A 55,153-nucleotide genomic window follows, 5' to 3' on the forward strand; every position below is an offset into this window, starting at 1 on the left:
GTGGTGGCCGGCGCCCGCTGGGACCCGCCGGCCGCCATCGCCGTGCGTGGCACCGTCCTGCTGCTGCCCGGGCGGGGCGAGCACGCCGGGGTGTACGACCGCTTCGGCCGCCGCCTCGCCGCGGACGGCTACGCGGTCCGCTCGGCCACCCCGGAGACGGCCGCGGCCGCCGCGGCCACCGCGGCGGCCCCGCTCGTGCTGGCCGGCTCCGACACCGGAGCCCTGCACGCCCTGGCCCTGGCCACCCCGCTGGGCGCCGCCGGCGTGATCGTGGCCGGCGTCCCGTGGGACCCGCCGCCGTCCCCGAGCCTGCTGAGCTGGGACGCCGAGCTGGAGGCCCGCAGCGCCTGCCCCACCCACCGCGCCCGCCTGGAGGCCGACGGCGGCTTCGAGCGCGGCACCCTCACGGCGGCGGTGCCGCAGGAACTGGCCGCGTCGGTCGACCCGGCCACGATCACGGCCCCGGTCCTGCTCGTCCACGGCGAGGCCGACCCGATCGCCCCGCCGTCCGGCGCCCGCGCCCTGGCCGCGCGCCTCCCGCGGGCCGAGCTCGCCATCGTGCGCGACGGCCGCCACGACGCGTTCAACGACATCACCCACCGCTCCGTCGCCGCGCACGTCGTGCAGTGGCTGGAGCGCCTGCGTAGCGATCCGGACGCCCTGCGCCCCATTCTGACCGTTTCGTGATCCAAGGGGGTCGACGCCCATGCCTACCCGTACCCCGATCGAGCCCGACCTGTTCCGCGCCCTCCTGCGCCGCCACGCGGCCGGCGTCGTCGTGATCACCGCCCCGGGCGCCCGCCCCGTGGGCTTCACGGCCACGTCGTTCACCTCGGTGTCGCTGGACCCGCCGCTGGTGTCGTTCTGCCTGGACCGCCGCTCGTCGAGCTGGCCGGCCCTGCGGTCCGCCACCCACGTCGGCGTCCACGTGCTGACCGAGCAGCAGGAGGAGCTGGCCCGCCGCTTCGCCACGAGCGGCATCGACCGCTTCGCCGCCCCGCTGCGCTGGCAGCCGGGTCCCTACGGGGTGCCGGTGCTCGGGGGTGCCCTGGCCGTCCTGGTGTGCCGGGTGGCCGAGCGGGTGCACGCCGGCGACCACGCGATCGTGCTGGGGGAGCCGGTGCACGGGGAGCACTCGGACGGCGCCCCCTTGCTGTACCACAACGGCCGCTACCTGAAGGCGGCCTGACCCGCCGGGGCCCGACTTGTCGTGGCGCTGGCGTGCCATGACGCTCGTCGGCGCCCGGCATTGCGGGTGGCCTGCCGCCGAGTCCGGCAGGCTGCCCGTGCCTGACGTGTCGTGGCGCTGGCGTGCCACGACACCCCCCGGCGCTCAGCATTGCGGGCGGCGCGCCGCCGAGTCCGGCAGGCCGGCAGTTGGTCAACGCCCGGGCGTCAAGAATGTGCCGGGCCGGGGCGAAGACCGACAAGCTCGACGCGGTGTGGCTGGCCAAAATTGACCGAGAAGGGGCTGCTGCGGCCCTCGTTTGCGCGGCCCTTATTGTCGAAGCATCCGGCAAATTAGCGCCGGCGGCCCGTTGGGATAACCATTTTCCAATGCCGGGCTTCGGGGGCCTTGGCGGAAATGGCATCCTGGCGTGCGTCGCATTGTCGGACGACGACGGTAATGCGTCGGGTGCCGCATATTGCCGGCCACCGTTGCGCGTGTTGCCGCACCGACAGGCCTGCGCGGCAATGGCGCGGATACGCCACGACGCTTCGAGACAGGGCCAGGCCGCAGGACGCCGTTCGTCTCGTGCGGCGCGGGACCACCGTCATGCGCCATGCTGCCACTCGCGCGACGTCCAACCCGCTCAGGCGGCGAGAGCGGCGAGGCCGGCGGCGGGGGCTGCGGGGCTGCGAGGCCAGCGGCGACGATGGCGGCGAAGGCGGCGTGACTAGCGGCTGCGCGGGCGGCACGGGCGATGGCGGCGAAGGCGGCGTGACTAGCGGCTGCGCAGGTGGCGCGGGCGATGGCGGCGGGGGTGGCGCGGGCGATGGCGGCGTGGGCGGTGCCGGTTCGCGCATCGAGCCGTCCCGCTGTTCGCCGACCGGTGGCGGGGTGTCACCGCGCACGCGGCGCAGCCGCTCGGCGTGCCGCCTGGCCAACCCCCAGGATCGATGCCTCGCATGGTCCTGACGAAACTGCTCCATCGCCTGGGAATACCGGGGCGACCTGGTTCTATCGCGCATGGCAGCCAATTCGGTCCTGGTGAACAATTGGACCTGCCCCATACATCTGATTCTCCCAGAGTCCAGCCGAGATTGCAGCCCCGAACGGCAACGCACAATGGCGTTCGTGCCGCCGGCGGAGATCCGGATACTGCGCGACTACACCCGAATACGGACCGACCTGACCCGGCACTGGCAGCGGCTGGAGAAACTCCTCGAAGACTCGCTGATCAAGGTGTCGTCAGTGGCCAGCAAAGTCGACACCCGCTCGGCCCGGGACATGATCGAGGCGCTGATCCGCGGCGAACGCGACCCGCGGGTCCCGACCGGCCTGGCCCGCGGCAAGCTAATCGCCGCGATCCCTGCCGCGGCACCACCCACGACCAGCCCCGACGACCACGACGGTCCCTCGGCGAAGCCGCCGCAGCCGCCAAAAACAGCACCTTCCTCGGCGAACGCCACCGACGCATCGTCAAACGCCGCGGCAAACTCAAAGCCCTCGTCGCCGTCGCCCGCTCCATCCTCGTCATCGTCTGGCACCTCCTGGCCGACCCCACCACCCGGTTCCGCGACCTCGGCCCCGACTACCACACCACCCGCGTCGACACCGGCCACAAAATCCGCAACCTGGTACGGCAACTCGAAGCCCTCGGCCACACCGTCACCCTGCAAACCACCACCTGACACCCCCCAAGCCACACACCACCAACCCGGGCCGATGCCACACGCCCACCGCCCGCCGTGGTCCAGGTCATTTTCCGGTCAGTCGCGGCGCGCCAACGCCCGACTTATCAAAGATGATCACGCGTCGCCAGCCACGGGCCGTGCTCGTCGCGGCCGGCCGGACGACGCCGTCGCCGTCGCCGATCGCGAGCAACCGCCCGTCCCGAGCGGTGTCGAGCCCCCGGTGACCCAGGGGTGATACGGATCCCGCCCCACCGCCCGCCAGCCGCGCGGGCAATTCCGCCCATAAGCTCGGACCATGGTTTCCACAGAAGAGGGGCTGCGCCTGGTCGCCGACCTGGCCGCCCGGGAGCGCTGGCTCGCCGTCGTCGTCACCGTGCGGGCCGACGGTGAGCCGTCCACGTCCGTGGTCAACGCCGGGATTCTGCCCCATCCGGCCGACGGCACGCCGGTGCTGGGGCTCGTCTCCATGGGCGGCGCCGCGCGGCTGGCCAACCTTCGCCGCCGGCCGCGGGCCACGCTGGTCTTCCGGGCCGGCTGGGAGTGGGTCGCGGTGTCCGGGGTGGCCGAGCTGATCGGGCCGGGCGACGCCGAGCCGGAGGCGCTGCGCCTGCTGTTGCGCGAGATCTACACCGCGGCCGGCGGCGAGCATCCGGACCTGGCCGAGTACGACCGGGTCATGGCGGAGCAGCAGCGCGTCGCGGTGCTCGTGCGCCCCGAGCGGTTCTCCGGCGTCTGATCGGGTCGGCGGCAGGTGGTGTCGCACATGGACAGACATCCAATGCGACGCAACTTCGTCGGAAAGTTGCGGCGATCATATCGAAGTATTGCGCTGACAGCGCGGAGGCTGGCAGGATTCCACGCCAGAAGCCGACATTCGGTCAGCACCGCCAACCGCGCGTCCCGACGCGTGGGCTGCTCAGTGCCGGTGTCGCGGGCCCCGCCATGGCCCGCTGCCCCCGCCATGCCCCGAGACCCGACTCCGCACCGCGCCACCCCACCCGGACGCCGTCGCCCGGGCGCGCGTGCCGGCGTCGCCCCGGGGCGACACCCCGAGGAGTCCACATGGGAGTTTCCCGCCGCTCCGTCATCGCCACGTCGCTCGCGGGCGCCGCCGCGGCCGGGCTGCCGCTGGCCACCGAGAGCGCCGCGTTCGCCGCCAGCCCGGTCGGCGACGTGGTCGGCAAGGTCACCGTCGGCTACCAGGGCTGGTTCGCCGCCATCGGCGACGGCGCCCCGATCAACGGCTGGTGGCACTACAGCCCGAACTGGTCGCAGGCCCCGGCCCCGGGCGCCTGCTCCATCACCTGCTGGCCGGACATGCGGGACTTCACGAAGGGGTACCGCACCAACTTCGCCAACCTCGGCAACGGCCAGCCGGCGAACCTGTTCTCCTCCTACGACCAGCAGACGGTCGACACCCACTTCCGCTGGATGCAGCAGAACGGCTGCGACACCGCGGCCCTGCAGCGCTTCAACCCCAACGGCGGCGAGGGCGCGACCCGCGACGCGATGGCCCAGAAGGTGCGCCAGGCGGCCGAGACGTACGGCCGGAAGTTCTACATCATGTACGACGTCACCTGGTGGCTGAACATGCAGGGCGAGATCAAGACGGACTGGACGAACAAGATGTCCGCCCTCACCGCCTCGCCCGCCTACGCCCGCCAGAACGGCAAGCCCGTCGTGTGCATCTGGGGCTTCGGCTTCAACGACGACGGCCGCCCGTTCGCCCCGGCCGCCTGCCTCGACGTCATCAACTGGTTCAAGGCCCAGGGCTGCTATGTCATCGGCGGCGTGCCCACCCACTGGCGCCTCGGCACCGACGACTCGCGGGCCGGGTACATCGACGTGTACCACGCCTTCAACATGGTCTCGCCCTGGATGGTCGGCCGGATCAGCGACAACGCCGGCGCCGATTGGTTCTACACCAACCGCGTCCTGCCCGACCTCGCCGACCTGAACGCGCGCGGCATCGACTACCAGCCCTGCGTCATCCCGGGCGACCTCGCCGCCGGCCACCGCCGCCACGGCGAGCTCATGTGGCGGCAGTTCTACAACCACACCCGGGCCGGCGTGCCGAGCGTCTACATCTCGATGTTCGACGAGTTCAACGAGGGCAACCAGATCGCCAAGACCGCCGAGAGCGCCGCCTGGCAGCCCGCCAACTCCGGCATGCGGGCCCTGGACGAGGACGGCACCCCCTGCTCGTCCGACTACTACCTGCGCCTCACCAACGACGGCGGCCGGATGATCAAGGGCCAGGTCGCCCTCACCGAGACCCGGTTCACGGTCCCGTTCCCGACCGGGCCCGACCAGACGCCCCCCTCGGTCCCCGGCAATCTGCGCGTCACCGGCACCACGGACACCACGGTGGCGCTCGCCTGGAACGCCTCCACCGACAACGTCGGCGTCGCGGGCTACCGCGTGTCCCGTGTCTCAGGAGCCACGAGCACCGTCATCGGTACCACCACGACGCTGGCCTTCACCGCCACCGGCCTGACGGCCTCGACCGCCTACACGTTCACGGTCGCCGCCTACGACGCGGCCGGCAACGCCTCCGGCGCCTCCAACGCCGTCAACGCCACTACCGCGGCGCCGCCGAACAACACGACCAACCTCGCCGCCGGGCGCCCGACCGCGGAGAGCAGCCACACCCAGACGTACGGCAGCGGCAACGCGGTCGACGGCAACACCGGCACGTACTGGGAGAGCGTCAACAACGCCTGGCCGCAGTGGCTGCAGGTCGACCTTGGCTCGGCGGTGGCCACCAAGCGGATCGTGCTGACCCTGCCGCCGCAGTCGTCCTGGGCCACCCGCACGCAGACGCTGTCGGTGAGCGGCAGCACGGACGGCGGCTCGTTCTCCACGATCGTGGGCTCGGCCGGCTACACGTTCAACCCGGCCACCGGCAACTCCGTCACGATCACCTTCCCGTCGGCGGTGACCACGCGGTACCTCCGGCTGACCTTCACCGCCAACACCGGCTGGCCGGCGGGGCAGGTCTCGGAGTTCCAGGTCTACAACGGCTGACGGTTCGCAGGCGTCCGCGCCCGGTCGCCGCCGAAGGCCGGGCGCGGATGGGGCGCAGTGCCCGGGCCTGACGTCGACGGGTCCGGGAGCGACACCACCCCCGAAATGGGGCGGGCGGCGGCCAGGCGTCCGGCCGCCGCCCGCCCGTTTCAAGCTGGTATATCCCCTGTTACCCCGACAGGGTATAAATCCGATATGTCGGGAATCGGCGGACCCTCCCGCCCCGCTCACTCCCGCTCGGCCCGCCGCAGCCCGCCGACCGGCGTCCACCACTCGACCACGAGCAGCGTGGCCTCCGGGTTGAGGTGCGTGTGCACCACCTCGGCGATGTCGGCGCGGAACCGGTCGCCGTCCGCCCCCTCGACGGCGAACGCGCGCCCGGCGACCTTCACCTCCCCGGGCCACTGCGCCTCCGCCCCCTGCACCGGGTCGACGGTCGCGCCGTGCAGCGCGAACCGGGGGTCCCGCCGCAGGTCCGCCCCCTTGCGCGCGCCGCTCATCGAGCCGAACACCAGCTCGCCGCCCTCGAACACCGCCTCGATGCCGGAGATCCGCGGGCCGCCGCCGGCCCGCAGCGTCGCGATCGTCTTGTGCCGGTGCGCGTCGAGCAGCGCCCGCACCCGCGCCGCGAACTCCGGCACCGCCGCTTCCACGTCCCGCCACGCCGTCATGCCCACCATGCTCCCACCGCGCGGTCCCGCGGAGCGGCTACAGGCGGCGGGGCAGGCCGAAGTACGGCAGCAGCGCGTTGTCGATGAACCGGGTGAACGCGCTGACCCGCTCGCCGGCCATCGTCAGCACGAGCACGCCGTGCGCGTGGCCGACCGGGTCGCCGTCGTCGCTGACGTAGCAGCCGTAGGCCGGCTGCAGGTTGGCCGACGTCGGGATCAGGCGGTAGCGGCGGCGGCCCTCGCGCAGCCCGACGCGGCGCATGAAGCCGGCGATGGCGGCGTGGCCCTGGTACTCCAGCGGCGCCGGCGGCATCGTCAGCCACGCGTCGTCGGTGAGCAGCGCGACCATCGCGTCCACGTCACCGGCCTCGATGGCGGCGGCGAACGTGGTGGCGGCCTGGCGCTGGCGCGGGGTTGGCGGCTGCGCCGGCGCGAGGTCGAACCGGGTCGCGCGGGCCCGCTTGAGCAGCGCGTTGGCCGCGTCCTCGGTGGTGTCCAGCAGCTGCGCCGCCTCGGCCGCCCGGTAGCCGAGCACGTCGCGCAGCAGCAGCACGGCCCGCTGCCGCGCCGGCAGGGTCTGCACGGCGGTGACGAAGGCCAGCGACACCGCCTCGCGCCGCTCGTAGCGGGCCTCCGGGCCGGGGTGCTCGTCGGGCAGGCCGGCCAGCAGCGTGTCGGGGATCGGCTGGAGCCAGATCGGCTCGGTGGTGCGGGTCGGCTCCGGCGGGACCACGCCGGGCGGGAACACCGACGCCGTGCGCGGGCGGCGGCCGCCGTCGCGCAGCCAGTTCAGGCAGCGGTTGGTCGCGATCTTGTACAGCCAGGTGCGCAGCGACGCCCGCTCGCCGAAGCCGCCGAGGCCCCGCCAGGCGGCCGTCAGGGTCTCCTGCAGGACGTCCTCGGCGTCCTGGACCGAGCCCAGCATGCGGTAGCAGTGGACGTACAACTCGCGCCGGAACGGCTCGACGAGCTCGCCGAACGCGGCGTCGTCGCCCGCCCGGGCCCGGGACAGCGAAGTCATCACGACCATGGTGACACCGCGGCGACCACTTTCCGGTCGCGCCCGTGTCGAACCAGGGCATGACCACAACCCCAACCACGACGAGCACCCAGCGGTGGGTGCTCGGGCTCGCCTCCGTGGCGTCGTTCATGGTGATCCTGGACATGCTCGTGGTGGCGACCGCGCTGAGCACCATCCAGCGCGACCTCGGCGCCTCCCTCGCGGACCTCGAGTGGACCGTCAACGCCTACACGCTGAGCTTCGCCTGCCTCATCCTCACCGGCGCCGCGCTCGGCGACCGGCTCGGCCGCCGGGCCGTGTTCGCGGCGGGGCTGGCGCTGTTCAGCCTCGCCTCGGCCGGCTGCGCCCTCGCCCCGTCGGTCGGCTGGCTCATCGCCGCCCGCATGGTGCAGGGCGCGGGCGCGGCGCTCGTCATGCCGCTCGCCCTGGCCCTGCTCAACGCCGCCTTCCCGCCCCAGCGGCGCGGTTGGGCGCTCGGCGTGTACGGCGCCGTCACCGGCCTGGCCGCGACGGTCGGCCCGGTCGCCGGCGGCGCGGCGACCGAGGGCCTGGCCTGGCAGTGGATCTTCTGGATCAACGTGCCGATCGGGCTGCTGGCCGTCCCGCCGCTGCTGGCCCGCACCCCGGAGAGCCGGGGCGCCCGCGCGCCGCTCGACCTGCCGGCGCTGCTGCTGTCCGCGGTCGCCGCGCTCGGCGTCGTGTGGGCGCTCGTCCGCGGCAACGCCGAGGGCTGGACGGCCCCGGCGACGCTGGCCCCCCTCGCCGCCGGGCTGCTCGCCGGCGCCGGGTTCGTGCTGCGGGAGGCCCGGACCGCGGCGCCGATGGTGCCGCTGCGGCTGTTCCGCTCCCGCCCGTTCACCGGGGGCAACCTCGTGGTGTTCTTCGCCAACGCGGGCCTGACCGGCGCCGTGTTCTTCACGGCGCAGTGCTTCCAGGTGTTGTACGGTCACGGCGCCTTCGTCGCCGGCCTGTGGCTGCTGCCCCTCGGCGTCGCCCCCGCGCTCGTCGCCCCGCGCGCGGGCGCCCTCGCCGACCGCTTCGGGGAACGCGCCCTGATCGTGGCGGGCACCCTGCTGCTGGCCGCCGGGTTCGCCTGGACGGGCCTGGCCGCCCGGGCCGGCGGCCCCTACCTGGCGCTGGTCGTGCCGCTGACCCTGGCCGGGACCGGGATCATCAGCATCTCGGTCGCCACCCGGGCCGTGGTGAGCCGGGTGGCGCCAGCCGAGATGGCCAAGGCCGGCGGCATCTTCAGCACCCTGCGCCAGCTCGGCGGGGCGTTCGGCGTGGCGCTCCTCGGCGCGGTGTTCGCCGGCGCCGGCGGCACGTTCAGCACCGGCTTCCACACCGCCATGCTCGTCGCCGCCGCCCTCGCCCTGGCCGGGACCGCGTCCGGGCTGGCCGTCAGCGCGCCGCCCCGCCCGGACACCGCCTGCGACGCCCAGGCGGTGCCGGTGCCCGCCGGCTCGGCCGGGCGACCCGGGCCCGGCTCCAGCGGCTGATCCCGGCTTGCCGGTCGGCGTCCCCGTTACGACGCTGGAGGCGCTGACGAGCCGACGTTCGGTGACGCGTCCACGTGACTGGGGGACGGTGTGAGGCCATCCCGTGAGCGCGCAGCGGGACTCGGTGAAGGCGACAGCGATGACGACGGCGACGGCGCGTCGTACGAGGCTGACGGCGATGGCGTCACGATGGCCGGCGGCTGCTGCGGTTGCGAGCCGATTGGATGCAGCACGACGATCGTGACCACCGCAAGCAGCAGCATCGCGGCGATCCAGCCGGCCCGTCGCACGAACACGGACGCTGAACGGTGCACCGGCAGCGCGGTCGGGGGGACCGCCGGCCGCAGTCGCTCCGGGGTGACTCGGGCCCCCTGCGCGGCGAGTGCCGAGCGCAGGCGCCCCTCAATGTCGAGGCTCATCGTCGCGACTCCGACAGCGCGTCACGCAGGATTGTCAGAGCCCGGCTGGCCGTCGACTTCACGGTACCGCGCGACACGTGCAGCACCTCGGCGATCTCCCTCTCGGACAGTTCCGACCAGTAGCGCAGGACCACCACCTGGCGCTGCCGGACGGTCAGCCGCGCCAGCGCCGCGAGTACCTCCTGGTCTTCCTCCGACAGCAGGGCCTCGTCCTCCGCGGCCGGCGCGGGTGACAGCGGCGGCGGCACGTAGGCGCGGGCACTGCGGCGTCGGCGCAGCACCGACCGCGCCGCGTTCATCACCCCCGCCGTGAGGTACGCGTGCGGATCGGTGATCGTGCGCAGGTCCGCCCCGTGCCGCTGGTACAACGCGGCGAACACGTCCTGCACGACATCCTCGGCGGTGGGCAGGTCGTCGACCATGAGGACGGCCAGCCGTACCAGGCTGAGCCGCCGCGCGTGGTACAGCTCGTTGATCGCCGGCGGACCATCCCGCTGCGGGGTGCCTCGGGAAGTGGACGTGCCGGACACCAGCGAGCGCAGCACGCGCAGCAGCGGCCAGGGCAGGCGGAACGTGAGCGTCATGGTTCTCGCAGGTCAGGGGGCAGACACGCGACGATACAGCGGGGCCGAACCGTGGTCACCGCCGCGGCACCGGCGACGCCCCGCCCGACGACGACCCCGGCGACGGCACGACCGACGGCAGCGGTGACGCCCCGACCGACGACGACCGCGGCGACGGCACGACCGACGGCAGCGGTGACGCCCCGACCGACGACGACCGCGGCGACGGCACCACCGACGACGACTGCGGTGACGGCACCACCGCCGACGGCGCCGGAGCGTCATCGGCGAACGCGACGGCGGACGCGGCGCCGATCGCGGCGACGGTAGCCGCGCACACGACGTAAGCAACGGAACGAACCTTCAGGCGCATCACGGCACTCCAGTGGATGAGGTACGGCTTTCGCAGCGATAGACGCACGACGCCACGCAAGGTTGGCTCCGAAATGGTGACCTGGATCACGGCGGGCGCTATCGCTTCGTTCAGCCAGCCGTTTCCTGGTTCAGTCGGCGGGCATCACGATGCTCGTGAGGAGCCTGCGGGTGCGGTCGGGCCCGGGTGGTACCTCCACCCAGCGCCCCAGCAGCGTCCGCAGCTCGCCCAGGAACTCCGCCATCTCCTCGTCGCTGAGGTGCAGCGCCAGCTGCCGGTACCCGACCTGGTCCGCCCCCAGGTCGACGTCACCGCGGGCCAGGTACCGGTCGAAGTCCCCGAGCACCGTGGCGACGAACGTCGTGAACGCCTGCCGGTGCTCGTCCACGCTCATCGTCCGGGCCTCCTCGGGCGTGACCGAGGCCGCCTCCACCGCCAGCCGGTAGGTCCGCTCCACGCTGCCGCGCACCCGCCGCTCCTGCACCACCCGCAGGATTGCGGCCTCGACCAGCAGCCCCACGTGGCGGTACAGCGTCGTGGTGGCCACGTCCGGCAGCGCCTCCCCGAGCTGCGCGGTCGTCAGCTCCCGCCCGCCGAGCAGCGCCTGCACGATCCGGAACCGGACCGGATGGAGCAACAGATCCGCCGACGTCCCCACGTGGCCTCCCGCACACTGACTATTTCCAATGTTGACAACATTTCCAATAACGGTAGCTTAGAAAGCGTGACGACCGCTACCGTGACCCAGGACCAGCTCACCATCGAGCTCACCCCGACGGAGCATGTGCTCGCCCTGCACCGCGACCTGCACATCCCCCGCGCCGCCATCACCGCCGTCGAGCTGCTCGACGACGGCTACGCCGCCGCGCACGGCCTGCGCGCCCCCGGCTTCGACTTCCCGGGCCGCCGCCTGATCGGCACCATGTGGACCCGAGGCGGTCACGAGTTCGTCGCCGTCCGCGCCGGCGAGCCCGCCGTGCGCGTCACCCTGCGCGACCAGCCCTGGACCGCGGTACTCGTCTCCGACCCCCACGCGGCCGAGCTGGCCGCCGCGCTGCGGGCCGAGTCGTGACCACCGAGCTGCGCTTCCCCGGCCCCGACCGGGACCTCGCCGGCACCCTCACCGTGCCCGCCGGCCCCGGCCCGTTCCCGGCCGCGCTGCTGCTGCCCGGCTCCGGCCCGCTCGACCGCGACAGCAACCACGCCCGGATGCGCATCGACGTCAGCGCCCAGCTGGCCGCCGCCCTGACCGCGGCGGGCTTCGCCACCCTGCGCTACGACAAGCGCGGCGTGGGCGCCTCCCGCCTGCTGCGCGACGGCACCACCGAGCCCCCCGACGCCTGGAAGCGCCCGGGCCTGCACGACAACGCGGCCGCCGCCACCGCCGCCCTCTCCGCCCTGGCCGCCCGCCCCGAGGTGAACCCGCGCGCCGTGTACGTCATCGGCCACAGCGAGGGCGCCACCCTGGCCGCCGCCATCGCCGCCGCACGGTCTGCGGACGCGGTGGCTCCGGCCGGCGTCGTGCTGCTCGCCTGCACCGCGACACGGGGCGACGCCACGCTGCTGTGGCAGGCCGAGCGGCTCCCCGCCTCGATCCCGGCCCCCGTCCGCGCCGTGCTGCGCCTGCTGCGCATCGACCTGGTGGCCAGCGTCCGCAGGAACCACGACAAGGTCCGCCGCACCACCACCGACACGGCCCGCATCGGCGGCGCCCGGATCAACGCCCGCTGGACCCGCGAGTTCCTGGCCCACGACCCGGCCGAGGACCTGGCCCGGATCGCCGTCCCGGTCCTCGCCATCACCGGCGCGAAGGACCTGCAGGTCAACCCGGACGACCTCGACCGCATCGCCGCCCTCGTCCCCGGCCCGCCGGAAACCTGGCGCGCTCCCGACGTCTCGCACCTGCTGCGCGTCCAGCCCGGGCCGGCCTCCCTGCGCGCCTACCGCAAGGAGCTTCGCAGCCCGGTCGCCCCGGCCGTCCTGACCCGCGTCACCGACTGGCTGACCCGGCATATCGAAGATCAGCGTCACCGGGAAACGCTTCGCGTTCCGGGCTAACGTGTAAATATTTACACGTCTAGCATGAATCGTATGTCTGCTACTGCTCCTCAGATCTTCGCCGAGATCAGCACCGCCGCGCCGCCCGGGCCGCCGCGGATCCTGATGCGCCGCGCGGTCGTGCTCGGCGGCAGCATGGCCGGCCTGATGGCGGCTCGGGTGCTCAGTGATCACGCCGAGGAGGTGCTGATCGTCGAGCGCGACCCGACCGAGGGCGCCGGGCCGCGGCCGGGCGTGCCGCAGGGCACCCAGGTGCACGCGCTGCTGCCGGCCGGGCAGATCCAGCTGGAGCGCTGGTTCCCCGGGTTCACCGCCGACGCGGTCGCCGCGGGCGCGCCCGACTTCGGCCGCTACGACGGCAAGGTGTTCATCAACGACGAGCTGCGCACGGTGGCGGACCCGCCGCCGACCCGCCCGTCCCTCATCACCACCCGGCCGTTCCTCGAGCACCAGGTGCGCGTGCACGTGCTGGCCCGGGAGAACGTGCGCATGGTGTTCGGCCGGGCCGAGGGCCTGCTGCTGCGCGAGGGCGGGGTGCGCGGCGCCACCTACGTGCCCGACGGCTCCGAGGAGCCGGTCGAGGTGGAGGCCGACTTCGTGGTCGACGCGATGGGCCGCTCCAGCCGGCTCGGCGACTGGCTGGAGGCAGCCGGCTGGCCCAGGGCGCCGATGCGGCGGATGCCGATCAAGCTCAACTATGCCTCGGCGCTGTTCGAGCGGGACGAGTCGGTGAGCGACGCCTGGGTGGCCATCACGCAGACCACGCCGGGCAAGGGCCGGGTGCCCCGCATCGGCGGCGTGCTGTCGGTGGAGGGCGACCGCTGGCTCATGCTCGTGGCCGGGTACGACGAGGACCGCCCGTCGCGGGACACGGCCGAGTACGCCGAGCGCTGCCGCAAGCACTTCCCGTCCATGTTCGGCGACATCGCCGAGAAGGGCCGGATGATCGGCGGGGTCATCACCTACCACCAGGCCGACAGCCGCCGCCGGGACTACCACGCCGTGGACCGGCTGCCGGCCGGGCTGATCGCGGCCGGGGACGCGGTGGCGTCGTTCAACCCGGTGTACGGCCAGGGGATGACCTCGGCCATGCTGCACGCCTCGTGCCTGTCGGCGTGGCTGCAGACCGGCCCGGACGTGACCGGGGAACCGCCGCGGGCGTACTTCGACAAGGTCCGCGTCATCGTCGACGCCGCCTGGCAGATCTCGACCTTCGCCGACCTCGGCCTGCCGCACATCACCGAGGGCCAGCCGCGCGGCTACAAGTTCATCCGCTGGGCCAGCGAGCTCATCACGCGCGCCTCCATGCGGGACGAGCAGACGTGCCGCCGGCTCAACCGGGTGACCGCGATGGAGCGGCATCCGGCCGATCTGGCCAAGCCGGGCGTGGTCCTGCGCGCCCTGCGCCTGCGCCTGCTCGGCCGGATCTGACGCCGTTCGTCAGCCGCCGACCTTGGCCAGCGCCGTGGCGAGCGCGGCGCTGGCCGTCACCGGGCCGGCCTCCTGGTGCCCCCGGACTCGACGGCCTCCGTGCCGACGGGCCGCCCCTGGCCGCCGGGCCTGCGGGCTGACGGCGGTGAACGGTACGGTGCGGTGTGGCCGTTGACCTCCGCCAGGCACGATTCGCCGGCTGCCTGCTGTTCCTGCTGTTCGGGGCCGCGCTCGGGGCGTGGACCGCGCGGGTACCGGCGGTCAAGCACCGCCTCGGCGTCGACGACTTCCACCTCAGCGTCGCCCTGCTCGGCCTGGCCGCCGGGGCGATCGCGGGCCAGATGCTGGCGGGCCGGCTCGTCGACCGCTTCGGCAGCGTCCGCGTCGCCGCCCCGACCGCGCTGGCCGAGGGCGCGCTGCTGCTGCCCGCCGCCTACGCCCCGTCGCTGCCCCTGCTCACCGGCGCGATGCTGCTCTTCGGCCTCAACCACGGCGTGCTCAACGTCGCCATGAACGCCAACGCGCTGGGGGTCCAGCGCGCGTACGGCCGGCCGATCATCTCCTCGTTCCACGCCGTGTACAGCATCGGCGGCTTCGCCGGGGCCGCCCTCGGCGGCCTGTGCGCCCAGATGGGCCTCGGCGTGCCCGGCACGTTCCTCGTCGTGTGCGCCCTGACCACGGCGCTGGCCGCCCGGGCGCTGCCGTGGCTGGCCGCCGAGCCGCCCGCGGAGGCTCCCGCCGACGCCGAGGCGTCCCCGGCCCGGCTCGACGGCGTGCTGCTCCTGGGCGGGCTCGCGTTCTGTGCCCTGGTGGGCGAGGGGGCCGCGGCCGACTGGAGCGCGGTGTACCTGCGCGACAACCTCGGCGGCACCCCGGGCTTCGCCGCGGCCGGCTACGCCGCCTTCGCCGTCGCGATGACCGCCGGGCGCCTGGTCGGCGACCGGCTCACGACGCTGCTCGGGCCGGCGCGGCTGGTGCGCCTGGGCGGGCTGCTCGCCGCCCTGGGCCTCGGCGCCGCCCTGCTGATCGGCGACCGGTACGCCGGGGTGGCGGGCTTCGCCTGCCTGGGCGCCGGCCTGTCGTGCGTGGCGCCGCAGGTCTTCTCGGCGGCGACCGCGCGCAACCCGGGGCGGCCGGCCCGGGCGCTGTCCGTGGCGGTGAGCATGGGGTACGCCGGGTTCCTCGCGGGTCCGGCCGCCATCGGTGCCGCCACCCGCACCGTGTCGCTGCCGGTCGCCCTGGCCGTCCCCGCGGTCCTGGCCCTGCTGGTGGCCCTGAGCGCCGCCGCGGTGCGCGCCCCGGCCCGCCAGGAGGCATGACCCCGCCCAGCACGTCCCGCGCCCCGTCGCCGCACTCGATGCGCCACCTCGTGCCGCGGGTCAGCCACCCCCGATCCGCCTGGACCGCCTGTGCGCCGAGGACCCGGCGGCGGCGGTGAACGTCAGCTTCCGCCCGGCTCGGTCCTGACCCGGTCCAGCCACTCGCCCACGAGCGCCTCGAACAGGGCCGGCTGTTCGAACTGCAGGTTGTGGCCGGCCACGTCCAGCACGGCATAGGTGGCCCGCGGGTAGTGGGGCAGCAGCGGGAGCTGGTCCTGGTAGCCGGTCGAGGCGTCCTGGCGGCCGGTCAGGATCAGCGCCGGGCCGCCGAACGGCGGGCCCGACTCCGGGTCGGTGGACAACACCCAGCGCCGGCGGATGCGGGCCAAGGCCGCGTGGTCGGCGGCGGCCAGGCCCGGTTCGACGTCCTCGAGGTAGCGCCGCAGGGTCTCCGGGGTCCGCACGACCGCCATCTCGGCGAAGCCGGAGCCGGGCGGGATCGGCAGGCCCGGATCGGCGCGCAGCACCTCGTGGGGCGGCACGTGGCGGCCGGCGTGCTCGACCTCGGTGCCGATGGGGCAGATCAGGGCCAGGCCGCGGACCTGGGCGGGGCGGGCACGGGTCAGGGCGCGGGCCAGGTAGCCGCCGTAGGACTCGCCGATGAGCAGGAAGGGCTCGTCGCCCAGGCGCTCGGTGACGAAGGCGTCGACGGCGGCCAGCACGTCGTCCGACGACGCGATCGACTCGGGCGCCGGGGTGCGGCCCATGCCGGGCAGGTCGGGGTAGAGCCGGCGGTAGCCGGGGCGCCGCGCGAACAGCGGCTCCAGGCAGCCCAGCATGAGGCGGTGATCGGGGGTCCAGCCGTGGATGGCCAGGACGGGGGTTCCGGTGCCGTGCTCGACGAAGTGCATGAGCGCATCTTCGCAGCGGGGTATGACAAAAAAGGCTCTCGTGACGCGTGGCTGCATGGGCGTCTGCTGGACGGCGAACCGCTGCGCAGGGTCGAGATCCACGTTGGCTCGCCCTCACGCGACGGTGAGCACGATCTTGCCCTGAATGTGGCCGCGGGCGGCTCGTTCGTGTGCCGCCCGGGCCTCCGAGAGCGGGAACGTGCTGTCGATGCCGACGCGCACCGTACCCGCGCCGACGCGGTACGCGGGCTGCGGGCCGCGGGGGCGGACCTGTTCGTCGAGCAGGTGTCCGAGTGTTGCGAGCTGCGGGCCGTTCGAGCGCACCTGGGTGCCCGAGATCGTGACGCCCAGCCTCGCGGCGTCGTCGGGGTCGTACTCGCCGAAGAACACCGGGAACAGCGCGCCGCTGCGCTTGAGCGAGCGAAGGAAACGACTGCTGTCGCGACCGCCCACCGTATCGAGCACGAGATCGACGTCGCGCGCGGCTTCCTCGGGGCGGCTCCTGGTGTAGTCGATGAACTCGTCGGCGCCGAGCTCACGCAGGAACGACTCGTGCGCGCCCGATGCCACCGCGATGACGCGTGCACCCTTCCACTTCGCCAACTGCACCGCGAAGTGCCCCACACCGCCCGCGGCGCCGTTGACGAGCACCGTCACCCGGAATCCGCGCTGCACGCCTCGTGCGTCGCGATGCGGGCCGCCGGCGCCCGGCTCCTCGCCCGCGCCCAGGCCGCAGGCGCCGCGCGGACCGACATCGACGGCACCGACCTGTACGCACTGGCCGGAGCGCTCGCGTGGGTCGGCGACCAACCCGCGCTCGCCCCCCGCGCCGATCACCTCTTCGACGTCATCGCCGGCGCGATCCTGACGAATCAGGCGACCCGCCGCTGAGAAAACGGTGTCACGACAAGCGGGCCGGGTGGGCGAAGGACACCGCGAGCGCCTCCATGTTCCACAGGATCCGCTCGGCGTCGCGCGGGGCGAGCACGGCGGTGTCGGTGTGGGCGATGCAGCGCAGCGCGCCGGGGCTGTCCGGGTCGTCCTCGACGTCGAGGATGAGCGGCTCCAGGCCGGGGTGGTCCTGCCGGGTGATCCAGTCGAGCCGGGACGCGGGCCGCGCCGCCTCGATCTCCGTCGGGCCGGGCGAGTCCATCGGCACCGGGCCGCGCCGGTCGTTGAGGAAGCAGCCGATCTCCAGCGGCTCGCCGCGCTCGGCCGCGACCCGGTCGCGCACCGCCCACAGGTCGCGCGGGTCGTAGTACCCGTGCTTGAACGCGGCCAGCGCGGCCTTCCGGCTGCGCTCGGCGATGTCCTCGATGCCGCCCTCGCAGTCGATGAGCGCGAGGCTCGCCTGCACGGCGGTGCACACCACGCTGTCCAGCCCGGCCCGGAAGCGGTTGCTGACCAGCGGCCGCACCACGACCGGGTTGCGCCCGGCGGTCTCGTGGACCGCGGCGGCGAACACGGCCAGCAGCGTGACCGCCGGGTCGACGTCGAGCCGCGCGGTGAGCGCCCGCAGGGCCAGGGGCAGCGCCGCCGAGTCGAACCGGGCCCGCCAGTACCGCGGCGAGCGCGGCGCCGCCGGGGCGTCGAACCGCTGCGCCGGCATGGCCCGCAGCACGGCCTCGAAGTGGCGCATCGCCCCGGCGTTCTGCCGCCGCCCGGCCGGCGAGGCCTGCCACGCCGCCTGCGCGAGGGGGGCGAGGCCGGCGACCGGCGCGGACGGGCGCTCGGCGACCTCGCGCAGCATGGTCCGGGCTCCGGCGGCGTCCGTGGCGAAGTGCGACACGAGGGCCACCAGGTGCGACGGGGCGCCGTCGCGGGTCACGATCGCGGCCCGGATCGGCCATTCGGTGGCGAAGTTCAAGGGCCCGCTGCGGTACCGCTCGGCCACCGCCTCCGGGTCGGCCCCCTCGAGGACCTCGACCTCCAGCCCGCCCGACGCGTGGACCTCCTGCTCCGGCTCGGCGCCGGGGGACAGGTGCAGGCGGGTGCGCAGCGTGACGTACCGGTGCAGGTTGAAACGCAGGTCGTCGACGAGGTCGTCGATCGTCGTGCCGGGCGGCACCGGCAGCGCGCCCCCGAGCGGCAGCCAGTGCCCGAGGGCCCGCACGGCGTTCCAGTTCTCGAGCTGACCCCAGGACAGCGGGCCGCGGCCGGCCCCCTCGCCCTCGAACGGCACGACGATGCGTGACGGTCCGGCCATGTACGCTCCTCGATTCGGGCGGGCATCCGCCGGAATCTAACCATGCCGCCGGACGCCCGTGAGGATCCTGTCGACGCGTCCGTCAGCCCACAGCTCGACGGTGAACCGCACCCGCGGGACGCGGCAGGATCAGTTGAGGTCCTTGCGGATCTCCTCGAGGACCTTCGAGGTCTCCGTCGGCGGCCGGGCCTCCACGCACAGGCGCTCCATGGCCTCCGCGTACAGGTCGACGTCGTCGCGCTTGTCGAGGTACAGCGCCGAGGTGAGCTGCTCGATGTAGACCACGTCGGGCAGGTCCTCGTCCGGGAAGCGCAGGATCGTGAACGCGCCGCCCGCCGCGGCGTGCCCGCCGGCGTTGAACGGGATCACCTGCAGCCGAACGTTGGGCAGGCTGGTGTTGGCCTCCAGCAGGGCCTCGATCTGGCCGCGCATGATGTCCAGGCCACCGATCGGGCGGCGCAGCGCGGCCTCGTCGACGACCACCCACAGCCGGGGCGCGTCGGGGCGGGACAGGACCTGCTGGCGCTGCATGCGCAGCTCGACCCGGCGCTCGATCTCGTCCTGCTTGGCCCGGCCGTGGCCGAGCAGGACGACCGAGCGGGCGTACTCCTGCGTCTGCAGCAGCCCCGGCACGAACTGCACCTCGTAGGTGCGGATCAGCGAGGCGGCCGCCTCGAGCCCGAGGTAGGACTGGAACCAGCCGGGCAGCACGTCGCCGAAGCGGTGCCACCAGCCGGGGTTGTTGGCGTCGCGGGCCAGCGCCAGCAGGCGGGTGCGCTCCTCCTGGTCGTCCACGCCGTAGAGGGTCAGCAGGTCGGCGACGTCGCGCTCCTTGAAGCCGACCCGGCCGAGCTCCATCCGGCTGATCTTCGACTCCGAGGAGCGGATCTCCCAGCCGGCGTCCTCGCGGGAGACGCCCTGGGCTTCGCGCAGGCGCCTGAGGTGCGCGCCCAGGAGCATCCGGAGGACCGTGGGGCCTCCGGATGCGCCACCTTCAGTGAGACCGGTCGTCACCGTGCTTGCCTCCGGTGTGTCGTGTGTCTTCCCGCGCGACGCCGGAGTAAGCATGCCATGACCCGACAGTAAGGGGGAGTGGGCTCGCTTCTACGGGCGGGGGGCGAGCCTGCTCGTCTTTCGGGTCTCGTTACTCACTCAACAGATTGTCGAAGTCGCCGTCACGGGCGCCGCCCACGAACGCGGCGATCTCCTCGTAGGTGTAGATCAGCGCCGGCCCCTCGGGGTCGCGCGAGTTACGCATCGCGAAGCCGGTCCCGTCGGTGAGGCGGGCCAGCTCGACACAGTTGCCGCTGGGATTGCTGCGGCGGCTCTTCTGCCAGGTCACACCGGTCAGGTGGCCGGCCGGCATCCCGTTGTACGTCTGATCCATTGACATCTCTCTTGAGACCCTTGGTTGAAAGTTCACCAAGCAAGCGGCGTCTGCACGTGCATCGGCTCTTGCTTCTGCAGCCGATAAAGCGCATGCTAGCGCATGTGCGGATGTCAGGGTTTGCTCACAGTTCGTGATCAAAACCGGACGTTCGCTCCCAAATGATCGGGCGGCTTCCCCAGCTGCGATCTATGGAGAGGACACGCGCATGGATCCCCTCGCCCTTCTGGCCGCAACGGCCGCGGCGGTCGGGACGTGCGCGGCCGTTCCGCTCTATCTGCGCGCGCGTCGCGCCGAGCGGCACGCCGAACGGGCGGAGCGGCTGGCCGAGCGGCTGGCCGGGGAGCTCGCCGTCGAGCGGCACGCGGCCAGTCACGACCCGCTCACCGGCCTGCCCAACCGGCGCGCCTTCTACCAGCGGGGCACCGAGCTCGTCGCGGGCGGCGCCCGGCACCCGCTCGTCGCCATCGTCCTCGACGTCGACGGGTTCAAGCAGATCAACGACGCGTTCGGCCACTCGGCCGGCGACGAGGTACTCGTGACGACCGCCCGCCGCCTGTCCGACATCGCCGGCACGGGGCTGGTGGCGCGGCTGGGCGGCGACGAGTTCGCCGGACTCCTCGCCGGCCGCCCCGGCAGCCCGCAGGAGCAGGCCGACCGGCTCGCGGAGGCGCTCGCCGCGCCGATGCGCCTGGGCGGCCAGGTCGTCACGGTCAGCGTGTCCGTAGGGCTCGTCCCCGTCGAGCCCTACGCCCACCTCGCCGACGCGATCCACCGGGCGGACGCGGCCATGTACCGCACCAAGGGCACCCGGCGGCGCCCGCACCACCCGGCCCCGCACCTCGGCGCGCACCAGCACGTGCTGCACACCACGCTCCGCCTCACCAGGCCCCGGCTGGTGCCGGCGGAGATGGAGCCGTTCCCCCGTCCCACCACGGCGAACTAAGGAACCGCGATGGAGCTGCCCGACCTCGTCCGCCAGCGCCGCCGGCACCAGCCGCGCCCCCGCTCCTGGCTGGCCGCAAAGCTCAAGCGCGGCGAGCTGTGCCGCGACTGCGGCCAGCCGTGGCCGTGCGACCAGTACGTGTCGGCCCGCAACTCGGTGCTCGTCTACGCCATGCGACGCATCGAGGTCGCCCGGCCCGGGAGCCTTGGGTGACGCAGGCGCACATCCCGGCCCGGCCCACGTGGCGGTGCACGGGGTGTGCCGAGCCGTGGCCGTGCGCCGCGAAGCGCGGCCAGCTCGTCGCCGAGTACGCCGACAATCCGGCCGAGCTGCGCACCCTCATGGCCCTGCGGGTGGCCGACGCCGCCGAGGACCTGCGCCAGATCGGCGCCGAGCAGCTGTGGAAGCGCTTCATCGGCTGGCTGCCGGAGCCCGGCCAGGGCCCGATCGTGCGCTGGGTGGCCAACCCGCCGCTCGGCGGCCACCGCCGCCAGCCCCCGCCGCGCGAGCAGATCGACCCGCGTACCTCCGGCAGCGCCGCCCAGGCCGCCGCCGCGCAGGTCTCTACGCTGCCCGGGCCACCAGCGGGTAGTGATCCGAAGCGGCTTCCGCCTCCCCACCGGTCACGGCGTAGCACTCGGTGAACCGCCCGGCCACGCCCGGCGTGGCCAGCACGTAGTCCAGGCGCATCTGGGTGAACTCCGCGCCGCCGCCGCGGGTCGTCGGCACCGTCCACGGCTGCCCGCGGCCGCACGCGTGGAACACGTCGACGAGCCCCCGCCGGGCCAGCAGCGCCGTTGCCCGCACGTCCGGCCTGTGCGCGAGGCCGTGCACGTGCCGCCGCCGGTACGGCATCGGCAGCCGCGCCACCTCCAGCCCGTGGTCGGTGTAGGGGTCGAGGGTGTTGAGGTCGGCCAGCAGTACCGCCGGCCGGTGCCGTCGCATGAACGCGGCCAGCCATCCCGCCTCCACCCGCCGGACCCGCCCCCAATAGGGCGACAGGTGCGCCCCGATCACGGTCAGCGCCCCGATCGGCGTGGCCAGCCGCGCCCAGACCGCCGCGTGGTGCCACGGCCGTCGCACCCGCCCGGCGCCGAGCACCCGCAGGTGCCGCCCGACCAGCAGCCCGACCGGCTGCCCCCACCGCGACCGCGCCACGAACTGCCGCATGCCGGTCACCGCGTCCAGTGCCGGTTCGCCGCGGAGCTCCTGCAGCGCCACCACATCGGGCCCGGCGCCCTCGATGACCCGGCCGATGGCCGCAAGCCGTGCGCCGCCACCGTCTTTGATGTTGTACGACATGAGCGTCAGCGTCATAGATTGCCCCCGTGAACCAAGATCTGCAGCCCGCCCTCGATGCCCTGCGCGACGCCCGCGCCGAGGCGGCCGCCACCCTCACCGACCTGATCCGCATCCCCAGTGTGGGCGGCACCGCCGCGGAAAGCGAGATCGTCCACCACGTCGCCGCCCTGCTGCGCGCCGAGGGCATCGAGCTCGACCTGTGGCGGATCCCGGTCGCCGAGCTCGCCGCGCAAGCCGGTTTCCCGGGCATGGAGGTCCCCCGCGAGGAGGCCTGGGGCCTGGTCGCCCGCCTCCCCGGCCGGGACCCGGACGCCCCGAGCCTCATGCTGAACGGCCACCTGGACGTGGTCCCGCCCGGCGACCCGGCGACCTGGACCACCGACCCGTGGTCCGGCGCCGTGCACGGCGAGCACGTCCACGGCCGGGGCGCCTGCGACATGAAGGGCGGCTTCGTGTCGGCCCTCTCGGCGTTCCTGGCCGTGCACCGCGGCCGGGCGACCCCGCCCGGCGACCTCCTCCTCGCCGCCGTGGTGGGCGAGGAGGACGGCGGCCTGGGCACCTACGCGGCCCTGGCCCGCGGCTGGCGGGCCGGCGCCTGCGTCATCACCGAGCCCACCGCGCTCGACGTCCTGGCCGCCAACGGTGGCGCCCTGACCTTCCGCCTGCGCGTCCCCGGCAGGGCCGCCCACGCCTGCGCCCGGACCTCCGGCGTGAGCGCGGTCGAGAAGTTCCAGCTGATCTTCCCGGTCCTGCGCGCCCTGGAGGCCTCCCGCAACGCCGCCGTCGACCCGATGATGTCGCGCTGGGACATCGCCTACCCGCTGGAGATCGGCACCGTGCGCTCCGGGGACTGGGCCTCCACCGTCCCCGACCTCCTGGTCGCCGAGGGCCGCTTCGGCGTGGCCCTGGACGAGCCGGTGGCCGAGGCCCGGGCCGCCTTCGAGGCCACGGTGGCCGGGGCCTGCGCCGCCGACCCGTGGCTGCGGGAGCACCCGGTCACGGTCGAGTGGTGGGGCGGCCAGTTCGCCTCGGGCCGCTGCCCCTCCGGCAGCACGCTGGTCCGCCGCCTCCTGGACACCCACGTCGAGGCCCACGGCACGCAGCCGCCCGCGGTCGTCGGCGCCCCGTACGGCTCCGACCTGCGCCTGCTCACCGCCGCCGGCATCCCCGCCGTCCAGTACGGCCCCGGCGAGGGCTACGGCCACTGCCCCGACGAGCGCGTCTCCCTCGCCCAGGTCCACGCCTGCGCCGAGACGCTGCTGCGCCTGTCCCTGCGGCCCCAGGGCGCGAGGTAGCGGCCGGCAGGGATGCCACCATGGATCGACGCACCGTAGTTGTTCGACCTCGTCGGGTAGTCGAGGGTATTGAAGCGTTGACCCGTTGCTGTTAAGACAGTTTACTAATTCCCCAGTGGAGGCCCCGATCCGCAAGGGTTGGTCGATGCGCATCCGCCGGCTCCTGCTGTCTGCCGTGGCCGTCGGCGCCAAGGCCTTCCTGGCCGTGCCGTTCGTCTCGGCCGCCCCGGCGTCGCTGACCCCGTGATCGCCTGGCCGATCGGTTGATTGTATATATCGACAGTCTTTATATAGTGATGGGTATGACTGGCTTACCGTTGCGCGAACCGACGTTCCTGGTCCTGACCGCCCTCGCGGCCGAGCCCCAGCACGGGTACAGCGTGCTGGACGACGTGCGCCGCATCTCCGAGGGCAGGGTGCGCCTGCAGGCGGGCACCCTCTACGGCATCCTGGACCGGCTGCGCGCCGACGCCCTGATCGTGGTGGACCGGGAGGAGGTCGTCGCGTCGCGGCTGCGTCGCTACTATCGGCTCACCGAGGTCGGGCGCGAACTGCTCAGCGCGGAAACCATCCGCCTGCACCGCAACGCGGCCGCGGCCGAGCGGCGGCTGCGCGAGGCGGCCGCCTGACCCTTCGCGGCCCGTTCGATGCGCTCCAGCGCGGCGTTGCGCGGAGCGCAGCGATGCGCCAGGTTGTGCTGCCCGGCCACGAGGATCGCCGCGTTGGGTGTCAGCCGCGCGGCGGCCGGCCCGGGCAGCGCCATCCGCCGCGCCACGGATGATCGTCCGGCACCGAATGCCACGCCCGATTCCCGCCAGCATTCGCGCGTCCGGGCTCGCACGCTTGGAGCATGTTCACCGTTCACGCCATCGACCCCGCCCACATCGAGTCCGTGCGCACCGCCGGCACCGACGTCTCCGGCCACCCGGTCCAGCGGATGGAGGCCGAGGGCGGCGAGCCGCTGCGCTGCTGCCTGCGCAACGCCACCGCCGGCGAGCAGCTGATCCTGTTCGGCTACGAACCGCTGCTGCCCCCGAGCCCGTACCGCGAGATGGGCGCCGTCTTCGCCCACGCCACCCGGTGCGACGGCCCGTCCGGCAGCGGCTACCCGGAGGCCTGGCGCGGCCGCCCGCAGGTGCTGCGCGCGTACGACGAGCGCGGCTGGATCCACCCGGCGACCCGGACCCACGACGGCACCGCCCCGGAGGCCGAGCTCGCCGACATCCTCGCCGACCCGGCCGTGGTCCGCGTCGACAGCCGCAACATTTCCTACGGCTGCTACATGTTCACCGTCACCCGCGACTGACCCGAGCGGCTCTCGGCGCGCCTGCGGCCGTGCTCGGCCGGGGCGTGGAACGCGGGAGCCGTCCGGCAGCACCCGCACGATCCCGAGCGCGGCCAGGTCGAAGTCGCGCCCGGGGTCGCCGGTGGTGGGCAGGTCGACCAGCTCGACCCGACCCCGTGTGACAGCACGGCCTAGCGCACCACGGCGCTCAGGGCGTCGGGGTCATAGCGGTCCTCGTCCACCGGTTCGGTGGTGAACAGGGTGACGGTCGCGCCCGGCTGCAGCGACTCGCGCAGCGCCGCCAGGTCCGCGCCGGGCTCCACGCGGTGCCAGCGGCGCTGCTCGCCCGAGCGCTCCAGCAGCGGCAGCGCGGAGCCGGCCGCCGCCACCCGGTCGGCCACCTCCGACCACCACGCGTCGCCGGTGACGGGCAGCGGCGGCGCGAACATGGCGGCGCGCTGGGACATCTCGAGCAGCGTCATGCGCTCCGGCGGCGTGCTCGGCAGCGCTGCCACGCCGGAGCGCAGCATCGCAGCGTACAGCCGCCGGCGCAGCCCGAGCACGGCCACGCCGAGCAGGGCCGTCAGCGCCAGCCGGGCCACGAGGATCGGGATCATCCACTCCAGGCGCACGCCGAACGCATGCGCGGCCATGAAGTCCGCGCGGGGCAGGGTCGCCGCCGCCACGAGGGTGGCCGCGGCGCCGACCTGAAACAGCGTCAGCGGGATCGTGCGCAGGACCGCGGCGGGCTGCTCGCCGAGCCCGCGCAGCGCGGCCACGTTGAACAGGTACCAGGCGCAGAGCGCGGCGAGCAGCACGTGGAACAGCACCATCTCGCCCGTGCCGAGACCCAGCCCGGCCTGCAGGACGTGTAGGTCCGGCGCCGGCAGCCCGGCCCGGACCCGCAGCAGGTCGGCCAGGTCGAACGCGGCGACGACGGCGAAGACGCCCGCCACGGCGAGCAGGCCCCACGTGGCCCACTCGACCCGGGCGCCCGCCCCACCGGCGGCGAGCCGGAACGGCGGCCGAGCCGCCGCGTCCGCCGTCATACCCGCCACCCGCCCGCCACCGCGTGGAGCCGCTCGGCCGTGGGGACATCGCCGGTCGCCACCGCCCAGCGGTCACCGGAGATCAGCGCGGCCGAGACGCCCATGAAGCCGGCACTGGCCACGACGAGCTTCTCGCTGTTCACCCAGGCGTCGCGTTGCGTGTTGTCATTGAACGTCATCACCGTGACGTCGAAGCCGTCCTCCTTGCAGGCGACGGTCTCCCGGGCCCCGGAGTAGGGGCGCGGCTTGGCCGCCGAGCAGCCGAAGAAGGCGGCCAGCGCAGCCGCCGACGGCGCATCGGCCGCGGCGGAGTCTCGGTTCGCCGCGATGCTGTTGGCGGTGATGACGGCGACCGCGACCAGCATCCACAGGAGGCGTTGGAGGGACACGCGAGGCACTGTACCGGCGCATGATCCGTCGCGGGGTCCCGGTGGCTGTCGATGGGTGGCCCGCGAAACTTCCACCCGGGCGAATCGGAGCGTACACTCCGATTCATGAGTAGTCCCCGGGCGCTCGTCGAGCGCTTCCTGCAGGTCACCGTCTCCGCCGTCCCGGGCGACCTCGCCGACTTCTACGCCGACGAGGTCGTCATCGAAATGCCGTTCGCCGTCCCGGGCCTGGTCCCGCCGCGCATCGAGACCACCCGCGAGCAGCTGCGGGCCCGCTTCGCCGCCGGCCGGGCGGTGCGCCGCTACACCGGACTGTCCGGGGTGCACATCCACGAGACCGCGGAGCCGGGGACGGTGATCGCGGAGTACGACGTGCACGGCGCGATGGTCGCCACCGGCGCCCCGTTCACGCTGCGCTTCGTGATGGTGATGACGATCCGCGACGGCCGCATCGTGCACACCCGCGACTACTCCGACCCGATCGCCGGCGCCCGCGCCCTCGGCCGCCTGCCGGAGCTCGTGGCTACGCTTTCCGGCTGATGCGGTACTCCAGGGTCAGGAACGGCAGCCCGAAGAGCGAGAAGGCGTGGTCGGCCCGCAGCTGCCCGTCCCGGACGTAGACGTCGAGCTCCTCGGCGAAGCCGTGCACCGCGACCGTCGACAGGTTGCGCGTCTGCGGGTCGATGAAGCTCAGGTAGTGCCCGGTCTGCCCGTCCGCGCCGCGGCTGGTCAGGCGCAGCCCGCCCCCGTCGCGCGGGCGTGGGGCCAGCGTGGCGGTGAAGTTGGCCTGCGGCAGGGGGAAGCCGACGCTGACGTAGCCGCGCTCGCCGTGCCGGTAGGTGGTGTAGATGCCGACGTAGATCGGCTCCCCGCTGTCCGCGAAGCTGCGGATCCACCCGCGCGTGGACACGACCCCGTCGGCGCCGCTGATGGTGTCGATCCGGCTGTGCATGCCCTGCTGGATCTCGCGCTGGTTCATCGGCACGTTGGCCTGGCCCAGGGGACGGGCCACGAGGTTGCGGTACAGCAGGTAGCCCGGCCGCGCCCAGGCCCGCCAGCGGGGCACGATGTCGAGCGTGAACCGGGTCGTGTGCTCGTAGAACTCGCGCACCAGCGGGTCGACGCTGGCCGGGTCGAAGTCGGGACCCGCAAGCGCGTCGAGGTCGGCGACGATCCCGACGTCCTCGGCCGCCTCCCGGTACGTCCCGCCGATCGCGTCGGCCAGCGCTCGCACGTAACCGGTGCCGACATAGCGGGTGCGGGCTTCCAGCGGTACGACAAATGGCAATGACTCGGCGGGCGCGCTCCCGGCGACGAGGGCCACCTGCGGGTCGCGGAACACCAGCTGCGACACGGTCCGGAAGGCGACCACGCCGGCCGCCGCGACCTGCGCCGGTGGCCGGTTGCGCATGGCCGCCCCGACGGCCAGGCCGACGACCGGCCCGAGCGCGACCTTCTGCGGCCGCACGCCCATCGCCCCGGCGATCGCGCCGCTGGCCACGCCGACCGCGAGCGGGCTCGCCCCGGCCTTGCCGGCCGCCCACCCGATCGGCGCGGCGATCGCCCCGCTGGCCGCGATCCGTGCCCACACGGCCGGGATCTCGTCCGGCCCCTGCATCGCCCGGGCCGCCCCGTCGATCGCGGCGAGCGCGCCGCCGCCGACCAGGGCCCCGGCCAGCGCGGCCCGCGGCCCGCGGTGGGCCGTGAGCGCCGCCCCGGCGGCGGCCCCCATCAGCGCGGCGAACCCGGCTCCCTGCACCCGCTTGGCATCCATGCGGCCAGTCTCACACGGACGTTCCCGCGCCGGCGGTCCTGGCGAAGCGGCGGGCCAGGCGGCCGAGGGCGTCGGCGAGCTCGGCGGGTCCGACGACCTCGATCCCGGTGCGGCGCAGTCTCAGACGGGCGTTCCCGCGGCGGCGGTCCTGGCGAAGCGGCGGGCCAGGCGGCCGAAGGCGCCGGCGAGCTCGGCGGGGCCGACGACCTCGATCTCGGTGTCGAACCGGGCGATGGCGGCGGCGAGGCTGGGCCAGGACCAGGAGCCGAGCGTGAGCCGGCAGCGGTCCGGGCCGAGCTCCTCGACGATCCCGTCGCGCGTGTAGAGGGCCACGGTGGCGGCCGGCAGGTCGAGGATCACGGTGCCCTGGCAGGCCCAGCCGGTGGTGCCGTCGTCGGCGCCGCGGAACCTGCCGGTGACGAAGGTGCTCACATCGCCGCCGGGCAGCGTCCTGGGCGTGAAGCGGGGTCCGTTGGGGATGCGCAGGGTGATCCGGTCGGCGCGGAAGGTGCGCCAGTCCGACCGGTCGAGGTCCCACGCGACGAGGTACCAGCGTCCGTCCCAGGTGACGACGTGGTGCGGCTCGACGCGGCGCGGGGGCTTGTCCGCGGTCTCGGGGCCGTAGTCGAAGCGGAGGATCTCGTGGGCTTGCACGGCCGAGCTGATCGCCAGGAGCGCGCCCGCGTCGATCGGGGCAGCCGGCCGGGTGGTGGGCCGTTCGACGGCGGTGACCTGCAGGGCGTTGACGCGGTGCCGGAGCCGGGACGGCATGACCTGCCGGATGGTGGTCAACGCCCGTGCCGCCGCTTCGCCGGTGCCGTCGCCCAGGGTGGTGGCGGCGACCTGCAGCGCGATGGTGAGGGCGACGGCCTGCTCGTCGTCGAACAGCAGCGGCGGGAGTTCGGTGCCGGCGCTGAGCCGGTAGCCACCGTCGGGACCCTTGGCGGCGGCGATGGGGTAGCCGAGTTCGCGCAGCCGGTCGACGTCGCGGCGCACGGTGCGCAGGCTGATGTCGAGCCGCTCGGCCAGCAGCGTGCCCGGCCAGTCGCGGCGCGTCTGCAACAGCGACAACAGGGCCAGCAGCCGGCCAGAGGTTTTCGGCACGAGTTTGAAGCTACTCGCAGAAGGTGCCACAACCTGTCACCTATGGCGCCGAACCTTGGTGATGACCGCAAACAACTCTCACCAGGAGTCTCGATGAGCATCACCACCACCGCCCACCTCAACTTCCGGGGCAACGCCCGGGAGGCGCTGGAGTTCTACCGGACGGTGTTCGGCGGCGAGATCATCGTCATCACGTACGGCGACTTCGGGATGCCGAAGGACCTGCCCGACGCGAGCAAGGTGGTCTGGGGCCAGGTCGCGGCCGGGGACGGCTTCCGCGTCATGGCCTACGACGTGCCCGGCCAGGCCGGAGCCGGCACCGCGCCGGCGCCCGCCACGCGGCGCGAGCACGGCATGACGCTGACCGGCGAGCCGTTCTTCCTGTCGGTCCGCGGCGAGACCGTCGAAGAGGTCGGCGCGCTGTGGGCGAAGCTGGCCGACGGCGCCACCGTCGTCGAGGCGTACGGCCCGGCGCAGTGGGCGCCGGCGTTCGGGATGCTGACCGACCGCTTCGGCATCACGTGGATCCTCGACGTCGCCGCCCAGCACGCCAACGCCTGATCCCCGCTCCGCGGCACCGGGACGAGGCGGCGCCCAGCCCCGCCGTCTCGTCCCGGTGCCGGTTCCCCGGCCTCGAAGAAGGAGCCATATGCGTACGCGTCCCCTGGGCCGCACCGGCATCCAGGTCAGCCCCTACTGCCTGGGAACCATGATGTTCGGCCCGAACGGCAACCCCGACCACGACGACTGCATCCGCATCATCCACCGGGCCCTCGACGCCGGTATCAACTGCATCGACACCGCCGACGTCTACGGCGGCGACGGCGCGACCGAACGGATCGTGGGCAAGGCCCTGCGCGGCCGCCGCGACGACATCGTGCTCGCCACCAAGGTCAACGGCCCGATGGGTGCGGATCCCAACCGGCGCGGCAACTCCCGCCGCTGGATCGTCACCGCGCTCGATGCTTCACTGCGCCGCCTCGGCGTCGACCACATCGACCTCTACCAGGTCCATCACCCCGAGCCCGGCACCGACATCGAGGAGACCCTCGCCGCGCTGACCGACCTGCAGCGGGCGGGCAAGATCCGGGCGTTCGGCCACTCCAGCCTGCCGTCCGCGGAGATCGTCGAGGCCCAGTGGGTCTCCGAGCGGCGCGGACTGGCCCGCTTCCGCACCGAACAGCCGCCGTACTCGATCCTCAACCGCGGCATCGAGCGCGAGGTCCTCCCGGTGTGCGCGCGGTACGGGATCGGCACCCTCGTCTGGAGCCCGCTGGCCATGGGCCTGCTCACCGGCCGCTACCGCAAGGCCGGCGCCTCGCAGTCCTCGCAGGCCCGGATGCACTGGGTGCCCGGACACATGACCGACGAGCGCAAACTCGACGCCGTCGAGCGGCTCATCCCGATCGCCGAACAGGCCGGGCTGTCGCTGACCCACCTCGCCCTGGCCTTCACCATCACCCACCCGGCGGTCACGTCGGCCATCATCGGCCCGCGCACCACGGCCCAGCTCGACGACCTGCTCGCCGGCGCCGGCACGACCCTCGACGACGACATCCTCGACCGGATCGACGAGGTCGTCCCGCCCGGCGTCGACCTCGGGCCGATCGACGTCTCCTACGTGCCGCCGGAACTCGCGCAGCCCCACCTGCGGCGCCGCCGCACCGCCGAGCGCGCCGCGGCGGCCCGGGGATGACCGAGCGCCTCGACGCGCGAGCGCTCAACCGCGCCACCCTGGCCCGCCAGTTCCTGCTCGAGCGCACCGGCGCGTCCGTGCTCGACGCGGTGGGCCACCTGTGCGGGTTGCAGGCGCAGGAACCGCAGGAGCCGTTCGTCGGGCTGTGGTCGCGGATGCGCGGCTTCGACCCCGCCGAACTCTCACGGCTGCTCGAACAGCGCGCCGTGGTACGGCTCCACCTGATGCGCCGCACCGTGCACCTGGTCACCGCCGAGGACGCCTGGCACTGGCGGCCTCGGCACCAGGCGCTGCTGCGCCAGCGCATCCTCGGTGTGTACGCCCGTGATCTCGCCGGGCTCGACCTGGACGAGCTCGCGGCCCAGGCCCGGGCGCTGCTGTCCGACGGCCGGCCCCGCTCGCTCGGCGCCATCGGGCGCGAGCTGGCCGAGCGGCATCCGGGCCGCGCGCCCCGGCCGCTGGGCGAAGCCGTCGTCGCGGCGCTGGTGCCGGCGGTCCAGCTCCCGCCGCGCGGCACCTGGCGCAGCACCGCCGGGGCAAGCTACGTGCCACTGGCACAGTGGCTCGGCCGCAGCGCCGCGCCCGAGCCCTCGGACTCGGCCGATCCGGTCGGCGCGGATCTGGTACGGCGCTACCTCGGCGCGTTCGGTCCCGCGGCCGGCGCCGACCTGCGCGCGTGGTGCGGGCTGGCCGGGCTGCCCAAGGCCGTGGCGGCCGTCCGCGACGAACTGGTCAGTTTCCGCGACGAACGCGGCCGCGAACTGCTCGACCTGCCCGGCGCTCCGCGGCCCGGCCCGGACACGCCTGCGCCCGTTCGCTTCCTGCCTGCCTTCGACAACGCCATCCTCGGGTACCACGACCGCAGCCGCATCATCGACCACGACCACCGCGGCCTGTCCGTCGCCGCAGCGCGGGTCGTGCTGGTCGACGGCCGGGTGTCCGCCACGTGGACCTGCGACTCGGGCGGCATCCGGGTCACGCCGCTACGGCAGTTCACGCATTCCGAGCGTGCCGCCGTCGCCGAGGAGGCCGACCACCTTGCCACGTTCCTGTCGGATGACGGGTACGACCGGCATGGTGCCGCCGCGCCTATGCCGCGGCGGTGACCTCCGCGACGGGCAGGTCGATGTGGTCATGCAACGGGCGCTGGCGTGACGGCCGGGCGGTCGCTATGGTTACGTAATCATGACTACGATTTCACAGGGGTGACCGGTGACCGCTCTGAAGCAGGCGCAGCATCCGAGTCGGCCGGAGCGGCAGTCCGTTGCCGAGGTGGTCGCGGGCATCATCGACGATGTGCGGCGGCGCGGTGACGAGGCGGTGCGGGCCTGTTCGGAGAAGTTCGACAGCTGGAGCCCGCCGAGCTTCCGGCTGAGCGGCGACGAGATCGAGCGAATCGTGGCGCGGGTGCCGCAGACCGTGATCGACGACATCCGTTTCGTCCAGGCGCAGGTTCGCGGGTTCGCCGAACATCAGCGAGCGTCGATGACCGACATCGAGGTGGAGACACTGCCGGGCGTGCGGCTGGGGCACCGGCACATCCCGGTCGCCGCGGCCGGGGCGTACGTCCCCGGCGGGCGCTACCCGCTGGTGGCCTCCGCGCACATGACCGTGGTCACCGCGAAGGTCGCCGGCGTGTCCCGGGTGGCGGCATGCACCCCGCCGATCCGCGGCGTGGTCCCGGACGCCACCGTCGCCGCCTTGCACCTTGCCGGCGCCGACGAGATCTACCTTCTCGGCGGCGTGCAGGCCATCGCCGCGCTCGCGCTCGGAACCGAGTCGATCTCCCGGGTGGACATGCTTGCCGGGCCGGGCAACGCCTACGTGGCGGAGGCGAAGCGCCAGCTGTTCGGCGAGGTGGGCATCGACCTGTTCGCCGGGCCGACGGAGATCCTGGTGCTCGCCGACGACACGGCGGATCCGTTCGTGGTCGCGGTGGATCTGCTGAGCCAGGCGGAGCACGGTCCCGATTCGCCGGCGGTGCTGATCACGACGTCGCGGCCGCTGGCCGAGCAGGTGCTGCGGCACATCGACGAGATCCTGCCCGGCATGCCGACGCGGGACATGGCCGAGCCCGCCTGGCGCGACCACGGGCAGGTGCACGTCGTGTCCGGCCCGGACGAGATGTTTGCGTTGGCGGACGAGTTCGCGAGCGAACACGTGGAGGTGCTCACCACAACGCCCCGGGACGCGCTGGATCGGATGCGCAACTACGGCGCGCTATTCCTGGGCGAAGGCACCTGCGTCTCGTACGGGGACAAGGTGATCGGGACGAACCACGTGCTGCCCACCCGGGGCGCGGCCAGATACACCGGCGGACTGTGGGTCGGCAAGTACCTCAAGACGGTGACCTACCAGGAGGTGCTCGACCCGCAGGCGAGCGCCGAACTGGGCCGGCTCTGCGGCCGGGCCAGCCGGGTGGAGCTGTTCGAGGGCCACGCCCGATCCGGCGACGTGCGGGCGGCGAGGTACGCCGGCGACCGGCTGAGCTGGACGGAGCACGACCTGTCCGCGGCCGCCGCGTCGTGACCCGCGAGCAGTCGCGGGTGCCCGGTGCGGGGGCGGGGCTGGACTTCCGGTTGGACGGTTGCCGGGCGTTGGTGACCGGGGCCGCCGGTGGCCTGGGCCGTTCCATCGCCGACGGCCTGGCGAGCCTGGGCGCCTCGGTGGTCGGCACCAGCCGGAACGCCGCGACGGCCGGCGAGCTGGCGCGCCGCTACGGCACCGAGCCGTGTGTGCTGGACGTGCGTGACGTGGCCTCGTTCGAGTCCGTGGTGGGCCGGGTGTGGGCGGAGGGACCGCTGGACGTCGTGGTGAACAACGCCGGCGTCAACCGGCCCCAACCGATGCTCGAGGTGGACGAGCAGTCCTGGGACGAGATTCAGGCCACCAACCTCAAAGGTGCCTTCTTCCTCACCCAGGCGGTCGCCCGCAGGCTCGTCGCGGCGCAGCGTCCCGGCAGCGTGGTGACCATCGGTTCGCAGGCCGGGCTGGTCGGCATCGAGGAGCGCGCGGCGTACGCGGCGAGCAAGGGCGGCGTCACGGCGTTGACCCGGGTCATGGCCATCGAGCTCGCCGCTCACGGGATCCGGGTCAACGCGGTCGCGCCCACGTTCGTCAGCACCGCCCTGACCCGTTCCACGCTCGAGCGGCCGGAGCTGCGCGAGGCGTTCCTTGCACGGATCCCGCTGGGGCGCTTCGGCGAGCCGGACGACGTGGCCGCGGCGGTAGCGTTCCTCGTGGGGCCGATGGCCGGCCTGATCACCGGTCATACCCTGGTGGTCGACGGCGGATGGACAGCCCGGTAGCCGCGGGAGCAGGAGGTACTGATGGTCACCAGTAGGGACGTGGCACAGGTGGCGGGTGTTTCGCAGGCGACGGTCTCGCGGGTGCTGCGCGACGCCGGTCCCGTCAAGGCTGAGACACGCACCCGGGTGCTGGAGGCCGCGGCGCAGATCGGGTATCAGCCCAATGCGTTGGCGCGGGCGATGCGGACCCGGCGCAGCGGCACGGTCGGCGTGGTGGTCTCGCACCTGACCAACCCGTTCTACCCGGGACTGATCGAGGAGCTGAGCGCGGAGCTGGGCAGTGCCGGATGCCGGATGGCGCTGTGGACGTCCGCGGGTCCGGGGCAGGACGCGGCGCTGGAGGCGATCCGGCAGGGTGTGCTGGACGGCGTGCTGTTCACGGCGGCGACGGCGAAGTCGGCGGCGCTGCGGGAGGCGATGCGGGCCGGCGCACCGGCCGTCACCCTCAACCGGGCCATGCCGGGCTGGAAGTGTGACCAGGTGGTGAGCGACAACCGGGTCGGCGGCCAGCGGATCGCGAGGTACTTTGCCGCCGCGGGGCATCAGCGGGTGGGCTACATCGGCGGCCCGGCGGCGCCGAGCACGTCCGCGGACCGGGAGAAAGGCTTCCTCAGCGGCTTGGCGGCCGTGGGGCTCGCGCTGCCTGAAGACTATCGCCGCGGCGGCGACTTCACCTACCGGCGCGGGCGGGAAGCCATGCGGGAACTGCTGTCGCTGACCCGGCCGCCGACGGCGGTGTTCTGCGTCAACGACCTGACCGCCCTCGGCGCGTTGGACGGCGCCCGGTCGCTTGGCCGAGCGGTACCCGACGACGTGTGGGTCGTCGGGTACGACGACATTGCGATGGCGTCGTGGGACGCCTTCGATCTGACCACGGTCCGGCAGCCGACCGCGGAGATGGCCCGCATCGCGGTGCAGTTGCTGCTGGCGCGGGTGGCCGAGCCGGCCACCGCGCCGCGCAGGGTCACGATGCCGGCCGAGCTCATCGTGCGCGGCTCCACCGCGCATCACGGTGGCGACGAAGCCCGATCGGCGGGCACGCCACCGACCAGCCGGGCCAGGCGCCCGGCTGCCCCTACCCGCGAGCCGCGGCTCGCCCGATCCCGGTGAGGAACCCTTGACCACAGCATCGTCGCTTCTGTCCACGCTCGTCACCGACGGACCCCCGCCGGCCGGTGGGCCGCGCCCGGCCATCCTGCCGCTACGGCACGACGAGGGTCTGGTGACGGTTTCCGGCCAGACCGCGGTCGGCTCCGACGGGTCGTTGCGCCACACCGGATCGGTGGGCGACGGCGCACTGAGCCTGGCGCAGGCCCGGGATTGCGCGTGGCAATGCGCGCTCAACGTGCTCGCCGTGCTGCAACGGGAGCTGGGCAGCCTGGACCGGATCGCGCAGGTCGACCGCATCACGGTCTACGTCGCCAGCGTGCCCGGGTTCACCGACCAGCATCTGGTTGCGGACGCGGCGACCGAGGCCTTCCTGCGGGTACTGGGGGAGCGAGGTGCGCATGCCCGCACGGCGCTGGGTGTCGCGGCGCTGCCCACCGGCAGTCCCACCGAGGTGGACGCGATCGTCCGGGTCCAGCCGGCGTAGCGGATGGACGGATTCGAACGGGCCGCGATCGTCGGCGCGGGCACGATGGGTCGCGGCATCGCCCGGCTGCTGGCCGGGCGGGGCGTTGCGGTGTCACTGTGCGACCGCGACGAAGCGCTGGCCGAGGCGGGCCGGGCCACGCTGGTCGAGGACGTGCAGGCAGCGGTTCGCCGCGGCGAGCTGCCCGCGGACGAGGCGGCGCGCACGCTCGCGCGGGTGCGGTCCGCGGCCGATCTGGCGTCGGCGGTCGACGGCGCCGAGCTGGTGGTCGAGGCGATCCCCGAGGTACTCGAGGCCAAGCGCGAGGTGTGGCAGCGGCTCGCCGGGTGCGTCGGCGGCGAGGCGGTGCTGACGACCAACACATCCTCGTTCGACATCGACGTCGTGGTCGGCGACCTCGGCGCAAGCGGTCGCGCGCTGGGTATGCACTGGTACAACCCGGCCTACCTGGTGCCGTGCGTCGAGCTGGTGCCCGCCCGCGGCACCGATCCGGCGGTGGTGGACCGGGTGGCCACGTTCCTGCGGTCGGTGGGCAAGTCGCCGGCCGTGGTGGCGAACCGGGCCGGGTTCGTCGGCAACCGCATCCAGTTCGCGATGATCGCCGAGGCGTTCCGGTGCCTCGAGGAGGGCGTCGCGTCCGCGCAGGACATCGACGCGATCGTGCGCGACTCGTTCGGGTTCCGGCTGGGGGACTACGGTCCCTTCCAGGTGGCCGACATGAACGGGTTGGACGTGTACCAGGGCATCCTGGAGTACCTGGCCGGGCAGCTGGGCGAGCGGTTCGCGCCTGCGCAGGAGCTGCTGGGGCGGGTACGGGCGGGGCGGCTCGGGCTCAAGACCGGCTCGGGCGTGTACCCGTGGCCGGCCGAGGCGGCCCGTGCCGCGCTGTCGCAGCGGGATGAGCGGCTGCGCTCGCGCCTGCGGTCACGGGAGGTCGCCGGGTAGGCCGGCTCGACCGGGTTGGACCCGGCGGGCCGGCCGACCGGCAGGCCCGCCGGACGCCCGCTACGGCAGGGTCAGGCCCAGGGCGCCCAACGCATCGGCGTGGACAATGCGGTCGATGACTTCGGTGGAGATGCGCGGCAGCGCGGTGCCGGCGAGGATGTCGTTGACCCGGCGCAGTCCGGCGATCGCTTCGTCGGTGTTGGCGATCGGGTAGTCGGATCCCAGCAGCAGCTTCCCGGCCGCGCCCCACTCGGTGGCGTACAGCAGCGACTCGTAGCAGACCCACGGTCGCAGGTAGATCGAGGACACGTCGGCGTACACGTGAGGGTGCTTGCGGATGGTGGCCACCGTCTCGCGGCCCCACGGGTGGCCCATGTGCGCCATGACGATGCGCAGTTCGGGGAAGCGCAGCGCCACCTCGTCGGTGACCAGCGGGTAGGTGTACCGAAGCGGGGCCTGGCGGATCGGCGACGCGCCCTGGTGGAACAGGATGGGCAGCCCGGTGCGCTCCGCGTGCGCGTACAACGCGATGGCCTCGTCGCACAACGGGTCGAAGTTCTGGTAGTTGGGGCCGAGCTTGATGCCCACCAGGCCCCGCTCCCGCCACTTGTCGACCTCGTCGATGACCGCGGGCCACAGCGGGTTGACCGACATGAAGCCGATCCGCTTGTGCGGCGCGTCCGCGCAGAACGCGGCGGTCGCCTCGTTGGTGTCTTCGGGGCGGTACCGCATGCCGGTCGCACCCAACGGGTCGTCGACCGCGATGTTGAACACGATCGAGACATCACAGCCGGCCATGGCGCGGTCGTAGTCGTCCCAGGAGTTCGTGGTCACCACCGTGCGGTCCGTGCGCCAGCCGTCGTAGCTGAGCAGCTCGTCGGCGGGCACCGCGTGGCGGTGGGTGGGGGTGTGCGCGTGGACGTCGACAATCACGCTGCGGTCCTCAATTCTTCACGACGGTACCTCTGCGGCCGCGACGGCGATGATGCGCTCGGACAGCCGCGCCACGCATCGGGCGAACCACCATGCGCCGGCCTCGGCGCTGGCGCCGAACGGGTCATCGGTGTACCCGTCGAGGTGCCGCCAGATCTCGTTGTCGTGCATCATCACGTCGGGGACGTCGGGCACCGTTGGCGGTGACGGGCGGTGTGGGGCGGCACTGACCGGCGCCGGACGCAGGTGCGCGATCATCGATGTCTCGAAGGCGCCGGCGTGTCCTGGAATCGGGGTGCTGGGCTGTGGGTCCTCGCCCGTCCGGTCGCCGTCGCCCGGCCCGGTGAGCAGCTGCCAGTAGTCCAGATGGCCCACCGACAACGGATGCCGGCTGGCCGCCGCGGCGCTCGCGGCGTGGCAGGCGCCCCGGTTGCCGCCGTGCCCGTTGACGATGAGCATCCGCCGGCCGCCGGCCGCGGCCACCGACCGGGCCAGGTCGACCAGCACCTGGGTGAGCGTTTCGACGGTCAGCGACAGCGTGGCGCCGAAGGGGAAGTGGTGGTCCGATGCGCCGAACCGGAGCGTGGGCGCGAGCACCAGATCCCGCGGCGCGCTCGGCGCGGCCTGCCGCACGGCCGCTTCGACGGCCGCCTCCACGATGAACGCGTCGGTGCCGGTCGGCAGGTGCGGACCGTGCTGCTCGACGGCGCCGACGGGCAGCACCACCAGCGCTGAAGGCAGGTGTTGCCGCAGGGTTTCCCGGTCGCAGTCTGCCCAGTGCAATAGCGTCACGCGCAACACCCAACCTGCGGCTCAACCGCAGCGGCGATGAGCCCTACGGTGCCTCGAAACGATCTCGGCCTCCCGACCATAGGCGCGATTCTCGGTGCCACGCAAGGGTTCCCGGCTGTTGACGTCGACTTGTGACTACGTAGTCTAGGAGCGAGGGAGAGGGGGTCCGCCATGACAGCCGGAGCACCGGAAGTGGTCACCTGTGGCGAGGCGATGATGCTGCTGCTGGCCGAGCCGGGCGTACCGCTCGCGCGGTCGTGGCAGTTTCGCCGTTCGGTCGCCGGCGCGGAGAGCAACGTGGCGATCGGGCTGGCCCGCCTCGGGCACCCGGTCCGCTTCATCGGGGCGGTCGGCGCCGACCCGGCCGGCGACGTTGTGCTGCAGGTGCTGCGCGGTGAGGGCGTGGACGTCGGCGCGGTGCGGGTCGATCCGGACGCGCCGACCGGCCTGCTGCTGCGCGACTGTCACGCCGAGCGGGGGATCGACGTGCAGTACTACCGGGCCGGCTCCGCCGCGTCGCTGCTGTCGCCGGACCGGGTGGCGGTGCCGGCCGGAACGCGCGTCGTGCACGTCACCGGGATCACCGCCATGCTCTCCGATTCGGCGCATGCCACGACGCTGCGGCTCATCGAGGCGGCGCGTGCGGCCGGCGCCATCGTGTCCTTCGATCCCAACGTGCGCAACAAGCTCGGCGATCGCGACCGGTGGCGCGCGGTCGTGGCGCCGTTGCTGGCGCGGGCGGATCTGGTCGTGGCCGGCTCGGAGGAGTTGGAAATGCTGACCGGCGAAGGCTGCGAACGGTCGGTGACCCGGTTGCGGGCGGCCGGGGTGAAGACCGTCGTCGTGAAGCACCCGGACAAGTCGGCGCAGCTGTGCACCGAGGGCGGCAGCTGGACGCAGCCGGCCTTCGCGGTGCGGGTCACGGATCCGGTCGGTGCCGGAGACGCATTCGCCGCCGGCCTGCTCTCCGCGATCCTGCGCGGCCTGCCGCCCCAGCGGACACTCGCGGAGGCCGCCGCGGTGGCGGCGCTGGTCGTCGCGTCCGCCTCCGACATCGATGGCCTGCCGAGCGCCGCCGAGCGGTCGCGGGCACTGTCCCGCTTCACCGAGAACACCGAGTCCGTCAATCGTTGACCGCACCAGAGCGTCAGGAGAACCGATGTACCGCTGGGATGTCATGCAGACCCTCGCCGCGCAGCGAGTGCTCGGCATCATTCGCGCTGACGGAGCCGACGCCGCGGTGCGGGCCGGCGAGACGCTGATCGGCGCCGGCCTGCGCGTCATCGAGGTGTCGCTGACCACGCCCGGCGCGTTGCACGCGATCGAGCGGCTGGCCGCGCGGCACACCGGCTGCGTGGTGGGCGCGGGTACCGTCCTGGACGAGGCCGCGGCGCGGGCATCGATCGCCGCAGGCGCGCGGCTGGTCGTGTCGCCGAACCTGCATCGCGCGGTGGTGCGCACCGCGCACCGGTACGGCGTGGCCGTGATTCCCGGTGCGGCGACGCCGACGGAGTGGACCCAGGCGCTGGAATGGGGAGCGGATGCCGTCAAGCTGTTCCCCGCCTCGGCCCATTCCCCGGCGGTCCTGCGCGACGTCCTGGCCGCGCTCCCGCAGGTGCCGGTGGTGCCAACGGGCGGGGTCAGCCTCGAGTCGGCACCGCAGTGGATTGCGGCCGGGGCCTTGGCCTGTGGCATCGGATCGGCCCTGTCCGCGCACGGCGACGAAGCCGTCAGTCGGCTGCTGGCGCGGCTGGCTGAGGCACGCTGACCGGGGTCTTGCCGCGGCGCGTGGCACGGGTCGCGGCGCCCGGATCGGCGTCGGGCGCCTGCCGCGCGGCGGGCGCGACCGCCGCGGGCGAGCCGTTGCCCCAGTCGCGCGGCACGGTCCCGCCGAAGGCGGCGGTCAGCAGGGCCGCGGCGCCCCGCACCGCACTGACGATGTCCGGCAGGCGGTCCTCGGTCATCCGGGCCGGGACGCTCGTCACGCTCAGCGCGAAGTAGGGCTGCGCGCCGGCGGCGAAGATGGGCGTGGCGACGCATTTGATCCCCAGCGTGCCCTCTTCCTCGTCCAGCGCGTACCCGCGGGATCGCACCATGGCCAGGTGCTGGCGCAGCGCGCTGCGGGTGGCCAGCGAGTTGACCGTCTGCGTGCGCAGGCGCTCGTCGGGGTAGAGCGCCTCGAACTCCTCGCCGGCCAGGGTGGCCAGCAGCGCCTTGCCGAGGCCCGCGCAGTGGGCGGACTCGCGGGTGCCGACCCGTGCCGCGACGCTGAACCCGGACGCCGGCAGCGCGCGCGCCACGTGCACGACCTCGGCGCCGGCCAGCACACCGACGTGCACGGTCTCGCCGACCGCCCGGGCCAGCTCGGAGATCACCGGCCGTAGCCGGGCCTCGGTGTCGTACTTGTCGCCGATGAGCACGGCCAGACCGAGCGCGGAGACGCCGAGCTCGAACTCTGTGGTGTCGCCGGAAGCGCTGCGGCGCACCCAGCCGCCCCGTTCGAGTGCGTCGCACAACCGGTAGGTGGTTGTCCGGTTGAGGCCCGCAGCCTGAGCCAGTTGCCCGGCGGTCATGCCGCTCTCGGAGCCCGCCAGCTCACGCAGGATGACGAGCCCCTTCTCCAGGCTGCTGAGATCGCCGCCACCTGCCACCAGTGAACCCCGCTCCGCACTCAACCAAGGCTGTCCGCTCACCGTACACGCCGTCCTGCTTGGTGAACAATCGGCGCATCGAGTCATTCCGGGGCGCGGGCCGCCCGGCGGTTCGCAGTGAACACCGCGTTCGGCGCACGGCCGATTCCCCGCACCGGCTATCGGACGAGGTACCTGGGCCGATCCGTGAGCATCGAGGTGTGGTCCGATCCGTCCAGGCTGCGGACAAATGCCCGCTGTTGGGGCGCGTCTTTCCCCTGTGGCGCCTCTTGTGTTCCTCGAACGGGGCTCCTAGCCTGTTCGCTACGCAGTCACAGTGTTCGCATGACTAACACGATGGCCGACGGTGCAGCGCGCGGCGCAGGCGATCATCCGTCAGCAGAAGGAGCCAGGACGACGCCATGACGATCACAGGGATCCTGCCCGTGATTCCGACACCGTTCGACCGGGGCCAGTTCGACGCGGCGAGCTTCCGCCGCCTGCTGGACCACACGCTCGCATCGGTCGACGGCTACACCTTGCTGGGCAGCACGGGAGAGGCGCCGTCGATGTCGACGCGTGAGCGCATGGACATCACCGAAGCGGCGCTCGCCATGGTCCCGCAGGACAAGACCGTCGTGGTCGGCGTGACCCACACCTCGCTGCACGAGAGCGTGCGGCTGGCCCAGCACGCCGCGCGGCACGGCGCCGCCGGCGTCCTGTGCGCGTCGCCCTACTACTTCCCGAACACCCGCGATGGCCTGCGCGGCTACCTCGCCGAGCTGTCCGCGTCCGTGGACATCGAGGTGGTGTTCTACGACAACCCCACGCCCACCGCGACCGCCGTCACGATCGAGCAGGTCCTCGAGTACGCCGCGGGGATCGCCCGGCTCAACACGGTCAAGCTGACCGATCACGGGCTGGCCAAGGTGCCGGCCTGGCAGCAGGCCGGGCTGACGGTGCTCGGCGGCGACGACCCGATCCTGTTCCGATACCTCGCCGCCGGCGTGGACGGTGTCATGGTCATCGCCCCGGCCATCTTCCCCGACGCCTTCCGGGAGACCTGGCAGCTGGCCCGGGCCGGGCGGCTGGCCGAGGCGTTCGCCGTCTTCTCCGCCGAGATCCTGCCGTTCCTGCACGTCTTCGGGATCGGCGACGAGATCGCCACGAGTAAGGCGGTGCTGCGCGAGATCGGCGTGTTCGCCTCCGACGAGGTGCGGCTGCCGCTCGTCGGGGTGGATCAGCGGCGGCGCGAGTTGCTGGCCGAGGCCTACCGCCTGTGCCGCGAACGAACCGCCGCGCGCACCGCGTCCGGCAGCGCCGGCGCCGAACCGGCGGCCGCCAGATGAGCGGCCCGTCGACCGGCAAGCGCGCGATCGACGCGACCGTCGTCGACGTCCAGACCGTGCGGGTCAGCCCGACGGTCAAGCCGGAGCTCGTGGTGGCCGGCGCCCGGGGGGTCCACGACCGGTCCGACTTCCTGCTGGTGCGGGTCGTCACGTCGGCGGGGGTGACCGGCATCGGCGAGGTCAGCGCCACGCTGACCTGGAGCGGTGAGGACGGCGCCACGGGCGAGTACCTGATCCGCACCGTCCTGGCGGGCGCCGTCATCGGGCAGCCGATCGCGCCGGTGGCCGACCTGGAGCGGCGCATGGACCGCGCGCTGGCGGGTTCGCCGTTCACCAAGGCCGGCCTGTCCACCGCCCTGTGGGACGCCTACGCCCGCACCCTCGACGTCCCGCTCGCCGTCGCGCTCGGTGGCCCGTTGCACACCGAGATACCGGTGAAGTGCTCGCTGAGCGGGGACGGCGACCGGCTGCGGGCCACCCATCGGGCGGCCGTCGCCGCCGGGTTCGCAGCCTTCAAGGTGAAGATCGGGCTGGACCCGGTCGCCGACGCGCAACGGGTGGCGCTGGCCCGGCAGCTGTGCGGACCGGACGCCTTCATCGGGCTGGACGCCAACGGCGGGTACCGGCGGGACGCGGCGCGCCGCGCCGTCGAACTGATCCGCCCGTCGGGCCCGGCCTTCCTCGAACAGCCGGTGGAACCGGGCGACCTTGCGGGCATGCGGCAGCTGCGCGACCTCGGGCTGCCGGTCGTCGCCGACGAAAGCGTCTTCGGCACGGACGATCTGGTCTCGGTGCTGCGCGCCGAGGCGGCCGATGTGGTCAGCCTCTACATCGGCAAGAGCGGTGGCCCCGGCCGGTTGGTGTCGATGGCCCGTCTCGCGGACGCGTTCGGCCTGACCGTCGTCATCGGCTCCAACGGAGAGCTGGGCGTCGGGGCGGCCGCCCAGTTGCAGGCCGGTGCCGCGGCGGCCGGGCTGTCCACCCACATCCCCTCGGACATCATCGGCGCGCATTACTACCAGGAAGACGTGCTCGCCGAGCCGTTGACCGCCGATGGCCGCGCGGCCCGGCTCCCGGACGGGCCCGGCCTGGCCGTAACGCTGCGCGAGGACATCGAGGCCCGCTTCGTCAGCGTGACCGACGACCGGGGCCACGACACCCCCAACCCCTGAAGGTCGCGGCCGCGGCCGCGACCTGGCGCCACTGGAATGGAGAGAGCATGGTCCTTCGGAGAGCGCGATTGAGCGCCTGCCTGGCGCTCCTCGCGGCCACGGCGACGCTGGTCGCCGCCTGTGGAAAGTCGTCCGACACAACCTCCCAGCCGGGCACGAGCCTGACCTTCACCCGCCTGGGCATCAACACCGCGGGCTTCGGGCCGAGCAACCAGAGCACCGGAAACGACGCGGTCGTCAACTCCCTGCTCTTCTCCAACCTGGTCAAGGTCGGCCCGGACGAGAAGAGCATCATCCCGGACCTCGCGCAGACCTGGGAGCAGTCGCCGGACGCCAAGGAGTTCACCTTCCACCTGCGCCAGGGCGTCACCTGGTCCGACGGTCAGCCCTTCACCGCCGGCGACGTGGTCTTCACCATCACCCAGGCCGCCCAGTTCGGCCCCACCGCCTATGTCGGCTACCAGCCCACCCAGTGGCGCCAGGTGGTCGGCGCGACCGAGGCGAAGGGCACCAAGAACCCGGTATCGGGGGTGACCGCGCTCGACGAGCACACCGTGAAGATGACGCTGGCCGCGCCGAACGCGGAGTTCATCCGCAACCTCACCGACGCCGTCTACTCGATCGTGCCGAAGCACCTGCTGCAGGACGCCGCCGCCGAGAACGTGCGCACCGTCGAGTTCAGCAAGAGCAAGCCGGTCGGCACCGGCCCGTACGTGCTGGAGAAGGCTGTGCCCGACCAGTACCTGCAGTTCAAGGCGAACCCGAAGTACTTCGGCGGCGCCCCCAAGATCGCTACGCTGTTCTTCAAGCTGAACGTCAAGCCCGAGTCGGTCGCCGCTCAGCTGCAGTACGGCGAGCTGGGCATGGTGCTCAACGCCGCGGCCAACGACGCGCCGGCCCTGTCGGCGATCAAGGGACTGACCACCAAGTTCGTCGTCTCACCGGCCGCGCAGTTCCTGCAGTTCCGCACCGACCACGCGCAGGCCAAGGACGTCCGGGTGCGCCAGGCGATCTACTACGCGATCGACCGCCGCGCCATGCTCAAGAACCTGTTCGGCGGCAACGGCGAGATCCGCTGGGTGCTGCCCGGCTTCAACCAGGACGACGCGGCGCTGGACCGCTACGACTACAACGCGGACAAGGCCAAGCAGCTGCTCGCGGCATCGGGCCTCGACCTCGGCCAGCCCTTCAAGATCTCCTACGCCCAGGGTGTCGACCCTGCCTGGGACCAGATGATGCCGGCCATCCAGAAGTACCTCAAGGACGTCGGGCTCAACGCGGTGCTGGAGCCGCTGGACTCCGCGGCCTGGTCGGCGGCGAACGCGTCCAAGGACGCCAAGTACCCGATGACCGTCAACGCCGGCGGCTCGATGGGCCTGTCGCCCGACCGCAGCTCCGGGTACTTCAACTGCAAGGCCCCGCTGAGCAGCTTCTACGCCAACTGCGAGATGGACGGCCTGTACGCACAGGCCCGCGGTACCACCGACGCGTCGACCCGCGCGGACAGCTACAAGCAGGTCGCCCAGATCCTCAACCGTGACGTGCCGATGGTGGCCCTGTGGCAGACCACCACCTATAACGCGTGGACCAGCAAGCTCGGCGGCTCCTTCCAGGTGTTCCCCAACGACCGGGACAGCGCGTTCAATGTCAACGGCTGGACACTGGTCGGCTAGACGTACCACCTCAACCAATACCCCGAGCAGTACCCCCGCACCAACCAGGGAGAGACCGCATGTGGAACTACGTGCTGCGAAGACTGCTCATCGGCACGGTCGTGCTGTGGATGGTCTCCGTGATCGTCTACCTCGGTCTCTCCCTGGCACCCGGCGACGAACTGACCGTCCGGCTCAGCCCCGAGGTCGTCGCCCAGCTGACGCCCGACCAGATCGCGGAGAAACGCCACGCCCTCGGCCTGGACCGCCCACTGCCGCTGCGATACGTCACCTGGTTGAAGAGCACGCTGAGCGGCGACCTCGGCACCTCGTCCTCCGACGGGCTGCCGGTCGCCGAGGACATCCGGGCACACCTGGGGCCGACCGCGATGCTGGTCGGCGCCGCGCTCGTCGTCGGTACCGCCCTGGCGTTGGCGGTCGGCGTGGCGGCCGCCGTGCGCAGCGGCACGGCGGTCGACTACCTGCTCGGCTCGGCACCCATCCTGCTGGTGGGCATCCCCGGCTTCGTCCTCTCCCTCGCCGCCATCTACCTGTTCAGCGTGCAGTTCGGCCTGTTACCCACCAACGGCATGCACACCCTCGGCGACGAGTCGTTCGGCGATCTGCTGCTGCACATGGCCCTTCCGGGCAGCGTGCTGGCCATCGGGGTGGCCGCGCCACTGATCCGGTACACCCGGGCGAGCATGCTCGACGTGCTCAGCTCGGAGTACATCGTGACCGCCCGGGCCAAGGGCTTGCGGCCCAGCCGGGTGCTGTGGTCCCACGCGTTCCGCAACGCGCTGCTGCCCATCATCACCGTCATCGGCCTGACACTGCCGGAGATGGTGGCCGGTGCGGTCATCGTGGAGCAGGTCTTCGGCTGGCCCGGCATGGGCCAGCTCGCCGTGCGGGCCGCGGGCAACCGGGACGTGTCGCTGATGATGGGCATCGTCATCGTCATCGCCGTCTCGGTCGTGGTCACCAACCTCCTTGCCGATCTCGCCTACGTGCGGGCCGATCCGAGGGTGCGCCTTGTCTGACCTCGACCCCACACCGCGCGCCGTGCCCGGCGACCCGGCCGAGCCCGCGCCGGCCACCGCTGCGGATGCCGGACGGTACCCCGCACTGCGTCGCTTCGCCGCCCACCGCCTGGCCGTGCTCGGCGCCGGCATCCTCGCCGTGGTGATCCTGCTGGCGCTGCTGGCGCCGCTGGTCGCCACCCACGCGCCGAACGACGTGGATCTCGGCGCGGTCAACCACAAGCCGGGCGGCGGTCACCTGCTCGGGGCCGACAACGTCGGCCGCGACATCTGGGCCCGGCTGGTCTTCGGCGCCCGCACCTCGCTGATCGTCGGCCTCGGCGCCGTGGCCATCTCGCTGCTGATCGGCATCACCGTCGGCATGCTGGCGGGCTTCTACGGGCGGTGGACCGGTGCGCTGCTCATGCGCGTCACCGATGCGGTCATGAGCGTCCCGCCGCTGGTGATGGTCATCGTCTTCGTCGCCATCGCCGGGCCGAGCCTCGGCTCGGTCACCGTGGTGATCGCGTTGACGACCTGGCCGGCAGCGGCCCGCCTGGTCCGCGGACAGGTGCTGGCCCTGCGCGAACGCGAGTTCATCACCGCCGCCGAAGTCATCGGCGTGCCGCGACGGGGCATCGTGCTGCGCCACCTGCTGCCCAACCTGCTCGGCCCGCTGTCCGTGGTCGGTACCTTCGGCGTCGCCAACGCCATCCTGGTCGAGGCCGGGCTGAGCTTTCTCGGCCTCGGCGTGCGGCCACCGACCAGCAGCTGGGGTCAGATGGTCAACGCCGCGCAGTCGCCGGTCGTGCTCATGAGCCGGCCGTGGATCTGGGTACCGGCGAGCGTCGCGATCGTCCTGACCGTCCTTGCGGTGAACTTCGTCGGCGACGGCCTGCGCGACGCGATGGACCCGAAGGGGAGCCGATGAACACCCCTCTGCTGGAGGTCGAGGACCTCCACGTCGAATTCCACGCCCGGCAGGGCCGAGTCCGGGCGGTGCGGGGACTCAGCTACCAGGTCGACCGGGGCGAATCCCTCGGCCTGGTGGGCGAGTCCGGCTCCGGCAAGAGCGTCAGCGCCCTGGCCATCCTGGGACTCCTGCCCCGCGCGGCGAGCGTCACCGCCGGACGGATCCGCTTCCAGGGTCGCGACCTGGTCGGGCTGCCCGAACGGCAGCTGCGCGCGATCCGCGGCCGCTCGCTGGCACTGATCTTCCAGGACCCGCTGTCGAGCCTCAACCCGGTGCTCACCATCGGCCGCCAGATCACCGAGCAGCTGCGGGCACACCGCATCGCCACCGGAAGGGCTGCCCGCGACCGAGCCGTCGAACTGCTCGAGCGGGTCGGCATCCCGGACGCATCCCGGCGCGTCGGGCAGTACCCGCATCAGCTCTCCGGCGGCATGCGCCAGCGGGCCATGGTGGCCATGGCGCTGTCCTGCGGGCCGTCGCTGCTCATCGCCGACGAGCCCACCACCGCGCTGGACGTGACCATCCAGGCACAGGTGCTCGAACTGCTCGCCGAAATGCGGGCCACCACCGAGATGAGCATGCTGCTGATCACCCACGACCTCGGCGTGGTCGCCGGCAGCACCGACCGGCTGGCGGTCATGTACGCCGGGCGGATCGTCGAGGACGGCGCCACCGCCGAGGTCCTCGCCCGGCCGGAGCACCCCTACACCGCCGGCCTGCTGGAGTCGGTACCCCGGCTGGACGCCCCCCGCGACGCGGCGCTGCACACGATTCCCGGGGCTCCGCCGGATCTGCGCACCGAACTGCCCGGCTGCCCGTTCCGGCCGCGTTGCCCGCACCCGGCACCGCAGGCGCAGTTGCAGGAGCCGGCACTGCGCGAGCTGCGTGCGGGCCACCGCGTGGCCTGCTGGAGCCCCCGGCTCACGCCCCTGCAGGACACGACACCAGGTGGGAACCCATGACCGCGCAGCACACCGACGAGGCCGCCGTCCTGGATGTCCGCGACCTCGAGGTCCGCTTCCCGGTGCGCCGCGGCCTGCTGGGCCGCCCGTCCTCCTGGGTGTACGCGGTCAACGACGTTTCCCTCGAGCTGTACCGCGGCGAGACCCTCGGGCTGGTGGGGGAGTCCGGCTCGGGCAAGTCGACCGTGGGCCGTGCCATCGTGCGCGTGAACCAGCCCAGCAAGGGCACGATCCGCCTCGGCGGCCAGGACCTGCTCGCCCTGCACGGCCCGCGGCTTCGGCCGTACCGCCGGCGGGTACAGATGGTGTTCCAGGACCCGTACGCCAGCCTCGATCCGCGCCAGTCGGTCGGCGATGCCCTGACCGAACCGCTGCGGGTGCACGGCCTGGCGGCCGGGCGCCGCTCGGCCCGGGTGTCCGAGCTGCTGGAGCTGGTCGGCCTGGACCCCGCCTTCGCCGCCCGCTACCCGCACCAGTTCTCCGGCGGCCAACGGCAGCGCATCGGCATCGCCCGGGCACTGGCGGTGGAGCCCGACGTCATCGTCTGCGACGAGCCCGTCAGCGCCCTGGACGTGTCGATCCAGGCCCAGGTCGTCAACCTGCTGGCCGGTCTGCAGCGCCAACTGGGCATCGCGTACCTGTTCATCGCCCATGACCTGGCGGTGGTACGCCACCTGGCCCACCGGGTGGCGGTGATGTACCTCGGCAGCATCGTCGAGACCGGTCCGTCCGATGCCGTGTACGGCGACCCTCGGCACCCGTACACCGCCGCGCTGCTGTCCGCGGTGCCCGTGCCCGACGCCGTGGTCGAGAAGACCCGGCGCCGCACCATCCTGCGCGGCGACATCCCCAGCCCGGAGAACCCGCCGACCGGGTGCCTGTTCCACACCCGCTGCCCGCTGCGCGAGTTGCTCGGCTCGCCCGAGGTGTGCTCCACCCAGCGGCCCCGGTTGCAGGCGCTGACCCCTGGCCACCACCGCACCGCGCACCACGTCGCCTGCCACTTCGCCGACGAGGCCGGCTCACTGACCGCAGACCAGCCACGATAGGAGACAACAGCGCTATGTTGATCGGGTATGTCAGCGACGAGAACTATCTGGCGCTGGCCGGCGTCGCGGTCGAGTTCGCCCGCGACGGCGCCATCGTCGCCCAGGCCGCCTCGAGCGCCAGCGGCGCCATCGTCGCCGACCTGCAACCGGGCGATTACCGGCTCACGCTCGCCATGCCCGGCTTCGGCGCCAAGCACCTCACCGCGACGCTTCCGGCCCAGGAACCGTTGCAGGTACGGCTGCTGTCGGACACGCTGACCGGATTCATGTGGCCCAAATGGGTGCGCTCCGGCGAGCCGGCGCAACTGCGCGTGCACTCCGTCGCACCGTACCGCGCCGAGCTGTTCCGCTACGGGCAACGCAAGGAGCCGGTCGAACTGCTCGGATGGTTCGACGAACACGGCCCGCGGGCGATGGCGCAGATCCTGCCCGACGAGGACTTCACGCAGACCGGGGTGCGCTTCAACACCGTCGGCTTCACCAGCCCGGGTCACGTCCGCCGGCTGGCCGGGCCGCAGCGCTCCGGTCTCTACTACATGCACGTCCACAACGAGCGCGGCGAGTTCTTCTCATTCCCGTGGGTGGTCGCCCCCGCCGCCCCCCGGGAACCGATCGCGGTGCTCGCCGCCACCAACAACTGGAACGCCTACAACCGCTTCGGCGGGCGCAGCAACTACATCAACGAATCCGGCCTGCCACCCACCCCGACCGTGAACGCACGACAGGACCTCGCCCGGTACCGCATCGGCAACAGCGTCACACAGACCGCCGACAACGACGTCTATCCGCCGCTGTCGTTCGAGCGGCCCGAGCCCGACTGCTTCGTCGGACCCGACGTCGAGGCGACCGACCCGCTGACCGGCCGGCTGTCCTCCAGCCTCGCCCCGGGGCTGTGGCGGCTGCTGGCCTGGCTCGAACGCGAGGGATTCGGCTACGACCTGTACTCCGACGCCCAGGTGCGCAATGGCGAACTCGACCTGGACGCCTACCGGGTCCTGCTGACCGAGATGCACCCCGAGTACTGGTACGCCGAGCAGTACGACGCGGTCCGCGACTGGGTGCAGCAGCGCGGCGGCCGGCTGATGTATCTCGGCGGCAACGGCGCCGACTGCCAGGTCGAACACGTCGACGCGGGCCGGGGCCGCTATCTGACCCGGCAGCCCGATCGCGACCGGCCGCAGGAGGCGCACCTCGAGAGCCGCTTCCATCGCACCCACGAACCGCAGGCGCGGCTGCTGGGGGTCACGTTCACCCACGCCGGCGAGGGCACTGCCGCGCCGTACCGCGTGCTCGACGCCGGCCACTGGGCGTTCGCCGGTACGGGTCTGGGCAACGGCGACCTGTTCGGAACGCACAGCATGCACGAGCGCGTGCCGGGCGGCGCCTCGGGCCACGAAACCGACAAGCGCACGCCCAGCACGCCGCCCGGCTTCGTCGTGCTGGCCCAGGGGACCAACCCCGACAACGGCGGAGCTGAACTGGTGTACCGCAATCTGCCCGACGGCGGCGGTGAGGTCTTCTCCGTCGGCTCCATGACGTACATCGCCTCGCTCCTGGTCGACGAGGGCGTCTCGGCGCTGACCCGCAACGTGCTCAACCGCTTTGCCGGACCGGCTCCCCGAGAGGCTGGCTGAGCACTCCTCGTCCTGAGCCGGTCGGCGAGTGCCCCGGCCGCTGGGCGAAGCCGTCGTCGCGGCGCTGCCTATGCCGCGGCGGTGACCTCGGTGACGAGCAGGTCGATGTGGTCCGGCTCCAGGCCGAGCGACGCGCGGACCTGACGCCGGCCGACGGCCATGATGAGGAGCTGGGGATCCTCCAGTACGTCATCGGCTTCCAGGTCGGCGAGGCGCTCCACCGCGGCGGCGAGGCCGGCGGTATACCAGCGGGCGGCCTGCTCCGGCTGCCCGTGGGTGGCGAGCGCCGCCGCGATGACCCCGTAGATGAACGGCTCCTGCGGCCGCAGCCGGCGCACCTCGCTCAGCAGCGCCCGGGCCTCGTCGGTGCGGCCCCGCTCGAGCAGGAACAGGATGTACGTCGCGTGCGGCCGCCCCGGCTCCGCGTCCTCGATGCCGACGGCCTCGCGCATCGCCCGCTCGGCCGGCTCGTCCTCGCCGAGCTCCAGGTACTGCATGGCGGCCAGGATCAGGTTGTCCGCGTGCGTGCCGCAGCGATGCCCGGCGTGCTGCTGGACGAGCCGTTCGGCGTGGCGCCGGCGGTGGTCGGGCCGGGGAGTGTTGCGGTCCTTGCGCGCCATGCAGGCAACGCTAGCCCCCGCAGCCACCCCGCACGGTCCGCGCCGCGCCGGCTGTCACACGTCCGAGGGCACGATCGCGATCAGCTGGGTGGGCGGCTCCAGCGCGTCGACCACCGTGTCGCCTTCCAGCCACAGCCCGCCGGCCCGGCAGACGAGGGCGGCCGCGGCCTCCACCGGGCAGGGCAGCGGCGCCCCGCAGGCCCCGCAGCGGCTGGGATCGTCGGGGTCCCGCTCGAGGTGGCGGATCTGGAGCTCGGCGGCGGTGGTGACCAGCACGCTGTCGGGGTCGAGGTGCAACATGCCGACGATCGTGCCTGCGCGGCCCGCCGCCACCGCTGCACAAAACGGGTGATCCGCGGGTTTCACCCTGCCCCGGCCAGCCCGAAAACCTAGTCTCCTAGGACGTAGAACGGCGAGTGGCGGGATACGGCGCTTGATGCGGCTTTGTGCGGAGTTCCCGGCGAGGTCGGGCGCTCGCGATGCCGACACTGCGGGGACCCGCAGATCGCCTTCACGGGCTGTATCGAGCCGGTCTGGCGTGTTCAATGCCGGAATCGGCGGCGGGGGTGGCTCCGGGGCTGCGCTGACCGCCAACTACGTCACCGCGAAGGGGATGGCCAGGGCCCGATTTCCGGTGGGGCGTGTACCGGAGGCATCGTCGCCGGTAATACGACCGATCGGCAGCTCTACGGCCGGGGCCGGCTTTTGTAGTTGGCGGGGGACTGACGTCGGAATGCGTCACCACTCTTTCGCGTATGATTTCCGAGACGGCTCGTCGAGTTGGCAATGGCCGATCAACCGGTGTGATGACCCCCGATGGGTGGTGATGGTGATCCTCGCAAATCTGGCCGGTCTGCTGTTCGCGGTGCTCCTTGCCCTGGGTGGGCTCGCGCTGATGGTGAACTTCCGCGGAGTCATCGACTACCATTTCAAACGGAGCCGGCAAGCGGCGCGGCCCCTGTGAGGACCCCCGCGCCGCCGGTCGGAGAGGGACATCGCGGACATGCGTGTCTTCCTCCACGTGGTCGACCGGTTCTTCGGCCTGCTCATGATCGTGGGCGGGGCCGGGCTGGTCTGGAAGGCGATTCAGGCAATGGCCGCGAGGTAGCCGGCTGGCACCCCGGCAGGTCCTCGCGGGAAGCCAGGGCCTGCCGCTCCGCGAACGTCGTTACCGCGAAGGCGGACGACCAGGGCTACGTTTTCGGCTTGGCGTGCGGCGGTGATGCGGTGGCCGGACGGTATCAGCCGTCTTTGACAGCTCCACCCTACGCGGCCCGTTGCTCAGCGTGAGGGCTTGCCGGTGCCGGGGCACTGCGCGGTGCCGGGGCTGCCATCGGGCTGGTGCGGGGGAGTGGGCGAGCCGGCGTTGACGAAGACCCGGGCGCCGCACTGGGGACAGCGGCTCATGGCCTGAGCAGCGGTGGACGACACTGGCGCGACCTCTCGTCGCGGACGAACGAACCGGACCGGGTACTGATGCCCCGGATCCTGCCTGTCCGAACGTCGGCCAGCCGCCGACCAGAGCCAGCTCCACCGATGAGCAGGTGTTCAGGAACTTCGTCTCGACGTCCTGGCCCGTGGCGTCCTGCAGGGCCTTGGTCTCCTCGTTGAGCACTTCGAACTACGTCTAGCCGCCATCCCTTCGGCCTCTCGGCGCTTCGCGGCTCGTATTGGACGGCGCCGCGGATGGCATGATCACGCGCATGTCGATCTCCGCCGTGCTGCGCGCCGCGCAGGTCGCCCGGGTCCTGGCCGCCAGCACCCTGGGGCGCCTGCCCCTGGGCGCGGCGCCGGTGGCCCTGCTGCTGTACGCCCGCGAGAGCTTCTCCATCGCCGCCGCCGGGCTGCTGGTCGGCGTGTACACGGCCGGCCTCGCCGTGGGCGGCCCGGTCCTGGCCCGCATCGCCGACCGCCTCCGCCAGGCCCCGGTCATGCTGGCCGGCGCCGCCCTGTCCACGGCGGGCTTCGTGGTGCTTGCCCAGGGTGTACCGCTGTGGGCCGCCCTGCTCTCCGCCCTACTCGCGGGCCTCGGCGCACCCCCGTTCGAGGCCGGCCTGCGGGTGCTGTGGCGCGACCTGCTGGACGAGGCGCAGGTCCCGACGGCGTACACGCTGGACATCGCCGTCCAGGAGCTGATCTTCATCCTGGGCCCGCTGGTCGCCGGCGGTGCGGTGGCCCTGGGTGGCGGCGCGGTGGGCATCTACACGACGGCCGTCCTGCAGTTGGCCGGCACGCTGTGGTTCGTGTCGACCCCGGCGGTCCGCGCCTGGCGCGGCGAACGGGCCGAGCGCCACTGGGCCGGCGCCCTACGCTCGGCCCCGCTGCGCCTGCTGCTGACCGCGGTCGTGCTGATCGGCGCCGGCGTGGGGAGCCTGCCGGTGGCGCTGCTCGACTACGCCGAGTCGGTCGGTCACCGGTCGTGGTCGAGCGGGCTGCTGGCCGCCCAGGCCGTCGGTGCGCTGGCTGGCGGGCTGGCCAACACGCGGCTGCGGGTCGGCGGGCGGCGCCTTCCCCTGCTGGCCGCGCTGCTGGGCCTGGGCTACGTCCCGTTGCTGCTGACCCCGCCGGCGGTCGCCGCCATGCTGCCGCTGACCGTCCTGTGCGGCCTGGGCCTGCCGCCGCTGCTGGCCGCGACCTTCCTGACCGTGGACCGGATCACCCCGCCCGGCACCGCCGCGGAGGCCTTCGCCTGGGTGGCGACGGCGTTCTCGGTCGGCGCGGCCGCGGGCGCGGCGGTCGACGGCGTCATCCTCGACGCCGCGTCGTCGACGACGGCCGGCTTCATCCTGCCGCCGGTGGTGATCCTGCTCGCCATCCCATGGCTGCGCCCGGTGGCGAAGATCGCCCCGTAGCCGCCCGGCGGAAAACCGACATGTCGGGCGCTGGCGCGCCAGAACTCGCGATGGACCTTGTTGCGGTCTGAGCGTGCACCATTTGACATTGTCATTGCCGTCCGGGGCGGTGATTCTGGGCGAGGTCGGGGATAATCAATGGCATGGGGCAGCTGTCATTCTTCAGTCGCACGGAATTGGCTGCCATGCGTGACCGGTCCAGGTCTCGGCGGTATTGTCCGGCAAGGGAGCAGTTCCGTCGGGAACATGAGCGGCATCGAGCGTGGGGCCTTGCTCGGAGGCACGCCCAGAAGCTACGCCGCATCCATGGTGGCGTCCCGCCGGTGACCGCGGCCGACGACCGGCGGCCCGACCCGGCCCCCGCGCCGATCCCGCCGACGCTACCGCCCGAACCGCCCGAACAGGCCGAACAGGCCGAACACCCCGAAGAGCCCCCCGCCGACCGGGTCGTCGCCGACCACACCGATCCCGCGCCGCCGGACCGGAAGGGCGGCGCCGCAGCGTCCGGGCGCGCCCGCGCGGGCTGTCGCGCATCACCGCCACCGCCGCCGTCACGCCAGCCCGCCGGTGCGGCAACGCGTCGAACAATCGGCCGCTATCCGCGCTCATCGGCAACATATCGCAGCCGGTTCTTGCATCTGCCACGTCCGGCCGGCTGTCAATTCCGCCGAAGCCTGCGAAAGGTCGAGCATTATCCCAACGCGCCACCGGCGGAGCAATTCAGTGAATACGCGCTCATCGGCAGTTCAGAGCGCCAAGCCACTGGACTGATAGCCACTCGCTGTCACGATCGCCTCCAGACGGCGGGTCCGGCAGCGGGCTCTGTGCTACGCCCGTGCGTCGCGGGGTAGCCGCGGTATTCGCGCGGCGCTGCTGAGCCGCGCATCCGCTGGTGCGGGCCCAGTGACGGCCCGATGAGCGTGGCCGAGAACTCAGCGTTCCCGCACCGCGGTCCAGGCTGAGGTCAGGTCGTCCACACCGACCGGCCGGGACCCGCTGGAACGGTAGGCACAACCCCGCCCGCCGCGAGACCGCGACCCGCGGCCTGAAACGGCGGCACCCGGCCCGAAGTCCGTACGCCCTGC

At 73.0% G+C, this 55,153-nt stretch carries 59 protein-coding genes; 38 read left to right on the plus strand and 21 right to left on the minus strand.

Features of this window, described 5'->3' with window-relative positions; all coding sequences use genetic code 11:
• On the plus strand, positions 1-687 hold a 687-nt coding region (locus AB0M46_RS16215), incomplete at its 5' end, for an alpha/beta hydrolase (RefSeq protein WP_363336585.1).
• A 19-nt stretch (positions 688-706) separates the two neighbouring features.
• Positions 707-1,189, plus strand: coding sequence for a flavin reductase family protein (locus AB0M46_RS16220; protein ID WP_363336587.1), 483 nt, complete (start codon positions 707-709; stop codon positions 1,187-1,189).
• Positions 1,190-2,331: 1,142 nt separating this feature from the next.
• On the opposite strand, the gene AB0M46_RS16225 is transcribed toward AB0M46_RS16220, so the two are convergent.
• Complete coding sequence (locus tag AB0M46_RS16225) at positions 2,332-2,829, minus strand: hypothetical protein (protein WP_363336589.1); 498 nt, start codon at positions 2,827-2,829, stop codon at positions 2,332-2,334.
• Positions 2,830-3,154: 325 nt separating this feature from the next.
• Between AB0M46_RS16225 and AB0M46_RS16230 the strand changes: the two genes are divergently transcribed.
• On the plus strand, positions 3,155-3,595 hold the full coding sequence (locus AB0M46_RS16230; RefSeq protein WP_363336591.1) for a TIGR03618 family F420-dependent PPOX class oxidoreductase: 441 nt from the start codon (positions 3,155-3,157) through the stop codon (positions 3,593-3,595).
• Between the two features lie 326 nt (positions 3,596-3,921).
• Complete coding sequence (locus AB0M46_RS16235) at positions 3,922-5,886, plus strand: discoidin domain-containing protein (protein WP_363336593.1); 1,965 nt, start codon at positions 3,922-3,924, stop codon at positions 5,884-5,886.
• A gap of 227 nt (positions 5,887-6,113) precedes the next feature.
• Here the strand turns inward: AB0M46_RS16235 and AB0M46_RS16240 are convergent, their stop codons facing one another.
• Both AB0M46_RS16240 and AB0M46_RS16245 read right to left on the minus strand, forming a co-directional pair.
• Entirely contained in the window at positions 6,114-6,557 is a 444-nt protein-coding gene (locus AB0M46_RS16240) for a pyridoxamine 5'-phosphate oxidase family protein (RefSeq protein ID WP_363336595.1), read from the minus strand.
• A gap of 37 nt (positions 6,558-6,594) precedes the next feature.
• On the minus strand, positions 6,595-7,578 hold the full coding sequence (locus AB0M46_RS16245; protein WP_363336597.1) for a sigma-70 family RNA polymerase sigma factor: 984 nt from the start codon (positions 7,576-7,578) through the stop codon (positions 6,595-6,597).
• 59 nt (positions 7,579-7,637) lie between these two features.
• On the opposite strand from AB0M46_RS16245, the gene AB0M46_RS16250 reads away from it, so the two are divergent.
• The gene (locus AB0M46_RS16250) at positions 7,638-9,077 is read left to right on the plus strand and encodes a DHA2 family efflux MFS transporter permease subunit (protein ID WP_363336599.1); all 1,440 of its coding nucleotides are present in this window, start codon (positions 7,638-7,640) and stop codon (positions 9,075-9,077) included.
• Positions 9,078-9,492: 415 nt separating this feature from the next.
• Here AB0M46_RS16250 and AB0M46_RS16255 read toward each other — a convergent pair whose 3' ends face one another.
• Genes AB0M46_RS16255 through AB0M46_RS16265 form a run of 3 tightly spaced genes read right to left on the minus strand, consistent with a single transcriptional unit; the run spans position 9,493 to position 11,090 of the window.
• Positions 9,493-10,080, minus strand: coding sequence for a sigma-70 family RNA polymerase sigma factor (locus tag AB0M46_RS16255; RefSeq protein WP_363336601.1), 588 nt, complete (start codon positions 10,078-10,080; stop codon positions 9,493-9,495).
• Positions 10,081-10,135: 55 nt separating this feature from the next.
• The gene (locus AB0M46_RS16260; protein ID WP_363336603.1) at positions 10,136-10,522 is read right to left on the minus strand and encodes a hypothetical protein; all 387 of its coding nucleotides are present in this window, start codon (positions 10,520-10,522) and stop codon (positions 10,136-10,138) included.
• Positions 10,523-10,562: 40 nt separating this feature from the next.
• A complete protein-coding gene (locus AB0M46_RS16265) occupies positions 10,563-11,090 on the minus strand; it encodes a helix-turn-helix domain-containing protein (protein ID WP_363336605.1) in 528 nt (175 codons plus the stop codon).
• 66 nt (positions 11,091-11,156) lie between these two features.
• Here AB0M46_RS16265 and AB0M46_RS16270 point away from each other — a divergent pair, with 66 nt between their 5' ends.
• The 4 genes from AB0M46_RS16270 (at position 11,157) to AB0M46_RS16285 (ending at position 15,240) form a co-directional block, all read left to right on the plus strand.
• A complete protein-coding gene (locus AB0M46_RS16270; RefSeq protein ID WP_363336607.1) occupies positions 11,157-11,504 on the plus strand; it encodes a hypothetical protein in 348 nt (115 codons plus the stop codon).
• The gene (locus AB0M46_RS16275) at positions 11,501-12,490 is read left to right on the plus strand and encodes an alpha/beta hydrolase (protein ID WP_363336609.1); all 990 of its coding nucleotides are present in this window, start codon (positions 11,501-11,503) and stop codon (positions 12,488-12,490) included. Before AB0M46_RS16270 ends, AB0M46_RS16275 begins: the two co-directional genes overlap by 4 nt.
• 33 nt (positions 12,491-12,523) lie before the next feature.
• Positions 12,524-13,921 carry an FAD-dependent monooxygenase gene (locus tag AB0M46_RS16280; RefSeq protein WP_363336611.1) on the plus strand — a complete coding sequence of 466 codons (1,398 nt, stop codon included), beginning with the start codon at positions 12,524-12,526 and terminating at the stop codon, positions 13,919-13,921.
• Positions 13,922-14,085: 164 nt separating this feature from the next.
• On the plus strand, positions 14,086-15,240 hold the full coding sequence (locus AB0M46_RS16285; protein WP_363336613.1) for an MFS transporter: 1,155 nt from the start codon (positions 14,086-14,088) through the stop codon (positions 15,238-15,240).
• Between the two features lie 122 nt (positions 15,241-15,362).
• On the opposite strand, the gene AB0M46_RS16290 is transcribed toward AB0M46_RS16285, so the two are convergent.
• Entirely contained in the window at positions 15,363-16,151 is a 789-nt protein-coding gene (locus tag AB0M46_RS16290; RefSeq protein WP_363336615.1) for an alpha/beta hydrolase, read from the minus strand.
• A gap of 114 nt (positions 16,152-16,265) precedes the next feature.
• Positions 16,266-16,808: a zinc-binding dehydrogenase gene (locus AB0M46_RS16295; RefSeq protein ID WP_363336617.1), complete on the minus strand. Its 543-nt coding sequence runs from the start codon at positions 16,806-16,808 to the stop codon at positions 16,266-16,268.
• A gap of 33 nt (positions 16,809-16,841) precedes the next feature.
• On the opposite strand from AB0M46_RS16295, the gene AB0M46_RS16300 reads away from it, so the two are divergent.
• Positions 16,842-17,042: a hypothetical protein gene (locus AB0M46_RS16300; protein WP_363336618.1), complete on the plus strand. Its 201-nt coding sequence runs from the start codon at positions 16,842-16,844 to the stop codon at positions 17,040-17,042.
• 10 nt (positions 17,043-17,052) lie between these two features.
• Here AB0M46_RS16300 and AB0M46_RS16305 read toward each other — a convergent pair whose 3' ends face one another.
• The 3 genes from AB0M46_RS16305 to AB0M46_RS16315 all read right to left on the minus strand — a co-directional run bounded on the left by AB0M46_RS16305 (position 17,053) and on the right by AB0M46_RS16315 (position 19,744).
• A complete protein-coding gene (locus AB0M46_RS16305; RefSeq protein ID WP_363336620.1) occupies positions 17,053-18,357 on the minus strand; it encodes a hypothetical protein in 1,305 nt (434 codons plus the stop codon).
• A gap of 129 nt (positions 18,358-18,486) precedes the next feature.
• On the minus strand, positions 18,487-19,317 hold the full coding sequence (locus AB0M46_RS16310; protein WP_363336622.1) for a helix-turn-helix transcriptional regulator: 831 nt from the start codon (positions 19,315-19,317) through the stop codon (positions 18,487-18,489).
• 184 nt (positions 19,318-19,501) lie between these two features.
• Positions 19,502-19,744, minus strand: coding sequence for a DUF397 domain-containing protein (locus AB0M46_RS16315; RefSeq protein WP_363336624.1), 243 nt, complete (start codon positions 19,742-19,744; stop codon positions 19,502-19,504).
• A 208-nt stretch (positions 19,745-19,952) separates the two neighbouring features.
• Here AB0M46_RS16315 and AB0M46_RS16320 point away from each other — a divergent pair, with 208 nt between their 5' ends.
• From AB0M46_RS16320 to AB0M46_RS16330, 3 genes are read left to right on the plus strand one after another with little or no spacing between them, the layout of a single operon-like run.
• The gene (locus tag AB0M46_RS16320; RefSeq protein ID WP_363336626.1) at positions 19,953-20,690 is read left to right on the plus strand and encodes a GGDEF domain-containing protein; all 738 of its coding nucleotides are present in this window, start codon (positions 19,953-19,955) and stop codon (positions 20,688-20,690) included.
• Positions 20,691-20,699: 9 nt separating this feature from the next.
• Positions 20,700-20,903 carry a hypothetical protein gene (locus AB0M46_RS16325; protein ID WP_363336628.1) on the plus strand — a complete coding sequence of 68 codons (204 nt, stop codon included), beginning with the start codon at positions 20,700-20,702 and terminating at the stop codon, positions 20,901-20,903.
• A complete protein-coding gene (locus AB0M46_RS16330; protein WP_363336630.1) occupies positions 20,900-21,334 on the plus strand; it encodes a hypothetical protein in 435 nt (144 codons plus the stop codon). The genes AB0M46_RS16325 and AB0M46_RS16330 overlap by 4 nt, the downstream gene beginning before the upstream one ends.
• Here AB0M46_RS16330 and AB0M46_RS16335 read toward each other — a convergent pair.
• Positions 21,255-22,007, minus strand: coding sequence for an endonuclease/exonuclease/phosphatase family protein (locus AB0M46_RS16335; RefSeq protein ID WP_363336632.1), 753 nt, complete (start codon positions 22,005-22,007; stop codon positions 21,255-21,257). The genes AB0M46_RS16330 and AB0M46_RS16335 overlap by 80 nt on opposite strands.
• An 11-nt stretch (positions 22,008-22,018) precedes the next feature.
• Here AB0M46_RS16335 and AB0M46_RS16340 point away from each other — a divergent pair, with 11 nt between their 5' ends.
• The 4 genes from AB0M46_RS16340 (at position 22,019) to AB0M46_RS16355 (ending at position 24,593) form a co-directional block, all read left to right on the plus strand.
• On the plus strand, positions 22,019-23,287 hold the full coding sequence (locus AB0M46_RS16340) for an ArgE/DapE family deacylase (protein WP_363336634.1): 1,269 nt from the start codon (positions 22,019-22,021) through the stop codon (positions 23,285-23,287).
• 115 nt (positions 23,288-23,402) lie between these two features.
• Positions 23,403-23,534: a hypothetical protein gene (locus AB0M46_RS16345; RefSeq protein ID WP_363336636.1), complete on the plus strand. Its 132-nt coding sequence runs from the start codon at positions 23,403-23,405 to the stop codon at positions 23,532-23,534.
• A 55-nt stretch (positions 23,535-23,589) separates the two neighbouring features.
• Positions 23,590-23,916, plus strand: coding sequence for a PadR family transcriptional regulator (locus AB0M46_RS16350; RefSeq protein ID WP_363336638.1), 327 nt, complete (start codon positions 23,590-23,592; stop codon positions 23,914-23,916).
• 221 nt (positions 23,917-24,137) lie between these two features.
• On the plus strand, positions 24,138-24,593 hold the full coding sequence (locus tag AB0M46_RS16355) for a DUF1203 domain-containing protein (protein WP_363336640.1): 456 nt from the start codon (positions 24,138-24,140) through the stop codon (positions 24,591-24,593).
• 170 nt (positions 24,594-24,763) lie between these two features.
• Here the strand turns inward: AB0M46_RS16355 and AB0M46_RS16360 are convergent, their stop codons facing one another.
• Complete coding sequence (locus AB0M46_RS16360) at positions 24,764-25,621, minus strand: hypothetical protein (protein ID WP_363336642.1); 858 nt, start codon at positions 25,619-25,621, stop codon at positions 24,764-24,766.
• Complete coding sequence (locus tag AB0M46_RS16365) at positions 25,618-26,010, minus strand: hypothetical protein (protein WP_363336644.1); 393 nt, start codon at positions 26,008-26,010, stop codon at positions 25,618-25,620. Before AB0M46_RS16365 ends, AB0M46_RS16360 begins: the two co-directional genes overlap by 4 nt.
• Before the next feature lie 105 nt (positions 26,011-26,115).
• On the opposite strand from AB0M46_RS16365, the gene AB0M46_RS16370 reads away from it, so the two are divergent.
• Positions 26,116-26,550: a nuclear transport factor 2 family protein gene (locus tag AB0M46_RS16370; RefSeq protein WP_363336646.1), complete on the plus strand. Its 435-nt coding sequence runs from the start codon at positions 26,116-26,118 to the stop codon at positions 26,548-26,550.
• On the opposite strand, the gene AB0M46_RS16375 is transcribed toward AB0M46_RS16370, so the two are convergent.
• Together AB0M46_RS16375 and AB0M46_RS16380 are read right to left on the minus strand one after the other, a co-directional pair.
• Positions 26,534-27,784 (minus strand): hypothetical protein, encoded by a 1,251-nt coding sequence (locus tag AB0M46_RS16375; protein WP_363336648.1) that lies wholly within the window; start codon positions 27,782-27,784, stop codon positions 26,534-26,536. The two genes, AB0M46_RS16370 and AB0M46_RS16375, sit on opposite strands and share 17 nt — an antisense overlap.
• Before the next feature lie 120 nt (positions 27,785-27,904).
• Positions 27,905-28,888 (minus strand): YafY family protein, encoded by a 984-nt coding sequence (locus tag AB0M46_RS16380; protein ID WP_363336650.1) that lies wholly within the window; start codon positions 28,886-28,888, stop codon positions 27,905-27,907.
• A gap of 93 nt (positions 28,889-28,981) precedes the next feature.
• Here AB0M46_RS16380 and AB0M46_RS16385 point away from each other — a divergent pair, with 93 nt between their 5' ends.
• The 8 genes from AB0M46_RS16385 to AB0M46_RS16420 all read left to right on the plus strand — a co-directional run bounded on the left by AB0M46_RS16385 (position 28,982) and on the right by AB0M46_RS16420 (position 36,431).
• On the plus strand, positions 28,982-29,449 hold the full coding sequence (locus AB0M46_RS16385) for a VOC family protein (RefSeq protein WP_363336652.1): 468 nt from the start codon (positions 28,982-28,984) through the stop codon (positions 29,447-29,449).
• 88 nt (positions 29,450-29,537) lie between these two features.
• Complete coding sequence (locus AB0M46_RS16390; protein ID WP_363336654.1) at positions 29,538-30,584, plus strand: aldo/keto reductase; 1,047 nt, start codon at positions 29,538-29,540, stop codon at positions 30,582-30,584.
• Complete coding sequence (locus AB0M46_RS16395; RefSeq protein WP_363336656.1) at positions 30,581-31,690, plus strand: winged helix DNA-binding domain-containing protein; 1,110 nt, start codon at positions 30,581-30,583, stop codon at positions 31,688-31,690. The genes AB0M46_RS16390 and AB0M46_RS16395 overlap by 4 nt, the downstream gene beginning before the upstream one ends.
• A gap of 106 nt (positions 31,691-31,796) precedes the next feature.
• The gene (hisD, locus tag AB0M46_RS16400; RefSeq protein WP_363336658.1) at positions 31,797-33,113 is read left to right on the plus strand and encodes a histidinol dehydrogenase; all 1,317 of its coding nucleotides are present in this window, start codon (positions 31,797-31,799) and stop codon (positions 33,111-33,113) included.
• Entirely contained in the window at positions 33,110-33,892 is a 783-nt protein-coding gene (locus AB0M46_RS16405) for an SDR family NAD(P)-dependent oxidoreductase (RefSeq protein ID WP_363336660.1), read from the plus strand. The genes hisD and AB0M46_RS16405 overlap by 4 nt, the downstream gene beginning before the upstream one ends.
• Positions 33,893-33,913: 21 nt before the next feature.
• Positions 33,914-35,002 carry a LacI family DNA-binding transcriptional regulator gene (locus tag AB0M46_RS16410; RefSeq protein ID WP_363336662.1) on the plus strand — a complete coding sequence of 363 codons (1,089 nt, stop codon included), beginning with the start codon at positions 33,914-33,916 and terminating at the stop codon, positions 35,000-35,002.
• Positions 35,003-35,009: 7 nt separating this feature from the next.
• Positions 35,010-35,486 carry a RidA family protein gene (locus AB0M46_RS16415; protein WP_363336664.1) on the plus strand — a complete coding sequence of 159 codons (477 nt, stop codon included), beginning with the start codon at positions 35,010-35,012 and terminating at the stop codon, positions 35,484-35,486.
• Between the two features lie 3 nt (positions 35,487-35,489).
• Positions 35,490-36,431 (plus strand): 3-hydroxyacyl-CoA dehydrogenase family protein, encoded by a 942-nt coding sequence (locus tag AB0M46_RS16420; protein ID WP_363336666.1) that lies wholly within the window; start codon positions 35,490-35,492, stop codon positions 36,429-36,431.
• Between the two features lie 60 nt (positions 36,432-36,491).
• Here AB0M46_RS16420 and AB0M46_RS16425 read toward each other — a convergent pair whose 3' ends face one another.
• The gene (locus tag AB0M46_RS16425) at positions 36,492-37,364 is read right to left on the minus strand and encodes an amidohydrolase family protein (RefSeq protein WP_363336668.1); all 873 of its coding nucleotides are present in this window, start codon (positions 37,362-37,364) and stop codon (positions 36,492-36,494) included.
• An 18-nt stretch (positions 37,365-37,382) separates the two neighbouring features.
• Positions 37,383-38,156: a creatininase family protein gene (locus AB0M46_RS16430; protein ID WP_363336670.1), complete on the minus strand. Its 774-nt coding sequence runs from the start codon at positions 38,154-38,156 to the stop codon at positions 37,383-37,385.
• Positions 38,157-38,327: 171 nt separating this feature from the next.
• Between AB0M46_RS16430 and AB0M46_RS16435 the strand changes: the two genes are divergently transcribed.
• Both AB0M46_RS16435 and AB0M46_RS16440 read left to right on the plus strand, forming a co-directional pair.
• Positions 38,328-39,290 (plus strand): sugar kinase, encoded by a 963-nt coding sequence (locus tag AB0M46_RS16435; protein ID WP_363336672.1) that lies wholly within the window; start codon positions 38,328-38,330, stop codon positions 39,288-39,290.
• A 43-nt stretch (positions 39,291-39,333) separates the two neighbouring features.
• Positions 39,334-39,924: a bifunctional 4-hydroxy-2-oxoglutarate aldolase/2-dehydro-3-deoxy-phosphogluconate aldolase gene (locus AB0M46_RS16440; protein ID WP_363336674.1), complete on the plus strand. Its 591-nt coding sequence runs from the start codon at positions 39,334-39,336 to the stop codon at positions 39,922-39,924.
• On the opposite strand, the gene AB0M46_RS16445 is transcribed toward AB0M46_RS16440, so the two are convergent.
• Positions 39,887-40,807 carry an IclR family transcriptional regulator gene (locus AB0M46_RS16445; protein ID WP_363336676.1) on the minus strand — a complete coding sequence of 307 codons (921 nt, stop codon included), beginning with the start codon at positions 40,805-40,807 and terminating at the stop codon, positions 39,887-39,889. The genes AB0M46_RS16440 and AB0M46_RS16445 overlap by 38 nt on opposite strands.
• A gap of 401 nt (positions 40,808-41,208) precedes the next feature.
• Here AB0M46_RS16445 and AB0M46_RS16450 point away from each other — a divergent pair, with 401 nt between their 5' ends.
• From AB0M46_RS16450 to AB0M46_RS16485, 8 genes are read left to right on the plus strand one after another with little or no spacing between them, the layout of a single operon-like run.
• Entirely contained in the window at positions 41,209-42,135 is a 927-nt protein-coding gene (locus AB0M46_RS16450) for a dihydrodipicolinate synthase family protein (RefSeq protein WP_363336678.1), read from the plus strand.
• Positions 42,132-43,307, plus strand: a complete 1,176-nt coding sequence (locus AB0M46_RS16455) for an enolase C-terminal domain-like protein (RefSeq protein WP_363336680.1) — start codon at positions 42,132-42,134, stop codon at positions 43,305-43,307. The genes AB0M46_RS16450 and AB0M46_RS16455 overlap by 4 nt, the downstream gene beginning before the upstream one ends.
• Positions 43,308-43,354: 47 nt before the next feature.
• The gene (locus tag AB0M46_RS16460; RefSeq protein ID WP_363336682.1) at positions 43,355-44,980 is read left to right on the plus strand and encodes an ABC transporter substrate-binding protein; all 1,626 of its coding nucleotides are present in this window, start codon (positions 43,355-43,357) and stop codon (positions 44,978-44,980) included.
• 59 nt (positions 44,981-45,039) lie between these two features.
• Positions 45,040-45,999, plus strand: coding sequence for an ABC transporter permease (locus AB0M46_RS16465; RefSeq protein WP_363336684.1), 960 nt, complete (start codon positions 45,040-45,042; stop codon positions 45,997-45,999).
• A complete protein-coding gene (locus AB0M46_RS16470; RefSeq protein ID WP_363336686.1) occupies positions 45,992-46,909 on the plus strand; it encodes an ABC transporter permease in 918 nt (305 codons plus the stop codon). Before AB0M46_RS16465 ends, AB0M46_RS16470 begins: the two co-directional genes overlap by 8 nt.
• Positions 46,906-47,913, plus strand: coding sequence for an ABC transporter ATP-binding protein (locus AB0M46_RS16475; RefSeq protein WP_363336687.1), 1,008 nt, complete (start codon positions 46,906-46,908; stop codon positions 47,911-47,913). Before AB0M46_RS16470 ends, AB0M46_RS16475 begins: the two co-directional genes overlap by 4 nt.
• Entirely contained in the window at positions 47,910-48,962 is a 1,053-nt protein-coding gene (locus AB0M46_RS16480; RefSeq protein WP_363336689.1) for an oligopeptide/dipeptide ABC transporter ATP-binding protein, read from the plus strand. The genes AB0M46_RS16475 and AB0M46_RS16480 overlap by 4 nt, the downstream gene beginning before the upstream one ends.
• A gap of 14 nt (positions 48,963-48,976) precedes the next feature.
• Positions 48,977-50,596 carry a N,N-dimethylformamidase beta subunit family domain-containing protein gene (locus AB0M46_RS16485; RefSeq protein ID WP_363336691.1) on the plus strand — a complete coding sequence of 540 codons (1,620 nt, stop codon included), beginning with the start codon at positions 48,977-48,979 and terminating at the stop codon, positions 50,594-50,596.
• 68 nt (positions 50,597-50,664) lie between these two features.
• Here AB0M46_RS16485 and AB0M46_RS16490 read toward each other — a convergent pair whose 3' ends face one another.
• Together AB0M46_RS16490 and AB0M46_RS16495 are read right to left on the minus strand one after the other, a co-directional pair.
• On the minus strand, positions 50,665-51,216 hold the full coding sequence (locus AB0M46_RS16490; RefSeq protein ID WP_363336693.1) for a tetratricopeptide repeat protein: 552 nt from the start codon (positions 51,214-51,216) through the stop codon (positions 50,665-50,667).
• A gap of 54 nt (positions 51,217-51,270) precedes the next feature.
• A complete protein-coding gene (locus tag AB0M46_RS16495) occupies positions 51,271-51,516 on the minus strand; it encodes a hypothetical protein (protein ID WP_363336695.1) in 246 nt (81 codons plus the stop codon).
• Positions 51,517-52,036: 520 nt separating this feature from the next.
• Between AB0M46_RS16495 and AB0M46_RS16500 the strand changes: the two genes are divergently transcribed.
• Together AB0M46_RS16500 and AB0M46_RS16505 are read left to right on the plus strand one after the other, a co-directional pair.
• Positions 52,037-52,180 carry a hypothetical protein gene (locus AB0M46_RS16500; RefSeq protein ID WP_363336697.1) on the plus strand — a complete coding sequence of 48 codons (144 nt, stop codon included), beginning with the start codon at positions 52,037-52,039 and terminating at the stop codon, positions 52,178-52,180.
• Positions 52,181-52,919: 739 nt separating this feature from the next.
• Positions 52,920-54,068, plus strand: coding sequence for an MFS transporter (locus AB0M46_RS16505; protein WP_363336699.1), 1,149 nt, complete (start codon positions 52,920-52,922; stop codon positions 54,066-54,068).
• Positions 54,069-55,153 lie beyond the last annotated feature (1,085 nt).

It is taken from the genome of Dactylosporangium sp. NPDC051485, from assembly GCF_040682015.1.
Taxonomy (GTDB): domain Bacteria; phylum Actinomycetota; class Actinomycetes; order Mycobacteriales; family Micromonosporaceae; genus Dactylosporangium.

Coding starts and splice junctions, on each gene's coding strand:
- AB0M46_RS16220 (WP_363336587.1), top strand. CDS start 707: ATGCCTACCCGTACCCCGATCGAGCCCGACCTGTTCCGCGCCCTCCTG.
- AB0M46_RS16230 (WP_363336591.1), top strand. CDS start 3,155: ATGGTTTCCACAGAAGAGGGGCTGCGCCTGGTCGCCGACCTGGCCGCC.
- AB0M46_RS16235 (WP_363336593.1), top strand. CDS start 3,922: ATGGGAGTTTCCCGCCGCTCCGTCATCGCCACGTCGCTCGCGGGCGCC.
- AB0M46_RS16240 (WP_363336595.1), bottom strand. CDS start 6,557: ATGACGGCGTGGCGGGACGTGGAAGCGGCGGTGCCGGAGTTCGCGGCG.
- AB0M46_RS16245 (WP_363336597.1), bottom strand. CDS start 7,578: ATGACTTCGCTGTCCCGGGCCCGGGCGGGCGACGACGCCGCGTTCGGC.
- AB0M46_RS16250 (WP_363336599.1), top strand. CDS start 7,638: ATGACCACAACCCCAACCACGACGAGCACCCAGCGGTGGGTGCTCGGG.
- AB0M46_RS16255 (WP_363336601.1), bottom strand. CDS start 10,080: ATGACGCTCACGTTCCGCCTGCCCTGGCCGCTGCTGCGCGTGCTGCGC.
- AB0M46_RS16280 (WP_363336611.1), top strand. CDS start 12,524: ATGTCTGCTACTGCTCCTCAGATCTTCGCCGAGATCAGCACCGCCGCG.
- AB0M46_RS16290 (WP_363336615.1), bottom strand. CDS start 16,151: ATGCACTTCGTCGAGCACGGCACCGGAACCCCCGTCCTGGCCATCCAC.
- AB0M46_RS16300 (WP_363336618.1), top strand. CDS start 16,842: ATGCGGGCCGCCGGCGCCCGGCTCCTCGCCCGCGCCCAGGCCGCAGGC.
- AB0M46_RS16305 (WP_363336620.1), bottom strand. CDS start 18,357: ATGGCCGGACCGTCACGCATCGTCGTGCCGTTCGAGGGCGAGGGGGCC.
- AB0M46_RS16310 (WP_363336622.1), bottom strand. CDS start 19,317: ATGCTCCTGGGCGCGCACCTCAGGCGCCTGCGCGAAGCCCAGGGCGTC.
- AB0M46_RS16315 (WP_363336624.1), bottom strand. CDS start 19,744: ATGGATCAGACGTACAACGGGATGCCGGCCGGCCACCTGACCGGTGTG.
- AB0M46_RS16320 (WP_363336626.1), top strand. CDS start 19,953: ATGGATCCCCTCGCCCTTCTGGCCGCAACGGCCGCGGCGGTCGGGACG.
- AB0M46_RS16325 (WP_363336628.1), top strand. CDS start 20,700: ATGGAGCTGCCCGACCTCGTCCGCCAGCGCCGCCGGCACCAGCCGCGC.
- AB0M46_RS16335 (WP_363336632.1), bottom strand. CDS start 22,007: ATGACGCTGACGCTCATGTCGTACAACATCAAAGACGGTGGCGGCGCA.
- AB0M46_RS16350 (WP_363336638.1), top strand. CDS start 23,590: ATGACTGGCTTACCGTTGCGCGAACCGACGTTCCTGGTCCTGACCGCC.
- AB0M46_RS16355 (WP_363336640.1), top strand. CDS start 24,138: ATGTTCACCGTTCACGCCATCGACCCCGCCCACATCGAGTCCGTGCGC.
- AB0M46_RS16360 (WP_363336642.1), bottom strand. CDS start 25,621: ATGACGGCGGACGCGGCGGCTCGGCCGCCGTTCCGGCTCGCCGCCGGT.
- AB0M46_RS16370 (WP_363336646.1), top strand. CDS start 26,116: ATGAGTAGTCCCCGGGCGCTCGTCGAGCGCTTCCTGCAGGTCACCGTC.
- AB0M46_RS16375 (WP_363336648.1), bottom strand. CDS start 27,784: ATGGATGCCAAGCGGGTGCAGGGAGCCGGGTTCGCCGCGCTGATGGGG.
- AB0M46_RS16385 (WP_363336652.1), top strand. CDS start 28,982: ATGAGCATCACCACCACCGCCCACCTCAACTTCCGGGGCAACGCCCGG.
- AB0M46_RS16390 (WP_363336654.1), top strand. CDS start 29,538: ATGCGTACGCGTCCCCTGGGCCGCACCGGCATCCAGGTCAGCCCCTAC.
- AB0M46_RS16395 (WP_363336656.1), top strand. CDS start 30,581: ATGACCGAGCGCCTCGACGCGCGAGCGCTCAACCGCGCCACCCTGGCC.
- AB0M46_RS16410 (WP_363336662.1), top strand. CDS start 33,914: ATGGTCACCAGTAGGGACGTGGCACAGGTGGCGGGTGTTTCGCAGGCG.
- AB0M46_RS16420 (WP_363336666.1), top strand. CDS start 35,490: ATGGACGGATTCGAACGGGCCGCGATCGTCGGCGCGGGCACGATGGGT.
- AB0M46_RS16435 (WP_363336672.1), top strand. CDS start 38,328: ATGACAGCCGGAGCACCGGAAGTGGTCACCTGTGGCGAGGCGATGATG.
- AB0M46_RS16440 (WP_363336674.1), top strand. CDS start 39,334: ATGCAGACCCTCGCCGCGCAGCGAGTGCTCGGCATCATTCGCGCTGAC.
- AB0M46_RS16450 (WP_363336678.1), top strand. CDS start 41,209: ATGACGATCACAGGGATCCTGCCCGTGATTCCGACACCGTTCGACCGG.
- AB0M46_RS16455 (WP_363336680.1), top strand. CDS start 42,132: ATGAGCGGCCCGTCGACCGGCAAGCGCGCGATCGACGCGACCGTCGTC.
- AB0M46_RS16460 (WP_363336682.1), top strand. CDS start 43,355: ATGGTCCTTCGGAGAGCGCGATTGAGCGCCTGCCTGGCGCTCCTCGCG.
- AB0M46_RS16465 (WP_363336684.1), top strand. CDS start 45,040: ATGTGGAACTACGTGCTGCGAAGACTGCTCATCGGCACGGTCGTGCTG.
- AB0M46_RS16475 (WP_363336687.1), top strand. CDS start 46,906: ATGAACACCCCTCTGCTGGAGGTCGAGGACCTCCACGTCGAATTCCAC.
- AB0M46_RS16480 (WP_363336689.1), top strand. CDS start 47,910: ATGACCGCGCAGCACACCGACGAGGCCGCCGTCCTGGATGTCCGCGAC.
- AB0M46_RS16485 (WP_363336691.1), top strand. CDS start 48,977: ATGTTGATCGGGTATGTCAGCGACGAGAACTATCTGGCGCTGGCCGGC.
- AB0M46_RS16490 (WP_363336693.1), bottom strand. CDS start 51,216: ATGGCGCGCAAGGACCGCAACACTCCCCGGCCCGACCACCGCCGGCGC.
- AB0M46_RS16495 (WP_363336695.1), bottom strand. CDS start 51,516: ATGTTGCACCTCGACCCCGACAGCGTGCTGGTCACCACCGCCGCCGAG.
- AB0M46_RS16505 (WP_363336699.1), top strand. CDS start 52,920: ATGTCGATCTCCGCCGTGCTGCGCGCCGCGCAGGTCGCCCGGGTCCTG.